Here is a 43,149-nt window from a genome sequence, read left to right on the forward strand (position 1 = left end):
CCGCCGTTTGGGGCCGCTTTCCCGAAAGCGCGGGCAGTGTTGGGCAACTTCTATGAACGCAAGACATACTAACTAAAGAAGAATATTTATCTAAATAGAGATAATGAGACATTACGGTTTTCGAGTCCCTGTTCCAAATTTTCGAAATGCTAGGGGCAAAGGAATTCCTACTGCAAGATAAGCCCCAAAGTACATTAAACCACCAGGGCGTTGGGCAAAATTGAAAAGAGAAAGATAAGCAAAGGCTGCGAGCGTGATAATTACAACCAAACCATACGAGGCAAGAGAGTGATGTAAGAGGGTGTTTAGATTTTTGTCCCAGATGTGAGGGATCATAGCCAGAGTCAAGGATAAGTAAAATACTGCGAAGCTACGTAACGTAAATGAAGACATCACTTCAGGAAAAATACCACCATTGGTGCCAAATGCTCCGATCTTTGCGATTATGCCGTATATAGATAAGAAACCTACGAAAAGTATAAAAACGACCACGATACTAAATGCCAGCCCATTCATCTCTAGTCCAAATCTTTCGAGTGCTGGACGGATTCTGAGCCAATCAAAGATGCCGAAGATTGCGGTAAGGTCGTTAACCAACAAAGCTGCAAGGTACAACCATGCAATGGGATGCTCGAGGTTGAGTTTTTCTCTAAACGCAATCACGACACAGGTCTCAAGTATGCCAAATAACCACAAATAAATCAGGGTTGAATAAACTAACTTCCATTCCCATCGCCTTGCGGTGATCCATGATAGGAAGGCATTGCCCAAGCACCATGCGCCGATAGTCATTGTCATGAAGCCAGTCACTTTCCAAGCGAATAATGGTGCCAAACGTTCAGGCAAGACGAACATCAAAATTCCGAGGATAAAATACAGGAATGCAGTTAAGTAGGTTAAGGTTTGTGATGTTTTAGTCAACATACTTATTGTCCCTATAAAAATAATTTGTGCAAAATTGAGTTTAAGGAGGTTGCCCAACCGTAAAAAGGCGGTAATCTTGCGATCCGTAATTCTCGAAAGGTTATTGCGAGGGCGGCGGTTCGCCGAAACAATCTCCTTGCTTACATTCGGGAGATCGCTTCGGCAGGATCATAATCCTATTTCACTGCCGCTTCTGCTTCTCTTAACTTTTCCGTCGCCCTGAAATATTTCAAATAACGGATCGAATTCGCATCCCGTCCCAACAGCAGGTCGGTGGCGCGGATCGAACTCCCCAGCTTGATCGGGTCGGTGATCGAGCAGGTCACGCCCGCCTGCATTGCCAGCGCGAGGAAGGCGCTGTTCACCGAATGTCGGTCGGGCAATCCGAACGAAACATTGCTCGCGCCCAGGCTCATGTTCACGCCGTATTCTTTTCGGATCAACTCGATCGCCTTTAGCGTCACCGTCGCCGCCAGGCTGTTATGTCCCACGGTCATCACCAGCGGATCGATGATGATGTCTTCAATCGGAATGCCCATCTTCGCGGCGCGCTCGATGATATGACCCGCTACGATAAGACGCTCCTCCGCTGTGGCGGGGATGCCGCTCTCGCCGATGGTCAGCCCGAGAACAGCCGCGCCTCTTTCTTTAACGATCGGCAGGACAGCGCTCAATTGTTTTTCCTCCCCGTTGACAGAGTTGATGAGCGGCTTGCCCGTCGCAAATTTAAGCCCCGCCTCCAGGATCTTCGGGTCGTTCGAGTCGATGCACAACGGAACATCCACCGCAGACTGCACCGCTTCAACAACGATGGCAATCATCGCGGCTTCATCAATTTGCGGATGTCCCACATTCACATCCAGCACATCCGCGCCCCATGCCACCTGTCTCTTTGCGAGATGGATAACATACTCCATGTTATTTTCAACCAGCGCCAGCCCCAATTTTTTGATCCCCGTCGGGTTGATCTTTTCGCCAATGATGACAAAAGGTTTATCAATGCCGATGACAACTTCCTTACCGTTTGATTTCAATATGGTGTGCATGTGCCCTCCGCTGATTTTAGGAACTTGGAAATTTTGTACGATCATTTTTACCAAAGGGTCACAAAGAATCACGAAGGTTTTTCAGGGATTTCCTTTGTGGTCAAACCCTTTTTGGTTTCGACTTGTCCGGGTCAGGCTTTTAAGAACCTTAGCGCTGTATCCACCAGCATGGCAGTACCGATCGGCAGCGCGCGTTCATCAAGTTCGAATTTAGGATGGTGAAGCAGGTACTCTTCATGACCGCTTTTTTGTACGCCGATCGTGTACATGGCGCCGGGCGCGTGCTCCATGAATGCGCCAAAATCCTCCGCGCCGAGCGTCTTGCGTTGTTCCTGCACGTTTTCCGCGCCGAGCATATCTATGCCGGCTTGTTCCATTACCTTTGAGACATATTCATCATTGATCATCGGAGGCGCGCCGATCTCAAGTTTAAGTTCGTAATCTCCGCCAAGCGCGCGGGCGGTTTCAAAAGCGCGTTTGATCTCATCATGGATCTGTTTCTGCACATCCAGCGTTGTGAAGCGCAATGTCCCGGTGATCTTGATGCTGTCAGGGATCACATTTTCTGTGAATCCGCCATTGATCGACCCAATACTGATCACGGCAGGCGCAAATGGATCCAGTCTGCGCGAAGGGATCGCATTCAGCGCGAAGATGATGTGTGCCAGCAAATAGAACGGGTCCACGGTTGTGTGCGGATAGGCTCCATGCCCACCCTTGCCTTTGATGGTCCCATACCACGAATCGACTCCGCCGGAACACGGTCCTGCATTGATCGCGATCGTGCCGACGGGTTGGGTTGGGTCAACATGCTGCGCAATGACATAATCCACGCCGTTCATCGCGCCGTCCTCCACCATGCGTACAGCGCCGCTCTTTCCTTCTTCGTCCGCCGCTTCTTCTGAAGGCTGGAACAGGAATCGAATTCTGCCATTAAGGTTTTCTTTTGCAAGCAGCTGCGCGGCGCCCAATGCCATCGCAGTGTGTGAGTCGTGCCCGCATGCGTGCATTTTATTTTCATTGGTTGATCTGTAGTCAAACGCATTCAACTCCTGCAAGGGCAGGGCGTCCATGTCGGCGCGGATGGCGATCATCTTGCCGCCTTCGCCAATATCAGCCACAACACCGCTCTTTCCAACACCACGCCTGACGCGGTATCCCATCTTTTCCAATTCGTCCGCCACGATACCGGCTGTGCGGTAAACATCGAAACCAACTTCGGGGTGCATATGGAAATCGCGGCGCCATTCGATCAATTCCTCTGAAATTGCATGTGCCTGTTTTAACATGTCTGTTCTCTCCTGATTTCTAATATATTCCGGTGGTCGTTCTTTGTGAGTGTATCGAGACCACCATGCATAAATTATCTCTTCTTCACCAATTCTTTTTCCGCCGCTTCCATGATCTTATCAAGTTCCTTTTCCTGCTGCGGCTCAAGCGGCTCCACTTCATGTTCGCGTAAAATTCGTTCGGCTTCATCAATGGCGCGTTCCAGCATGCCTTGTTTGCCTTTCCGTTCCCAGGTCTCCCAGGAATTTCGTTCTGCAAGTTTTGTCAATTGTACTTCGCCAGCCTTGATATATTTCATCGTATGCTTTTGACCGAGGAAGTTGCGCGAGCCGTCCATGACTGCCGCGATAATATCAACGCCCAGCGCATCTTCATCCGCGCTGAAACCGCGCCTTAATCTCTGAATGCTAAAAGCCAGCTCGTTATCCAGAACCATCTGTGCGTAAGAACCCATCACGCCCGCTTCCATCTCGCCGATGCCGGAAAGTTCATCCGCTCCAGCCAGCGCGGGAATGGCCGCGTTCAGCCCGCGTTCAAAGCCATCCTGCGCGTCAATGGTGTGCGCATTCGTGGAGAATCCATACACGTTGACCGGGAACCCATAATGATGTCCGAGTTGAACCGTGCCTGCCGAGGCGAGTCCCAATTCCACGCCGCCCCAAACGGATGAACCCATCCGCGGTTCCATCATGGCAAGGCGTCCGCAATAGATGATCGGCAGACCGGGGTTTACCAATTGAGCAAGGATCACCACAGCCAGCGTCTCCGCGTTTTGCTGCGCGATCGATCCGCTGATCGTCATGGGGCCTGTTGCGCCCGCCGTGGGGCAGGGCAGCGCGCCAAAGGCGATGCCTGCGCGCGCAATCTCGATCACGGCTTCTGCTTCATGGTCCGGAATGGTGAGCGGAGAAACGGGCGATAGCGCAAGCGTCAAAACCTCTTTCGGATTCCCGATCACTTCCGCCATTTGCACCGCGAATTTGGTTTCAGGGCCGTACTGCACACCGGGACCCTGTAAAGGCTTGGTGGTGAACGGAAGCGCGTGGCGGTACATCGCCAGCGACATCAATTCGCCCGGCACATCCTGCGGCGTGAAGAAGGGCGTGATGGTATTGCAGTTTTCCAGTGCATCCAACACGCGCGTTGAGTCGCGCACATCCTGCAATTGAGCAATGCGATGATCGCCTGTCTTCGCGTCATAAATATCGCGCGCGCCGCCGAGATTATGGAAATATAAATTGCCGTCGCCGAGAGTCTTTGTCACGCCCCCGCGCCCGCGGATGCTGGGACGCTTCCCAGCTTTCTGGATGCTGTCTTCCACCAACTCCGGCGGAAAATATACACGGTTGCCCTTTATCTTGCAGCCCGCGCCTGTCAGGATTTCAAGGCTTTCCTTATGCGTCCACACATAACCGACTTCATTCAGGATCCGCAGGGTTGCATGATGTATCCGCTTGACATCATCTTCTGAAAGAAAATTCAATTGACCCATAAAATCTCCTCTTTGTATGTTATGTCGTTGCGAGGAGCGATCTTGTCTTTAGTGACGAAGCAATCTCCACTCGATTAAGAAGTTGCTTTGTCGGGGAGAGTGCCTTCTCGCAATGACATATTCTAATTTTCCAAAACCTTCGCTAAAAACTCAACACGCCTTACTTCTGAATCAATAATATTTTCTGTATCTAAAAATGAATGGCCTTCATCCTTGTACAGTAGCAGTTCTACTTCTTTTCCAAGTTCGACAAGTTTATCACGCGCATCAAGTGACTCAGACGCAGGGCAGCGCGGATCATTTCCACCGCAGATCATTTGCACAGGCGCATTGACTTTATCCAAAAAGAAATATGGCGAACGCGCGATCCACAGCTCTTTGTTGTCTTCAGGGTCGCCCATGTTTTCGATATTCCAATGCTGTAGATCTTCACGTGAATTTTTATGCGATTTCAACCAGTTCAAGAATGGCACAACCGCCGAACCCGCTGCAAATAATTCGGGATACATCGTCATGCAGGTCATCGTCAGATAGCCGCCATGACTTCTGCCAGTGACGCCGATCTTATCCTTGTCAGCCAATCCATTTTCAATTAAATATTTCACGCCCGCCGCGCAATCATCGGTGTCCACGCCGCCCATATCATAGCGGCTGGCGTTCTGCCATTTTTTGCCATAGCCTGTCGAGCCGCGATAATTCGGCGCAAGCACCGTCCAGCCGCGTGAAGCCATATAGCTCATGATCGGATGCCATAAGAACTGGAACAGCCAATTTGGTCCGCCGTGAATGTTGATCACGGCGCGCTTGCTGTCTTTGGCGCGATACAACAATGCAGGGATTTGCATCCCATCTTTGCCTGGGTAAGAAACTTCTTCAGGCTGAATAAATTCCGCGTTCCGTAAATCGTCAGGCAATGAATTCGTCAATTGTTGGATCGAATCGTCTTCAAGATTTATCTTCCACAAATCACATGGATGCCTTGGATCTTCATACAGAATTACAACACCCTCATCCGTGAACTGCGGTAAGTAATGGACTCCATCTCCAACTTTTTTCTGCTTAACAACATCGCTTCCTTTCTTAAACTGAAAGCTGGTCCTTGCTCCTTCAGAATGTACCCACCCGATCGTTTCCCCGCTCCGCGACCACGCAGGTTGAGTATCATCCCCAGTGGATTCGTTGACCCAGGTGATTTCCTGAGTCTCGACATTAAACAATCCAATATCGTGCCATTCACCGTTCTCCCCTGAGAATGCCAGGAATTTAGAATCGGGCGACCATGCAGGATGTTGTGCATTCAAATCTAATTTCGTTGTGGGAACTTTTATCGGTTTGCCTTTGCCCGTCTTGCGTGGACGATTAATTGGCATCACATAAATGCTTCTATCACTCGCCGTTGATTCCGCTTCAAGCGCGATCCACTGCCCATCAGGCGACCAGGCGACGTCCCAGCATGGACGAAACACATTCTTTATCATTCGCCCCGGCGTACCGTCCAGGTGGATCAGGTGCAGCGCAAATTGTCCGTGCTTGTCTGAAAGCACAGCCAGTATTTTTCCATCCGGCGACCAGGAGAAATTCGGTTGATGTGCGTAGGCGATGTGCGGTGTCAGATCAGTGGATAGGTTTGTGCTGAGATCATGGACCACAATGTGATACGACTCGCTGCCGTCAATATCCAGCGCATACGCCAGCATTGTTCCGTCAGGAGAAAATTTCGGAGAGAATTTTGAGCCATCAATAGCTGATGTAATTTCAAGCGAGTGTTCTTCGAGTGAAGGACCCCCCTGGTTGTGTTGGGGATTGCTTCGTCTGGAAGAGCGCCCTCCTCGCAATGACATTTCGTAGAGCTCCCATCTTCCTGTTTTATTCCACGCAAAGACCAATCTCTGCCCATCGGGTGAGATGTCAAACTTTAATCCGCTGTCTACATATGGAACGCGCAAGAGTTGGGAGAGATCAAGCATATTTAACCTCGTAGCTCACGCTTCAAGCGTGAGCTACATGGAACGATTGGATTTAATCTGTTACGCGGGTTCGAAGTCTTCAATGAAAGGCAGGGACTCGACGCCGGCTTGTTTGGCAAGATTCAACACAAAAGCGTGGAGTTGATTCACTTGGGCAGGGTCCAGCTCTGGGCGGCGATAGGAGGCGAGCAGTTGATTCACGCGGATCTTTGCACGGTCGAACGTGTCCAGTGAGCCGCCTTCCTTCCACCCGCGCATCGAGTTTCGGTCAATGACTGCGCTGGGCATGTTTTGTTCTTTTTGGAAGAGCTGCATGGTGATCTTTTGCTTCAGGAAGTCGCCGCCTTTGAAGTTGACGCCCTCATAGAAACCTGTGGCCAGTGTTTCGGTGTGGACTTTCATGCCTTGCAGCATGCGCTGAGCCATGGCAACCCCTTCCGCGTCAATGACAAGTTTTTCTGCGCTATGACAAAGAAGGAAATCCAACATGCCTGAACCAGAGATCATGTTGATGCCGCTCAATGCGCCGATCATGGCGGTGATGCCGCTTTCAAGTCCCGCCTGCATATCGAGTCGTTTGGAATCGGTTGCGCCCATGTATGCGTGCGTGGGCATGCCAAGTGACTTTCCAACTTGTGCATAGGACGAGTCGATCATTGCGGTTTCCACCGCGCCCATGGGCGTGCCGCCTTTGCGCATGTCGAAGATGGCGGGTGCGCCGCCCCAAACGATGGGAGCGCCTGCTTTTGCGAGCTGATGAATGGTGATGCCCGCGAGGCATTCCGCCGCGTGTTGTGTGACCGCGCCGATCAATGTGACAGGTGCTGCTGCTCCCGCGAGCGGCATCGAGACGATCTCGGCTGGGACGCCTGCGCGCGCCAGCGCCATCAAATTGCCAGCCCCAAAATTTGACCAGATCAATGGCGGCGATGGGCAGACATCAAAGATCGCGCGAGGTTTCTCGCGCAGGGCATCCGCGCCGCCAGACATGATGGCGACCATGTCGATCATGTGCTGGATGTTTTTGTTGCTGAATGCGCCCGTGACGATCGGTTTCTTTGAATGAAGCAGAACAAGATACAGGCGGTACAGATCGTGGATTTCTTTTGGAACGTCGTGGCAGACAACGGCGGTGGATTGCGCATCGTATTGCGGGAGTTGTTCCGCGACTTTAAGCAAACGGATCAAATCTGGTGTTTCGGCGGTTTTTTGTTCGAGTGTGTCGGGGTCAAGTACGCTGATCCCGGAAGAGCCAGGGTCAAATTGGACCGTGTCTCCGCCATACTCGACCATTACATTGCCATCGTAATCAAAGAGTTGAAATTTCTTCGGGACAGTGTGCAGCGCTGCCTTGGCAATTTGCGCCGGGATATGAACGACCATGGTTTCTTCATCAACTTGTGCGCCCGCGTCTGCAAGAAGCTTGCGCGCTTCCTCGTTCTGCACTTTGATACCGGGCTTAAGTAATAATTGATAAGCCTCGTCTAGGATGCGTTCGATCAATTCGTCAGTAAGTAGGGATAGTTTTGGCTGCATGGGTCACCTTTTTGGGTTTACAGGTAGGCAGGTTTGCAGGGTTAGATGTTTGTGCGCATTTAACTTTTAAACTTTCAAATTTCAAACCATTGAACTATTAAACGCACAAGTTTTTAATTCTCAACCGATTTTATAATTCGATCCATTTCCTTGCGGATATTTTCATCTAATGGATCAGGCTGATGTTCTTTCAATGTCTTGCGTGCTTTTGCAACTGCCCAATCACGCGCGTCATCTTTCTTTGTTTCCCATTCAGAGTATGGGCGCCTGTCCATGAATTGGGGCATGAATAATTCGCGCATGTGTTTGCGGGTGTGTTTCTGACCGAGGTAATGACTGCCAGGGCCGACCGCTGCAATCGTATCCAGGGCGAGGGTTTCCTCGTTGACCACAATTCCTTCCATCATCTTGTGCACAATGGAGAAAATTTCGCAGTCCATCAGCATCTCGGCAAATGACCAGATGCGGCTGCCGTGCAGGAATCCGCACCCGAGCAGCATGTCAGACATGACGACGCTTGCCATGAAAGTGGATAAACTCCCTTCGAGTCCCGCCTGCCAGTTGGGTTCTTTCGCGCCTGTGGCAAAGGATCCCATCGACAGCGGAATGTTATAAAAATCTGCCAGGATGTTGGTTGCTGCTCCGAAGAGAAAATCCTCTGGCCCGCCGCCAGTATATGCACCCGTCTTCAGATCCGAGGCAGTTTGCGCTGCCGCGTAAAAGACAGGTGCGCCTGGGTAGGCCAGTTGTAATAATGCCGTCCCCGCGATCACTTCCGCATTGCCGACGGCGAGATTGCCAGCCATGGTGTGGGACCGGTTGTTGCGCAAGCTGCCATGGTCATAAATCCCGTTGGGATTCCAACTTCTGCGGCGAGCAAGGCGGCATCCAAACTTCCGCCGTCATGACCGAGCGGGGGAGCGGTGCATTGCATGAGCGAAAGCACTGGCCGCTCGCGCAGTTTATCCTTACCGCCCACGATCAGCGCTGCCATCTCGATCGCGGCTTTGGCTTCCTCCACGTTGTACACGGATTCGGTCTGCACGTGTTTGGTGGAATTCTCCCAAACGGCTTTCAGTTCGTGAAGTCCGCGGGCTTCCACCGGAGCATCTTGCGCCGAAACAGCGACCCAATGGAAAGCCACTTCTTCAGTTGCGTCCGCCACTCGCGCAATATCGCGCACATCCTGCAAACATGACGTCCGCTTCTCGCCTGTGTGGATGTCGATCACTTCCACGCCGCAGCCGTCAGTTCCGAGGTTGACATGGTTTCCGTCAAGCTGTAGATCCTGCTGCGGGTCGCGCGCCGCGAGTTTATAGGCTGGCGGAGCTTTTTTGATCGCATCTTCGATGATGTGCGGTTTGACGCGCACGATCTTCTTTTCATAGTCCACTTCCGCGCCGTTGGCCGCCCAGATCTCCAGCGCGCGCTTGGATGGAAACCTCACGCCGACCTTTTCAATGATCTGTAAAGTCGCTTCGTGAATCTTAATTACTTCTTCTTTGGTCAGCACTTCCAACTTTAGTTTTGGGTTGCTGATGGTCTTTATATTTTTTGAAGACATAGTCCCTCCCGAGGCTTTATGTCTCGCTGCTCTCTCTGGTTTGGTGCTTCTATGTCATTGCGAGCGCATTTTGCGAAGCAATCGCCATACGTACTTGGGGTTGCCTCAGCGGAAGAACCGCCTCGCAACGACATCTTTATTATTGATCTGCCTTGCCGACCAGTTCCTTTGCGACCTTCACTGCGCCGATCGCGTCTTCTGAATACCCGTCGGCCTTGATCTTTGTGACCCAGTCACGCGTGATCGGTGCACCGCCAACCATCACTTTAATGCGCGGGCGCAAGCCTTCCTTATCCAACTCCTCGATCACTTCGCGCTGACGCACCATGGTGGTGGTCAACAACGCGCTCATGCCGATCAGGTTTGCATTGATCTCAAGCGCCTTGCCGATGATCTTGTCTGCGGGTTGATCCACACCGAGGTCAACGACTTCAAATCCAGACGCGCTCAGCATCGTGCCGACGAGGGTCTTGCCGATCTCGTGAATATCGCCTTCGACAGTTGCAAGGACAACGCGCCCCAGCATCTCGCGGGCTTCGCCGAGCTTGAGTAATTCAGGCTCCAAAACGGCAACCGCTGCCTTCATCGCTTCACCAGCCATCACCAGTTCAGGCAGGAACGCTTCGCCCAGTCCGAATTGATCGCCGATATAGTTCACTCCGATCACGAAGCCTTTTGTGATCGTATCCAACGGGTGCATTCCCAATTCGATGGATTTCTTCGCAAGGTCAATGGCGATATCCGAATCGCCGTCAATAATGCATTGCGCCATCTGTTTGTACATTTCTTCTGACATAGTGCCTCCTATTTTGATTTCTTGATCAAGTGAAATACTTGCTTTTCTTTTTCCCTTAACAACTCGGACGGGATGTTGAGATATTCTTCCAGCCATCTGCCAGAATCCAGGACATGCTCGATGGATTTTTGCACGGCTTTTTCAGCGTCGCCATTAATGAGCGCGTCCATAATGGCGGTATGTTCTTCATAAGTTTGGCTTACGCTTCCCGCGAGCAGCTCTGGTTTGCGGTACAGGGCTTCATATAATAGCCAATCTGGAAATGCGTTGGCGACGACCGCGTATACTTTTGCAAGCAGGTCATTACCCGAAGCCTCTGCTATGGCGGAATGAAATTCGCGGCTTAATTGCCGTTCCTGAGGCATCTCATTTAGTTTGACATGCTTCTTCATCTCATCCATTTTTTTTTCAAGATTGGATATCTGCTCGGGCGTAATGTGCAGGGCTGCTTCTCTTGCGGTAATGGCTTCTAAAATGAGTCTCAAACCATACGCGTCTGCCACGTCTTTGGCAGACATTTCGCGGACGCGCACGCCGCGGTAGGGCACACGTTCCGCAAGCCCGGCTGCTACTAACAGGTCAAGCGCTTCCCGCACGGGGGTCATACTGACGCCCATTTGGGTGGCGATGTCATCCTGGCGCAGCCAATCACCAGGTCCATATTTGCCTGCGATGATCTGACGATGGAGAGCGTCGTAGATTTCGTCCTTCAAAGGTTTGTGACTTATTTCTTTTTCAATGTTTGATACCATGATTATATATTATATATAATTAATGCTGAATTCGGAAGTCCACATAAAACTTCATAATTTTACAAACTCCCATGTTTTTTTACCGTTTCTTTTCGCTCTTGACGGATTCTATTTGGCGGGAGTATAACCAAAACGGTTCTTATGATAATTATTCAATCTCAACCCCAAAAGGAGGTGATGGCCGTGGATGCGGATGACCATTTAAGTCGTCTGTTGTTGTTTCGTTTTAATTTCTCTGAAATGCGAATGTCTCACATGCAAGTCAATTGTATTCCTGTGCGCCTCACTTTCCTTTCTGCGCGGCAAGAGTAAATAGACAGTTATTACCACGTGAGTCAATCGCCACCTTTGGAGAATGCCCCAAGGTGGTTTTTGTTTTATAAAAAGGAGTTGACTATGGCTTTTATCAGCGAACTCATCGGACGCCCCGTAACTGATTATGATGGCACTCGCATCGGCGTGCTAAAAGATCTGATCGCGCGTACCTATGCCGAATTCTCGCATCCTGTTGTGGACGCGATCGTCGTGCATGGCTCGGGCGGTGATATCACCCTGCCTTATTCCGATCTTGCGGCGTTGCTCTCTGCGGCAATTCCTTTAAAGCGGCCCGCGGTCGATATTCCAAAATACGAGTCTCGCGAGAGTGATATTCGCCTTGTTGAAGATGTTCTCGATCAGCAGATCATAGATACCGATGATGCGCGCGTGGTGCGTGTCAACGATATAGAGCTGGTGCGTGTTAACGGGAATGTGGTCATTAGCAATGTGGATATTGGGGTTCTAGGGATCATGCGCCGTATTGGATTGGAGAAACTCGGACGTTGGGCAGCTCAGCGCTTCAAAGCGGACCTGTCAGAGGGTACCATTTCCTGGGAATTTGTCGAGCCTTTGACGCATGACCAGTCCATGCGCTTGAAGGTCCCTGCGGAAAAACTTGCCGACCTGCATCCTTCCGATATCGCCGAGATCATTTCCAATCTTAGCCGCGCTGAACATGGCGAGATCCTTCACAAACTTGATATTAAGCAGCTGGCGGAAACACTTGAAGAAGTCGAGCCGGACTTTCAAGCCAGTATCATCGAGCACTTTTCGGATGAGACCATGGCTGATGTCCTCGAAGAAATGTCGCCCGACGAAGCCACAGACTTGCTGGCCGAATTGCCTGACGCCCGCCGCCAGGATTTGCTCAAATTGATGGAAACCGAAGAGGCGGACGAGGTTCGTGAGTTGCTGCGTTATGACGAGGATACAGCGGGTGGTCTAATGACCACTGAGTATGTCTCGGTCCTGCCGAATATGAACGCGGCACAAACCATTGAGCACTTACGCAAGGTGGGTGAAGAAGCCGAATTGGTCTATTATGTTTATGTTACCGATGAAGAGGACCGTTTGATCGGCGTTTTCTCGCTTAGTGATTTGATCATTGCCCAGCCTGAAACACCCATCACTGAATTTATGCATAAGCGTGTCGTCAGTGTGGAATTGGACACAGAACAGAACGAGATCGCTCAGATCGTCGCCAAATATAATCTGATCGCCGTGCCGGTTGTAGATTCTGAAAACCGTATGCATGGTATTGTCACCTCTGATGATGCACTTGATAAGATCCTGCCCACCGCCTGGAAGAAACGTCTGCCGCATTTCTTTGGAGCGCTCGAATGATCAAATTATTTACCTCCCTGCGTGAAAAGTGGCGGGCGAACCGCTGGGTGCGGCGCACTGCGGTGATCCTGTCAGTGTTTGGACCCGCGACCATTGCCGCCATGGCAGATAATGACGCTGGCGGTGTTGCAACTTATTCCATTGCCGGCGCGACACTTGGCTACCCGATCCTGTTCCCCTTGCTGATCATTACTTTTCTGCTGGCTGTCACACAGGAAATGGGGATGCGCTTGACGCTGGTCACTCGCCGCGGCCTGGCCGATTTGATCCGCGAAAAATACGGCGTCAAAGTCTCGTTGTTTATTTTTGTTGGATTAATGATCGCCAATCTTGGCACGATTACGACTGAGGTCTCCGCCATTCGGACGGTGAGCGGAATGTTGAATATTCCAGCCGCGCCTTTTGTGATCGGAATGCTGTTGATCGCGTTTGTATTTATCACCAAAGGCAACTACAAATTAACGCAGAGCATCATGCTGGTCGTTTCGTTATTTTATGTCACCTATATTATTTCCGCAGTCAAAGCCAACCCCGATTGGAGTTTGGCGCTGAGCAACTTGGTATATCCAAATGGCGTTTCATGGACATCCAAATACCTCGTCAGTTATTTGGTGATCGGCATGGGCGTTCTGGGGACCACCATAACCCCGTGGGGACAATTCTTTATCAGCAGTTTTGCCTTCGATAAAAAGATGGATAAGGACACGCTAAAGTATTCCCAGTTTGAAACATATTGGGGCGCGTTACTGACCGATTTTTTCTCGTTCTTTATGATCGTCGCTACGGCCGCAGCGCTAAATTCACATGGCTATGGCGTCGGCGGGATCCAGCTCCAGTCTGGTGAGCAGGCGGCGCTTGCGATCCGCCCGTTTGCAGGGGAACTTGCCAGCGAACTCTTTGCGGTTGGTCTGCTTGCTGCGGCATTCATGGGGCTTGTCATTGTTCCGCTTTCAACAGCCTACGCCTTCTCTGAATTCTTTGGTTTATCCGGCAGTCTCGATACAGACTTCCAGAAGAGCAAAACCTTTTATATTCTCTTCATTGTGCAGTTGGTAGTCGCGGCGTTAATTACGACCATCCCCGGTATCTCGCTTTTCCATTTTGCGATCGCCACGCAGACGTTGAATGCCATGATCCTGCCGCTGGTCTTCTTCTATCTCATTAAATTAGCCAGCAGTAAAAAGCTGATGGGGTCGCATGTTAATAACAGTTTTCAGAAAAACTTCACCACTGCGGCCTCGGTCTTCATTGTGATCGCTTCAGTCTTTACAGTTGCGGCGATTGTACTTAAATGGTGATGCGAGTATCGCTTGTGTTTAACTTACACATCTCGCGCTTTTGCGTGATGTCAATTCACGCCAGGAGGCTGCCATGCTGAGCATTTACAAGACCAACGAACAGGGGCTGGAAAAGCTTGAAGTGATCACGAACGGCGCGTGGGTAAATGTTGTTGACCCAACACCCGAGGAGACCGAAAAACTGGTTAATTGGGGTATGGATATGGACTATATCAATTATTCCCTCGACCAGGATGAAATGCCGCGTATGGAGCGCGACGATGAATACACATTCATTTTGCTGCGCATTCCAATTTATCAACCCGAAAGCGATGTCCCTTATAGCACGGTTCCGCTGGGGATCATGATTTTGGGAAATAAGGTTGTCACTGTTTGCCGTTATGAGAGCGATATTCTTAAAAAATTGACGAGCGGGAAACATCGTTTGTTGAAAACAGGCAAACGCTATCGTCTTGCCCTGTATATCTTCCTTGAGACGTCAGCCCGTTACTTACATTTACTCCGCGAGATCAACCGCGCCACAGAATTGGTGGAAGACCAGTTGCAAAAATCAACCCGTAACCGCGAAGTGCTGGAACTTCTCAAGTATCAAAAGTGCCTCACTTATTTTTCGACTGCTCTTCGCTCCAATGAAGTGATGATGGAGCGTGTGCAAAAAACGCAGTTGTTCAATTATTATGAAGAAGATAAAGACCTGCTTGAAGATGTGCTTACCGAAAACCAGCAAGCCATTCAAATGACCAGCATTGCCACGGAAATTCTTTCGGGCATGATGGACGCATTCGCCTCGATCATCTCCAATAATCTTAATGGGGTCATGAAAGTGCTGGCAGCCATTACGATCATTATCGCCCTGCCTGGCACGGTCGGAACCTTCTTCGGCATGAATGTCCCGCTGCCTCTTTCAGAGTCCAGCCCGTATGGATTCCTGGTGATCATTGGGATTTCGATTGGCTTGGCGGCAGTCGCCACCTATATTTTCTATAAACAGGATTGGTTTTAGAACATACCGTTTCGCTTGCATGTTGTTTTATTTCGGTCTATACTCGAAATACTGGAGCAATCATGTCTGAAATTGATCTTGTCCCTCTGCATAATGAACTTGCACGCTTTATTCCGCTTGGACGGTCTGGCTTATTGCCCGCCCTGCATGCCGCGCAAAAGATCTATGGCTGGCTTCCACAGGAGGTAGCTGCTGAAGTCGCCAGGTCGTTACGTGTACCGCTTGCGGATGTGCATGGCGTTATCGAATTCTATTCCCTCTTTTATAACGAACAGGTTGGCAGGAATTTCATTCGTGTTTGCACCGATCAGGCCTGCGCACTTAAAGGCGCGGATAATCTTCTTGGCAGACTTTGTAAACATTACGATGTGGAGCCGGGTCAGACGACCAAGGACCTGTCACTGACCATTGAGCGGAGTCCATGTCTTGGATTGTGTGAGCAAGCCCCAGTGGCGCTCGTGGACGATGACGCGCAAACAAATATTGCGCCTGATTTCAAATCCTACGATCTTGGTATTCCGCGCTCGCTTGTTTATGGTTCCATGCGTAAATTGACCGCCAACTGCGGTAATGGCACAACCACACTCGCAAAATATGGAGAGTATTCCGCGTATAAAAAAGCATTGAGTATGACTCCCGAAGCAGTGATCGCAGAAACTGATAAAGCCTCAGGCTTGGTCGGTCGAGGCGGCGCGGCATTCCCGACTGGGATTAAATGGGGCGGAGCCGCCAAGGCACAGGCTGATCAAAAATATGTCGTCTGCAACGCGGATGAATCCGAACCGGGCACATTCAAAGACAGAGTTTTATTGTTGGATGATCCGCATCGTACCATCGAAGGGATGTGCATTGCGGCTTATGCCATTGGCGCGACCAAAGGCTATATCTATATTCGTGCTGAATATCCATACATTCTTCCAGTTTTAGAAAATGCACTAGTCGAAGCGCGAAGTGCTGGTTATCTTGGAAGTCACTTTGATATTGAAATTCGCGTCGGCGCGGGCGCTTATATTTGCGGAGAAGAAACTGCGCTGTTTGAATCGATCGAAGGCAAGCGTGGATTTCCACGAGTGAAGCCGCCATTCCCTACCACGAACGGTTTGTTCGATAAGCCGACGGTTATTAACAATGTCGAAACGCTTTGCAATGTGCCGCTGATTATCTCGATCGGCTCCGCAGAATATCGTAGGATCGGCACCGAAAAATCCCCCGGTCCTAAACTCTTTTGTGTTTCCGGTGATGTAGCAAAACCGGGTTTGTATGAAGTTCCATTCGGTGTGACATTACGCGAAATGCTGAAGATGGCGGGCGGCGTTGCAGGAAAAAAACAGCTTAAGGCAGTTTTGTTTGGCGGCGCGGCCGGGGCGTTTGCCACATCCGCGCATTTGGATGTTAAGTTGACCTTTGAAGATCTGCGTGCGGCGGGATTGCCTTTAGGTTCTGGTGTGATCATGGTCTTCGACGAGACGCGTGATCTGCGTGATGCTTTGAAAAGATTGGGTAAATTCTTTGCGCACGAATCCTGCGGGAAGTGTTATCCCTGTCAAATGGGAACCCAGCGTCAAATGGAAATCCTGGATCGCGTAGCCAACGGAAGTGTTTTGCCTGGCGATTTTGTGCGCCTTGAGGATGTCGGCTGGACGATGACAGATGCGAGCCTGTGCGGCTTGGGTCAAACTGCGGCAAGCGCGGTTTTATCCGCGATGAAATTGTGGCCCGAACTATTTGTCGAGGAGTCGAAGGTTGAAAATAAGAAGGTGTCGCGTGTTTCAAAAGTGTCGAAGGCGGGGAAAAAGGCTGTAAAGAAGGATGTGTCTAAAATTTCGAAGGTTTCAAAAGTTTCAAAGGCAAAACCGATCAAGGTTAAGAAAATTGTAAAAGCAATAGTGAAGAAAAGCAGGAAAGCGGCAACTAATAAAAAGTAAGCCCGACCTTTGACCTTTGATAAATTACAAGGTGAATTATGACAATCACATTCTTAATGGATAGAAAAGAAATCACGATCGAAGACGGAAAAACTTTGCTCGAAGCCGCTCGCGAGAATGGGATCGATATTCCCACCATCTGTTTCCACGAGGCGACCACGGCGAATGCCCTTTGCCGAATCTGTGTTGTGGAAATCGAGGGGATGCGGGTACTCCAGCCGGCTTGTATCGTCGAGGCGGCGACCAGCATGAAGGTCCAGACGCGAAGCGAGAAAGTCATCCGTGCGCGCAGGACGATTTTGGAGATGCTGGCATCCACGATCGACTTGTCTGAATCGCCTGAGATCCAAAATATGATGTATGAGTACGGAGCATCATCCAGCCGTTTCCCAGATTCAGAGCGCAGAGAATCGGAAGTTAAGGATGACAATCCGATGTATGTGCGTGATTATTCAAAGTGCCTGTTGTGCTGGCGCTGTGTGCAAGTGTGCGCGGAAGATGCGCAATACACATTCGCGATCAATTTCGATGGCCGCGGATTTGAAACGCAGATCGGCACGTTCTTTGACCGCTCCATTCCTGAAACAAGCTGTGTGCTGTGCGGACAATGCGTGGCGGTTTGCCCCACCGGCGCGTTAAAACCGAAGCGTGAATTTTTATTGGAGCAAGGTTTGAGCCCGCAGGAAATTTCAGTGCTTAATACCGGACGCAAAAAGAGAAAATAGCATGGCATTTACTGCGGTCTTGTTCGGGTTGGTCTCGGCTGTCACCTGGGGCGCTGGCGATTTCAGCGGCGGCATGGCGGTCAAGCGCACCAATCCTTATGGCGTGGTGATCAGCGCGCATGTCATGAGCCTGGTTTTAATGGCGGCGCTGGCCTTGGTCTTTGGAGAGCCAATTCCCCCATTCAGTGATTGGTTGTGGGGTGGAGCGGCGGGATTGTGCGGCGGGATCGGATTGGCTCTGTTATATCGTGCTCTGGCGACGAGACAAATGAGCGTCGCCGCGCCGGTCTCCGCGTTGGTGGCGGCATCTCTGCCGGTGTTTGTCAGCGCAGTTTCCGATGGACTGCCGCGCTTGGTCACCCTGGCTGGTTTTGGATTGGCTTTGACAGCGGTCTGGTTGATCTCAGGCGGGATTGGGATTGAGCTAAAGGTGAGCCATTTATATTTGCCCGTCATAGCTGGACTGACCTTCGGCGCATTTTTTATTTTTCTTCATTACGGAAGCAGTACTTCGATCTTTTGGACTTTGGCAGCGACACGGATTACTTCGATATCTGGTTTATTGGTATATTGTTTGATCACCGGGGAAGATTGGATCCCAACCCGTGATAGCTGGGGATGGATCGCTTTGAGCAGTGTGCTTGATGCGGCTGGAAATACATTTTATGCGCTTTCAGCCCGCATGGGCCGCATGGACGTGGCGGCTGTGCTTGGCTCCCTTTACCCCGGCTCGACGGTTTTGCTGGCATGGTTTATTTTGAAAGAGCGCATCTCGCGTGTGCAAACTGTTGGCATTTTGATCGCATTGGCTGCGATTGTGTTGATTACTCTATAACTGACTGAATACAATGAATAGTATTTTGATTTGGCAGAATTATTTTTCTTCACCATGGATTAAGATCGCTCTTTTTATGATAGCGCTCTTATTTATTTATGGCATTGTTATTTATTTAATGAGAGACAGATATAAGCAGAAAAATCATGATTTGGCTGGCGAAGGAAAAATAAAACTAATCCAGTCTTTTTCTAAGGCACTATCATTATTTAAAATACTTTTTTGGATGCTTCCAGTATTTTATGTTTTTATAGTTCCTCCTATTTATTCTTTAGATCCTCAGCTTTTCTACATGTGTATAACTGGATGACTTTTATGTATCTTTCGGCATTAGAAGGATATCAAATTGTTAGATTTTTATTGAATGATGTCGGTAAAGAAAGCGAGACAAAATGATCAAACCAGACCGAATTGTTACCACTACTTGTCCTTACTGCGGCGTGGGCTGTAATTTACAGTTGCATGTCAAAGATGAGCATATTTTCAAAGTCACATCGCCATTTGACTCGCCCGTCAATCACGGCAACTTATGCGTGAAGGGACGTTTTGGCTACGACTTTGTTTATCATCCAAAGCGGGTGACCACGCCGTTGGTGAGGCGGTATCTATTGGATGGTAATCAGAAATTAGGAAACAGGCATGACGCGCCTGACCTTGGATACCAATCCCTAATCCCTGATCACCTAATTCCCACCTCTTGGGATTGGGTCGAAACCGATTGGGACACTGCACTAAATATCACAGCCGATAAACTTACTGAAATCTACAAACGCGATGGCTCGGATGCGATGGCGGTCTATGCCTGCGCCAAAGCCACCAACGAAGACAATTATCTTTTGCAAAAAATGTATCGTGCCATCTTCCGCACCAATAACGTGGACCATTGCACACGCCTATGTCATGCGGGTTCAGTGGTCGCGCTTCAACAGGCGACAGGTTCTTCAGCGATGAGCAACACCGCTTCGCAGGTGATACAAAATGACGTGTTCATTGTCACCGGTTCGAACACCAGCGAGAATCATCCGATCATTGCTTTGCAAATGAAAGAAGCGGTTCGTCAGCATGGCGCAAAGATGATCGTCATTGACCCGCGCAGAATTGAACTCGTTGACTTTGCCGAGATGTGGCTGCCGCTCAAGCCCGGCACGAATGTGCCTTTGTTTACTGCCATGGCGTATGTGATCGTGGAAGAAAATCTTGTCAACCACGATTTCATTGACGACCGCACCGAAGGCTATACCGAATTCCTCGCCACGCTTGAAGAGTTCACACCGGAATATGCCGAAGGAATCACGGGTGTCCCAGCGGAAGATATCCGCAAGGCCGCACGGTTGTATGCCAATGCAAACAAGGCCGCGATCTATTGGGGCATGGGCATTTCGCAGCTTTCGCATGGCACGGCCAGCGCGCTTGCCTTGATCAACCTCGCGTTTCTCACGGGTCACATTGGCCGCGAAGGCACGGGACTAAATCCTCTGCGCGGACAAAACAATGTGCAGGGCGCGAGTGACATGGGCTGTATGCCGTTCCATTATCCTGGTTATATGCGCGTGGATAATGATGAGAACGCCGCCAAATGGGAAAAAACCTGGAACATTGAATCGGGCGGTCTTTCGCGCAAACTCGGATTGACCACCACTGAAATTTTGAGTAACGCGCACGCGGGAGCGGGTGGGATCCGCGCATTGTATATCATGGGCGAAAACCCGATGATGTCCGAGCCGAATCTCAACGAGACCCGCAAACACATGGAGCAACTTGAGTTTCTCGTGTCACAGGATATTTTCATGAATGAGTCCGCCGCTTTTGCAGATGTATTTTTACCCGCGACTCCCTTCGCCGAAAAAGATGGGACATTCTCCAACACAGACCGCCGCGTACAAAGAGTCCGCGCCGCGCATGCCCCGCGTGGACAAGCTCGAGTCGACTGGCAGATCATCTGCGACCTGGCTCAGCGCATCGAATCCAAACTTGGAGTTGTTTCTGCTTACTGGAAGTATTCGAACTCCGAAGAGATCCTGCGTGAGATGGGCAGTGTCAATTCAGATTATGCGGGCATCACCTATGACCGTATTGATAAGCTCGGACTGATCTATCCTGTCCCTTCGATGGATCATCCCGGCACGCCGACCCTCTTCACCGAATCCTTCCCGCGCGGACGTGGAAAATTCCACCCGTTGGAATACATTCCTGTGATGGAGGAAGCCGATGATGAGTATCCTTTCATCCTAACCACAGGCCGCGTGCTTGAACACTGGCATGGCGGCTCAATGACTCGCAACTCTGTGCTGAATGAAGCTTACCCGGAAGCCCGCGTGGAGATGCACCCTGCCGACGCCGAGATCCACGGTATTCGAAACGACGACCCTGTCACAGTTAGGTCAAGACGCGGGGAAGTCGTTTTGCGGACGACGGTCACAGAGAAGACATCCGTGGGTGTGGTCTTCATCCCCTTTCACTTTGCTGAAGCTGCCGCGAATATATTGACGAATGATGCGCTTGACCCGCAGGCAAAGATCCCTGAGTTCAAAGCCTGCGCGGTGCAGGTATTCCCCGCGCGGAATAAAGATTTACCGAACCCGGATGCGCGTGTGAGCAGAGGCCGATATTAAACGGCCTAATATTTTGATGCAAATTGACATCCATGCCCGCCTCATGTAAACTTCTTTTATGGACATAGACCTCGACCTTTACCGGCACGAATTACGCGTCTCTTCCGACCCGCTTGTGCGCCTCTCGGCAGTTGATATTTCTCCCGAGCGTCCCGAGCGGACTTTCGTTTTTATCCACGGCTTTGGCGGACAGGCGATGCAGTGGCAATATCAATTGCATAAATTTGCCTTGAAGAATCGCGTCATCGCATTGGATATGCGCGGACATGGACTCTCAGACAAGCCATCTTCTGGTTATGACATGCCCCGTATCCAGCTTGACCTGGAAACTGCTTTCGATCTATTAAAAATATCCACACCGGTGGTCTTGGTGGGACATTCCTTTGGCGGCGCCATCGCAACCGATTTTGCCTTGAATCATCCAGAGCGCGTTGAGCGTCTGATCATGATGGCAACCGCGGGCGAATTCAGACTTAATCCGCTCTTCAAACTTGGGCTTAATTTGCCGGTATGGTCTTTGCGTTTGATCGAACCTCTCACGCGCAAATGGCTTTCTGGTCCGCCGCACGCTTTAAAACCTTTTTATCTTGATAATTTAAGTCAATGGGTGGGGTGGGATAAATTCGCAAAGTTAAATGTGCCAACGCTGGTGATTCGTGGTCACCGTGATGCTGTTTTCGAACGACCGCTTTTCGAGAAGGTGGCCGCGTCCATTCCCGACGCAGAAGAGGAGGATATCGGCGTATCGGGTCACATGGTTATGCTGGAGCGCCGCGAAGCGGTCAACCGTGCGATAGCGCGATTCCTCGGGGGCGAGTCCAAAAGATCGTGGCGCGATGATCTGGCTGCTGTGATAAAGCCTGATCGTGAAGAGCTGCCTGCCGAGCGTCCGTGGCTGAAACATTATGAAGAAGGTGTGCCGTATACGATCGGCATTCCGCGCATTCCATTGCATCATCTTTTACGTTCTGCGGTGCGGAGATACCCCAACCGCGTTGCAATTTATTTTGAGGGCGCGCAGATTTCGTATCGAAAATTGAATCATGAAGCGAATCGATTTGCCAACGCGTTGGCAGCGATGGGAATTGGTAAGGGGGCGCGCGTGGTTTTATATCTGCCAAATATTCCGCAGGCCGTGATCGCATTTTATGGTGTACTCAAGGCGGGCGCGGTCGCTGTATTCACCCCACCTATGGCGGATGCTGAAGAATTGACCCGTCAGGTAAAGGAAGTGGAAGCGCGCGCGCTGGTCACTTTGAATTTATGGTCGGGGTTGGCAAGGCAGGTTCAAATGAACAGCGGGTTACCGCTTGTTGTGTTGACCGATGCGGGTGAATATCTATCCCTGCCCAGGAAATCCATCTCGCGTTGGCGTAACCGTGGGTTGAATGTGCCGGGCGCGATGCGATTTCGTCGTTGGATATCAGGCCAAAGCTCGCAATCGCCCACGGTTCATGTTGCTCCGGAAGACCTGGCTGTCATTCAATTTACAGGCGGAACGACCGGTGACGCCAAAGGTGTGATGCTGTCGCACCGCAATCTTGTAGCGAATGCGCTGCAGACCCGTCATTGGATGCCCAAGGCGGAAGAGGGAAAGGAACGTTTCCTATGTGCCATTCCGTTTTCGCACAGTTACGGCCTCACAACCTCTTTGAATGTGCCTGTGTCCCTTGGCGCGTCATTGATCCTGAAACCCCAATTTCAGATCCGCGATATTCTTAAGACAATTAAAAAATACAAGCCAACGATTTTTTCCGGTGTGCCGAATATGTATAATGCCATTAGTAATTTTAAAGGCGTGCGGAAATATGGGATCAATTCCATCAAGGCTTGTATCAGCGGTTCCGCTCCACTGCATATCGAAGTGCAGGAATCATTCGAAAAACTAACAAAGGGGAAACTTGTTGAAGGCTACGGCTTGACCGAAGCCTCGCCTGTCACCCACGCAAATCCGCTTGGCGGTAATCGTAAGGTCGGCACGATCGGCATCCCTTTGCCTTCCACACAGGCGGCGGTTGTTGACCTTGCGCGTGGGCGCAAGGAAGTGGAACCGGGGCAGATCGGTGAATTGGCGGTACGTGGTCCGCAGGTGATGATGGGGTACTGGAAAGATCCAGATGCCACAAACGCAGTCCTCATGGACGATGGCTGGCTGCTGACCGGTGACGTGGCGCAAATGGATGAGGATGGGTATTTCCGTATCGTCGCACGCAAGGCCGATATGTGGTATCCCGACAAGCCGGGTAAGCCGGCCTTCCCGCGGGATGTGGAAGAAGTGATCTATGAGATTCCCCAGGTAAAAGAAGTGGTGGTGGTTGCGGTGGCTGGAAACCCGTTCGCTTTTGTGATCGCGGGCAAGGAACGTCCAACCCCCGAGTCGGTCATTGCATATTGTAAGCGGCGGCTGCCTCCGCAGTTGATCCCGCGCTTCGTGATCTTCATGGATGATTTCCCGCGGACGTTCATCGGCAAGGTTCTGCGGCGTGAGCTGGCAAAACGATATGGCAAACAAATTTCAGGGGAATAATTATTAAGGATGAAGACTGAATGATGAAGGATGAAGTGCTACCAAAGAGCGGGGTGCTTGAAAACGATAATCTTGTAAAGTATGTGCAGCAAGGCGACCCGGCCAATGAGCCCGTTATTCTTGTTCATGGATTGGCCGCTTCCCTTCACGATTGGGACGACCTCTTGCCAGTCCTTGCTGAATCAGGATATACCGCGCGCGCCCTCGATCTCTTCGGGCACGGCGAAAGTCACAAGCCGCTTGACCACAATGAATTTACATTTGACGCGGTTTTTGACCATTTCTCGGAATGGATCGATTCGCAACATATCACCCGCTCAATGATCCTTGTCGGTCATTCATTAGGCGGCGGAATTATTCTACAGTATGCGCTTCGCCATCCCGAACGGGTACGCGCGCTTATATTGGTCAACCCGTTTTATGATATCCAACAGCTTCCGCCGTTTATGCGTTTTCTATTTCGGAAGCAGTTGTTAAATACCAAACTTATTAAGCGCACGCCCTACCGGCTTTTCCGTATTTTTGTGGATCTAAGCAGCGCGAATTTTTATAGCGGTCAAAGCGAGCCGCATATACTGCCCGAACATATTCGATATCAAACCGCGTTGGATTTTTCCCGCGCCTCAGCCGGTATCTATAACATTCCATATACGCTTCCGCACCTGACCCTGGAATTGCCGCGCATTGATCGGCCGACTCTTCTTATTTGGGGTCAGCGTGACCAGACCCTTGCGCCTGAGTCATTTCCACACTTAAAAAAAATACTACCCAATATTGTGGCTTCCCACGCCATGCCCATATGCGGACATGTGCCGCATCAATGTCACCCTGAGAAATTTAATCCACTGGTGATGAAATTCCTGAAGGAACTTTAAAGTTGATCTGAAATGATCTAAACTTAAAAAATTTGAATGGGGGATATTTTAAGAAATGGCAGAACCAAAGTCCTCTTGCCAACGAATATGGTTGGTGCTAAAATGCCGAACACTTTGACCATATGTACGGGGATGCAGTGCGTAAACGCCCATATATGGCTCTAACATTTGTTCTAAAATCGGAGAGATTGAATGCGTTGCCCCTATTGTAAACACCATGATTCAAAGGTGCTGGATACTTCCCACGATAGTCATGGAGGGATTCGACGCCGTCGCGAGTGTTTGAAGTGCCGTCAACGCTTCAGCAGCTACGAACGCCCCATATTGGCCACTCCTTTACTGATCAAGCAGGATGGCGCGCGCGAGGAATTTGACCGTGAGAAATTGGCGAGGGGTATACGAATTTCATGCGCCAAGCGTCCAGTCTCTGCGGCGGATATTGAACGCATGATCGGGCATGTGGAAACATCCCTGCAGAAGCTTGGCAAGGCTGAAGTTTCTTCGCGCGTCGTCGGTGACCTGGTCATGGCGACCCTTAAAGAGGCTGACCAGATCGCGTATATCCGCTATGCCATTGTGTATTTGGGGCTCGATGATCTGCAATCGATCCGTACGGAAATAGATCAACTGCTCGAAGATTAATCTTAGCAGGATGACGCTCTGTTCGCTGGCGGAGCGCCATCGTTGTATATTTGTTGAATTTACAAAATTTTATTAGGAGAGTATCAAATGGTTGCAAAAGCTGCTGAAGTTAAATCGAATAATGGGTTACTTCCCACGCCTCCAATGCCAAAAGGATTGCCCAAGGCTCAGTTGACGGATAACGCGCGTCAGGTGTTGATGAAGCGTTATGTCCGCCGTGGCGATGATGGCAAGCCCGCCGAGAACGTGGAGGAAATGTTCTGGCGCGTTGCCTATCATGTCGCAAAAGTTGAAGTGGAGTGGGGCGCTGATATTGAGCAGCGCGCCGTTGAGTATTACCATTTGTTGAGCAGCAAGAAATTTTTCCCGAACTCTCCCACTTTTACCGGCGCGGGCACGCCGCTCGGACAATTGGCCGCCTGCTTTGTGCTTCCCATTTCCGATGACATGGGACGCGACAGCGCGGGTATCTTTCAGACTTTGCGCGATGCCGCGTTGATCCAGCAGACAGGCGGCGGTAATGGCTTCTCCTTCTCACGCTTGCGCCCGCATGGAGCGCTTGTGCAAACTTCAGCGGGGCAGGCGACTGGACCTGTGGGATTCCTGAAAGTGTATGACCACGCCTTTGGTGAGATCGCGCAAGGCGGCACGCGCCGCGGCGCGAATATGGCGGTTCTGCGTGTCGACCACCCGGATGTGGAGGATTTCGTCACCTGCAAGATCAACGAGAACCAGATCACGAACTTTAATATTTCGGTTGGCATTACCGATGCTTTTATGCGTGCCGTAAAGAATGATGAAGAATGGGAACTGCGCTTCCCTGACATGAAGGAAATGAAACACCACGGTTTCAGCGGAACCTTGGAACAAGCCGAGGCTGCCGGGATCAAAATCAATACGTATAAGAAAATAAATGCGCGCGAGTTGTTCAATAAGATCGTCACCCAGGCGCATCATAACGGCGAACCGGGCGTGTTGTTCCTGGACGCCGCCAATCGCGGTAATCCTGTCCCGCATTTGTATCCACTAGAAGCCACAAACCCATGCGGTGAGCAATGGCTTGGACCGTACGAAAACTGCTGTCTTGGTTCTGTCAATCTTAACGAGCATTGCGGACCTGATCACTCGGTTGATTGGGAAACCCTGCGGCAGTCCGTTGTGACCGCCACACGCTTCCTTGATGATGTGGTTGAAGCGAATGCCTATGTGCCCGCGGTCGGTCAATTGAAGGAAGCCGCCCATCGCGCGCGCCGTATCGGTCTCGGCATTATGGGTCTCGCGGATTTGATGTATCATGTCGGCGTGCGCTATGGTTCAAAGGAAGGGCAGGAGTTCGGGGCGCAGATCATGGAATTTGTGCGCTATACCGCCATGAAGACCAGCGTTGAGCTTGCCGAAGAGCGCGGACCTTTCCCCGCCATTGAAGGCTCGATCTATGACATGGATGATATGAAATGGCAGGCGCCTAGATCGCTGGTCAACTATCAGCATAACTGGGGCATGCCCGAGGTTAAGTGGGATGCGATCACCAGCGGAATTAAACAGCATGGGATTCGAAACGCCGCGCAGACCACCGTCGCTCCGACAGGAACCATCGCCACTGTGGCTGGCTGTGAAGGCTATGGCTGCGAGCCTGTCTTCGCGCTCGCCTATATTCGCCACGTTAACGACAACGGCAAGGATCTCAAGTTGACCTATGCCAGCCCGCGTTTCGATGAGGCGCTTAAGAAGCTCGGGCTCGGCGAAGAGAAACGCCAGGAGATCGTGGAACAGGTCATGAACGAAGGCTCATGCCAGAACATTACCGAAATTCCCCAGGCTGTGCGCGATACCTTTGTGGTTTCTGCTGATATTACCGCTGATGAGCATGTCCGCACGCAGGCCGCTCTGCAAGCCTTTGTGGATAACTCGCTATCGAAGACCGTGAATTTCCACGAGAATGCCACCGAGGAGGATGTCGCCAATGCCTATATGCTGGCATGGGAACTCGGCTGTAAGGGAATTACAGTGTACGTGACTGGTTCACGCGACAAAGTTGTGCTTGAAACAAAAGCCACCGCAGATAAGAAAGTAGCGCCGCAACCAGCCGCGCCGACAATTGCTCCTGCTCAACCAGATATTTCCCCTGCCGGGACTTTGTGGCACGGGACAAAGAAGCCGCGGCCGCGCTCGCTTTCAGGGCGTACATTCAACGTTGAGACGCCTGTCGGGAAAGCTTTTATCACCATCAACGAGAACGGCGGCGAACAGCCTTTCGAAGCCTTTATCAATACTGCCAAGGCGGGTTCTGAAATTGCGGCTGTCTCGGAAGCGATCGGAAGATTGGTCTCCTACATCCTGCGCATGGCTTCACCCGTTGCGCCGCTCGACCGAATGCGCGAAGTGGTACGCCAGTTGATCGGCATTGGCGGTGGGCGTTCGCTGGGGTTTGGTATTAACCGCGTCCGATCACTGCCTGATGGTATTGGTCAGGTTTTGGATCAATATCTGCGCGAGAAAGACGGCACGACGATAGCAGAAGAGGAAAAATCCAATGGGAATGGGCATCACGCGGATGGCCACGCTCATGCCATGAAGATCGGTGACCTCTGTCCGGAGTGCGGCGAGGCGGCGGTAGTGAATGAAGAAGGCTGCCGCAAGTGCTATGCCTGCGGATTTAGTGAGTGTTAGATTTGTAAATTTTGAACGATCGTAGGTGAAATAAAAGGTGACATTCAAGTTTCTGTGAATGTCACCTTTTTGGATTATTAATGTCGGCAGCGGAATATGATGGGCATGAGAAGTTTTATATCTGGATGAATTTCACCCCATTCTTTCCTGTTGCTTTTACCTCGTACATGATCTCATCAGCCCTGTGCAGTAACTCATCCACAGAGGCGGGTAGATCTTCGAATGTGACCACGCCGATGCTGAGAGTGGCGTCTGGTCTTGTTTTTTCCATTTCATCTGCAAGCGCGGCTTGAACTTTGTTAATGACGGATGCCGCTCCGTTTTGATCTGTGTCGGGCAAAAGGACAGTAAACTCATCCCCGCCGAGACGCGCAACAGTATCTGTTTGGCGGATGCTGGATTGGATGGATTGCGCGACGATCTGCAGTGTGTGGTCGCCTTCCGAATGTCCGAATTGATCGTTGATCTGTTTGAAGGTGTCCACATCAATATATGCGATCGTGATCGGGCGTTTGAAACGGCCGGCGCGCCGAAGTTCCGCCTCGGCCTGGAAGTAAAATTCGCGCCTGTTGGGAATGCCTGTCAGGTGATCGGTCTGGGCGAGCAGGCGCTCATGGTGTAAGGCGTGTTTGAATTCTTCCAGCATGCGGACGATGAAAATAAACACCACGGTTCTTATGGATGTGTTCCAGTAGCGAATTAATTCCGTGGAATATTTTTCCCCCGCAGCGAAGTTTGAAACGACCCAGATCGTCATGCTCAGAAAAGTAATGAAATACCCGCTCTTCGTTCCAACATACCATGTGGCGATTGCGATCGGGATCAAATAGAAAAACGAGAAGGTGGCTTCAAAGCCTGTTATGTAATCCAGCCATCCAAAGAGAAGGGTGATGGACAGGATGATCGTCAGGATCGAAGATTTGGATCTTTTGCGAAACCAGGCGTGAATTTTTTGAAACAGGCGGTGCAAGATGGCCTCATAAAAAAGAACAAATCATTCGGCTTGATTCCCTCCATGATCGTTGCTTCAGCTCTGTTCCATCTACAGCTCGTAAGTTTTAAAATTGGGTCTTGATCCAATATATGGGAATTTGACGAATTTTGTTCATGAAGATCTGCTTCCAGATCAAAAAAGAGATGCGCATTTTTTGCCAGTAGGTCAGTCTGTGCCAAACGGAATTAATATAATTGAAGATCCTGTCTCTTGTTTGTTCCTTGTCTATATTCATAATCTTTCCCGCGAACCCGTGGATTTGTGCCTCGAACGATACTTTATATTTTTGTTTTAATCAAGACTTGCTTTTCTGGCGGAGCCCATTTTACTTCCAATGTAGAGCAGATGGGAATGATTTACGGGCAATTTTGAAGCTGTTTTTATCGTCAATTTGAGTTTATCTGATTTCATTTGTCGTTATAAATTCTTTTCGCTCTTCATTCATCATCTTCATGAACTCTTTTACAATCTGAGGATTAAAGTGATTGCCTGACAATTCATGAATATAGTCAAGTGTTTTTTCACGCGACCAGCTTTTTCGATAGGGACGGTCGCTGACCAAGGCGTCGTATACATCCACAACAGCGAATATCTGCGCGGCGATGGGGATCTGTTCACCTTTCAACCCGCGCGGATAGCCTGTGCCGTCCCATTTTTCATGGTGGCAGTAGGGGATGGTCAGCGCAAGTTCCAGGTAATTGATCGGCTTGAGCATTTGATACGCGTAGGCAGGGTGCATGCGCATGATCTCCTGCTCCTCGTCGGTAAGTTTATCTGGTTTAAGCAGGATTCGGTCTGGCACACCCATCTTGCCAATGTCGTGCAGGAGCGCCCCGTAGCGTGCTTGTGCCAATTCCTGTCCCGTGAATCCCATTTGTATCGCCAGCTTGTGCGTCATTTCTGTAACGCGCTGCGCGTGACCTTCCGTCTCTTTATCGCGCAGATCCAGGGCGGCTGACCAGCCTGCAATGGTCGCTTCATAGGCGAGACTAAGATCAATATTCGAACGCTGCAGGTCTTTGAACAACCTGGCATTGTCTATGGCGATTGCGGCTTGATCGCCAATGCTGCGGGCCAGGCGCAGCTTTTCGGATGTGAATGGCTCGCGCTCTTCTTTCCGCACCTCGCCTAACATAAGCAGCCCCAGTAAACGGCTGGAATTCGAATCGTTCCCATGCACGCGCAGCGGGATAAGGCAGATGGTTTGTGTGAAATCCAGCAGGAGTATGGCGCGTTCGCTATCATTGAGTCTCTGATGGCTGCTTCGCAGGATGACGGGCTGGTCCTGCTCGAGGACTTGCTTGCAATATGGCACGGAATCGATCGGATACTCGGAGTTCATGAGCAGGTCATATTCCAGCACACGGACTGGATACACGGAACGTGTTACAAGGTGATCATTCTCCAACAGGGCGATGCGGGCAAATGTGATGTGGGTGCTGTCCACTGTTTGGCGGTTGACGATCTCCAGTATCTTGTCCAGATCGTTGGCGTCTGCCAATGCGCGTGACAGATCGTAGAGCGTCAAGAGTTCCTTCGTGCGGGTTTGGATCTCGGCTTCCGCCCGTTTACGTTCACTGATGTCGCGCACAATACTTTGTATATGGAATGGCTGTCCCTGTTCATCGTGTATTAAAGTGACGTGCGGTTCCACATCCAGCAGGCTGCCATCTTTTCGGCGGAATACCCGCTCGTAAGTCTTCATGATTTCGCCGTTCAGTAATTTGGAAAGCACATCTACGCTTTGATTCACCTCTGCTGAAACATCCCTTGCAGATAGGTGTAAGAGCTCGTCATGCGAATAACCGAGCATTTCGGTTGCGCGCTGATTTGCCTCCACATGACGGCCTTCAAGGTCGAGGATGAATACCGCGTCCGCAGATTGCTCGAATAGGGTCTGATACAGTTTTTGGGCGTTTTGTAAGGTCTGCTCTGTTTGCATACGTTCTGTAATATCGCGATAGTTCACGACAATGGCTTTGACACTGGGTTCGGCCAGTAGATTTGTGCTGACAGATTCGAGCCAGCGCCATGAACCGCTTTTGTGACGAAAGCGGAAATTTTTGTTCAAGCGCCCGCCTGGCGTTTCAATAAGTTCCCGGAACAAGGATTGGATCGAAACCAGGTCTTCTTCATGCAGCAAGCCAAATATGTTCTGTCCCACCAGTTCGTCGCGCTCGTAACCAAGCATCCCTGGCGCGGCTGGGCTGTCATAAATTGCTATACCAGTTGCATCCAGGAGTGTGATGGCATCCAGACTATTTTCGATCAATGACCTGAATCTTTTCTCGCTGCGCGCAAGTGCGTCTTCAGCCTGCATACGCTCAGTGATCTCAGTGGTCAATAGTTCGTTCGTCTTTGAGAGATCAGCAGTTCTTTCCTGTACTCGGACTTCCAATTCGCGATATAGATCCTGCAATTCCGCTTGCGCTTTCCCACGCTCGCTGATCTCGTTTTGAACTTCTTTCCATCTGCGATACGAAAATACTCCTAACGACAGGCCCATAATCATGATACTCGCGAGGGTCTCTTCCACCACGCTGATGTGGTTAAGAGTACCCCAATCAGAGATCACATGAAAAAAATCAAATGTGTATTCCAATATCCAGGTTGACATCACCAAAACAGCAATGATGATGATCTCGTAAATAATTTTTTTCCCTCGCCGTTCTATTTCCGCGATTGATGATTGTTTTAATTGACTTCCCTCCGAGACGATGCTGCCGATCAACAGGCTGGAGCAAAAAACAATAAGCATCATGAACTGTAATTGACCAAGTTCCTGAGGATTGAAATTCTGATTTCCCCGCGCCGCCCACGTGATTCCAAAATTGACCAGAATATTAGCAAGACTGCTCCCCGAAAGTCCGTGCTGGACGGCGATCCAAATGGGTGGGATGGCGATCAGGAAGAATGGATGAAAATTGTTAGGCCAGCTTACCTTTGCCGCAAGGTAGACCGTGATAAAGATGCTGAGCATTTGTGCGATGGTCCAGGGGGAGTTCAGTTTTGAAAAAACATGAATTGGTTCGAGGTCCGTTTCTCCATCCACAAATCGTTTTACATGCGGAACAAGGTGGATGAGCAGGGCGGGGGTGAGCACCAGAATGCCTATCATTTCCCCGATCCACCATTGTAAGCCTGCCCAAAGTCTCTGATCGGATGGAATGACACCGGTCGCAACGGAGGTGGAAACAGAAATGATCCCCAAAAGAGCAGACACCATTGCGGCGGAAGCGATCAGCCAAAGCAGGTCGCGTGTGCTGCGTAGTCGTATATCAATGCGGACTCGACTTCTCAGGAACCAGGAGGCAATGCCAAAGGCGGTTGAGATAATGATTGCCCAGCTGATTAGTTCCGAGAGCGGCAGCGGCAATTGGAATACAAGAAAGCTGCTGATGAAGGATGCGATCGCAAGCGCCGGTAGAAAGAGTGCGCCGAGCGCCAGCAAAAAGGCAAAACTCAATCCATCGGGCGGATACCATGCCACAATGCCAGGGTAGACTTCGAATGTGTGTGAGCGTGAGTCCAGGATGATAAAGATGACCAGATAAACAACAAAAAATATTGCAATGCGCGGCGCTGTGCTTTTTTTGATAACTTTATCATCTGGTGTCATATGCTGTTACCTGCCTTATCCCGCCTGATTTATTGTTGCTTGATTTGACTTTTTTCCAAATTCAAAGCCGGTAATTTTTTGCTGAGTTCTTCCAATGGTTTGTTCATTTCGTTGTCCGACGAGTCTCGCGTTATGCGAGTCGCATGTCCGTTCAGAGCGCGCCGATCAATACAGTGTCCATGAACCGATAGCTGTTCAGGCGCTTTGGCGAACTTGCACTTGCTGTCGAAATCCATAAGCGGCATGGTCTGATTATAAGTCACAGTCCTTATTCCTTTACGGTGCTTTACAAAGGTGATAGTTACTTACTTTGGGAAAATTTTCATGGTGATACGGACTTCTCCTTTCCACGGATCAGATTTTTAGATTTGCGGATGCAGGTATTGTCAGTCAGATGCATTTCATTGGTCTCTATATTTTGAGGACAGATATGATACAGGCATACCTTCCTTTATTGAATATGAATGGTTTAGTGTGAGCAACGCTGCATCAGCTATTTCAGTTCGGTACGAATCGAAATTTTCTGGATTATTTTCGATTATCATTACTTCAGTCAAACCATAAATGGAAAGAGGAATTTTCATGAAAAAATATCTCGTCAAACCTGAAACCAAAGTAAAACTCGCAAAATGGGACCCGAATGATACGGGCGATTTCAAGGGCGGCAAGGAGGAGGGACTGGCCTTGCTGGAAAAGCTCAATGCCAGATTGGAAATATTGCAGGAAGTATTGTTTGCCGAACACAAACACAAAGTGCTGGTTATCCTACAGGCTATGGATACAGGTGGAAAGGATGGAGCGATCCGCCGTGTGTTTGATCGGGTGAATCCTGCGGGGGTGCGTGTGGCTAGTTTCAAAGCGCCCACAGCCGAAGAACTCGATCATGATTTTTTGTGGCGCATCCACAAGCAGGTGCCGGCCAAAGGCGAAATGGTCATTTTCAACCGCAGCCATTATGAGGATGTGCTTGTAGTGCGTGTGCATAACTATGTCCCGCCTGAGGTCTGGGGCAGGCGCTTCGATCAGATCAATCAATTCGAGCGCACGCTCGCCGAAAATGGCACAACAATTTTAAAGTTCTATCTGCATATTGACTTGGATGAGCAAAAGGAAAGACTGCAAGCCCGCCTTGACGACCCCGCCAAGCGCTGGAAGTTCCGTCTCGGAGATCTGGAGGAACGCAAGTTTTGGCCCGATTATATGAATGCCTTTGAAGATGTGCTTGGCAAGACCAGCACCACATATGCCCCATGGTATATCATCCTGCCAACCGCAAATGGTTCCGCGATCTGGTAATCTCCTCTGTGTTGGTGGATACGCTGGAAGGGTTGAAAATGAATTATCCCGAATCTGAAGAAGATCTAAATGGGGTTGTGATCGAATAAGACTTTTTGCGCTGCGTATCGGGAAGGAATTGTCGTGTAGCGATTGGGCGCGATAATCGTGCTTATCTAAAAAGTGAAAGTCACCCATCACTTAAAGGTGACTTTCACTTTTTAGCTTATAGTTTCCCGAAAGATATGCCTTTATAATCCCAACCGCAGGCGGTTACTGCCTCCTGGATCGGCTTTTTGATCTCGTTGGTGTTGAAGCGATAGTTATAAACCACGCCGGGCTTTAACTCCTCAGTAAAGGCGTACGCCGCGCCAAACTCGACCGAGGTCATTTGCCCTTGAAACTTTGAAACTGCCAGCGAAAGCGCTGGCACGCCTGCGCGCCATTCAACCGTGAATTCTTCATCCTTGCCGCGCACTTGATGTTTTGCAGCATCGAATTTCATGTAGATACGGAAGACTTTTGTCAGATTCGCTTTTGCAAATAGTTCGTACCACTTTGCGTCTACGATCTTCCACTCCGCGATCAAATCGACCTTTTGAGATACGCCGTCAACGATCTGGTAGGGCGCGGTCTCGCGATTCAAGGACAATAATCGCTGACGGACTTCGTCCACGGAAAGCACGGGGGTATTCTTATCTGATTTCTTGCCAAAGCCAAAAAGTCCCATTTGATATACTCCTTTTCAAGTCTAATGATAGACTTGAATAATTCATTATACGACCGATTCAATTATGATCGCCTAATTAAGGAAAGGATATCACCATGCCAGCCAGTATCGATCCTGAGCCTGCCGAAAATGAATTTGAATGTGCTAATTGTGGAGCGTATTTTCATTACGAACTGACCCGCTGTCCCAGCTGCGGGATTAATCTATATGAGCCGGAGGACGACCCCGAGGGAAGGCGTAACCTTTCTGTAGTCACAGGTCTGTTTAGCAAACTGACAGATGTCTTGCATGGAATTTTCAACAAACCATATGTTGCGGATGATGTCTTTGGGGACGCTTTGGATGCATCCATTTTATAACCGGGGGGGGAGCCGGAAGGGGGGGGCGGGGGGGGGGGAGGGGGGGGGGCGCCCGGCGGGGCCGGGGCGGGGGGGGCCGGGGGGCGCGGAGGGAAAAGGGCCCCGGAAAAAGGCCGCGGCGGGGGGGGCGGCGAAAAGCCGGGCCCCCGCGGGGCGGGGCGGGGGCGCGGGGCGGGGGGGGGGGGGCGGCCGCCCGGCCCGCGGGGGGCGGGGTAATAATTTTCTTCAAAAAGTGGGCGGGGATCGCGCTGTTGCGGATCGGCTGATAGAAATGGAAAAAGCCGCGTTGCCGGCTGCTACTCGGCGGGCGTGTATCCAGTCTGCCCTTCAACACTGGGAGAGGGATAATCGTGCCGATAAAAACTTTGATTAATAGAATTTTCGCCTTTCCTTATCTCGAATAAAGACCCGCTTTAATCATATTCAAAGCGGGTCTTTATTATTTTTGATTACGGCTATAAATCGTAGCTTGGAAACTAAGGTGCCGTAGTTGCTGTTGGTGTTGCTGTGGATGTTGCAGTTGCTGGGGCGGCAACGCTCGTATTTGTTGCTGTGCCGGGTGCAGGGGCTGCTCCGCCTACCTGGATCAGTACATACACTTCGTCGCCGAAGTACTGCCCGGCCGCGGTGGAGAGTCTCCAATTCCCTCGGATCGCGCCAGTCTTACTAGGCGCGGTCATGTTGATTGAAATATCAATTTCCGTATTGGCAGGCACATTCTGCGGGAGGGTGTAGGTTGTACCGCCCATTGCGTCTCCGCCAATGAACGCGAACTTAAAGCCCGCGTCCCAGGCGCAGGTTCCACTGTTTCTCACCTTCCAGGTCTTGGTGAATGTCTGCCCCGCAGACATGGTTGTGTTATCAGGAATGTTGACATCATTAACATATGTTAATCTGTAGCAGGATGCGGTTGGAACCGCCCCCACACCTGTACCAAAGGGAGTTACATTTGCCAATGTGGAAACTGGCAGTGTCGCCGCTGGTGTGTTTGTTGGGACAGGTGTATTTGTCGGCGCGGCAAGAGCGGTCTGAGTTAACTGGGCTGAAAAAGTAGCCACAGCCAAAGTCTGCATCGTCTCAAGGCTTAAAGTGGGTGTTGGTTCCGGGGTGGCTTCGCCTCCGCATGCGCTGAGGAGCAAACCGAAAACGATCAATATTGGGATGAAAAAAGCTTTACTGAATTTCATTGATTTTCCTTTCTATTTATATTTTGGAATAAGAACCGCATCATAGCGGACCAGGACGCTGTCCCGGTTCCGATGTAGAGTTTTCTCATTTGGTAGTTTGGTGGGGAACTGGGTACAGGCAAGGCTTTCATTCTATCAGCAGTACAAATGATAATAGCATACGATACCCGTACAAACTGCCTACGTACATCGTATTTTCATTTTCTTAGGTTAGATTAAGAATCTGAAAAAGCCCAGTTCGCCAATATCCCTTGTAAGAATTGCATCTCTCAGCGAAAATAGCCTTCATCACAAAGGAGCAAGCATGGCAAAACTAATTCCAGCCGCTGAACGCATCACCCGCGCGCGTGTATTAATTCAAAAGGCGCGTGAACTGCCCGCCCCGCCTGAAAGTGGTCGCAATGATTTTTCTTATATTGCGAATGTGAAAGATACCTTGCGCCAGGCGCGCGATCTTGTTAAATTTATTTCCATAACCGCTGGTGTATCATCCGAGATGAAGGCTGACGTGAAACGGGTCTATGAAGAAATTGAGCAGGCTGATCGCGAGATATTACAATGACGCGCGTCGGAGAACGTAAAAAGTTGTAAAATATGGATAGATAACACATATTCCTTCAAATCAAAGAGAGGCATCCCATGGATAACCAGGAAATTGACACACTACTCGAGAAATTAAATCAGGAGATCGAAGGAATTCAGGCGGACGATGAAAAAGGCCAGGCGCTTCTGCGTGAGCTCTCGGCAGATATTCGCGAACTATTGGAACGTGCTGAATCAAAGCAGCCCGCACCTTCAATGATGGATCGCATCGAATCCTCAATTGAACATTTTGAGGTCACTCACCCGGACCTCACTACCGCTCTGTCCAGTTTGTTTTCCATTCTAAGTAACGCGGGGATATAAATTTATCAGGACTACAAAAGGCATCCGATATCGGGTGCCTTTTTTGTTTGCCTGCCAGTGTTACAATCCGAACATCACATTTTTGGAGATTGAATGAAGCAACCTTCCTATCGTGGACGCTACTTCCGAATCCTTACATTTTTTGCCGGCATGATCGCACGTTTTATTTATTGGGAGTTGATCCTGCGTAAAAGCGGCTTTCGCCAGCTTGCCAAACGTACGCGCCCGGAAAGATTTCGCCGTGAAGCCATGCGTTTTCGCGCGTTGGCATTGCGTATGGGCGGCGTAATGATCAAGGTTGGGCAATTCCTTTCCTCGCGCCTTGATGTGCTTCCGCCCGAGATCACAGACACCCTCGCCGATCTGCAGGATGAAGTTCCTGCGGAAACTTTTGAGGACATCCGCCAGCTTGCCGAGCATGAATTGGGTGCGCCGCTGATTGAAAAATTCGAATGGTTTGACGAGACTCCGCTGGCCGCTGCATCACTCGGACAGGTACATAGAGCCAGATTGAAGGGCAGTGAAGATGCGGATTTTGTTAACGTCGTCGTAAAAGTTCAGCGCCCAAGCATCGCTTCCATCGTGACCGTTGACCTGTCTGCGTTACAGCGGGTGGGCGGGTGGCTGATGCGTTACCGTCCCGTGCGCGAACATGCTGATGTGCCCGCATTGCTGCGAGAGTTTTCCGCCACGGTGTACGAAGAAATTGATTATCAAAAAGAAGCGCAAAATGCTGAAACATTTTTCGAGAATTTCAGCGATGATAAATTCGTGAACGTGCCGCGTGTGGTCAGAAATTTATCCGCTTTGCGGGTATTGACCCTTGAAGATGTATTCTCGATCAAGATCACGGAATATGATGCCATCACTGCTGCCGGTATTGACCGCGGCGAGGTTGCGCGCAAGTTATTGGACGCTTATCTCGAACAAATATTTGAGGACGGATTTTTTCACGCTGACCCGCACCCTGGCAATTTATTTATCACGCCATTACCGCGCACGAAAGGAAGTAAACGCAAATCTGTCCGCTGGCAATTGACCTTTGTAGACTTTGGCATGGTGGGGCGTGTGCCTGAGAATCTTCGCAAGGGCTTGCGCGAGACGGTCGTGGCGATTGGCACGCGTGACGCAGCGCGTTTGATCAAGTCTTATAAAGAATTGGGATTTTTATTACCAGGCGCGGATACGCAGGCTTTGGAACAGGCATCCTCAGCCGTCTTTGACCGCTTCTGGGGTATGTCCATGAGCGAGCTGCGTAATGTCCGTCCAAATGAGGTCAGGGACATTGGCCATAAAGTTCGAGATGTGATGGTGGATACGCCTTTTCAGGTGCCAAATGACCTGCTGATGCTGGTTCGTACGGTGGCGATCCTTTCAGGTATGTGTACGGGGCTCGATCCGAATTTCAATTTATGGGAGCAGCTTTCGCCGTATGCGAGCAAACTTGTGAAAGAAGAAACTTCTTCCGCGTTTAATTTGGATAATATTCTTAAGCAGGTGGGTGATGTGGTGCAGGCTTTTATCGCCTTGCCTTCTCAAGCCAGTCGATTGCTTTCACAAATGGAATCTGGCGGGCTGGTGGTTCAATCTCCGCAGGTGGCGCGTGAAGTCCGCACTATCAGCCGTTCTGTAGATCGTCTAACAGGTGGAGTTATATTCGCCGCGTTCCTGCTGAGCGGGGTAATATTGTTAAATAATGGGAACGCTCAATTTGGGGGAGGTTTGCTCGGGGCCGCAGGCGCGACTTTGTTATGGGTGATATTTGGGGGAAGAAGCAGGAATTAAATAAAAATGTCACACCTGCACTTGCATGCTGGTGCAAGTGTGACGAGGAGAGGGTACTCTTCCCGACGAAGCAATCCCATGTATGGGGGTTGCTTCAGTTGCTTCGCTTCGCTCCCTCGGAATGACATTATGCTGGTATTACGCTTTTTCTTCCAGTTTTTCAATTGCTTTATCGAGCATGCTGCGGACAGCGAGCATCATTTCTTTGCGCGCAGCGCGGCGATGTTCCAAAAAGCCTTCGGGTAACAAGCCTTTGATGGCTTCGCTCATTTCCTGGCGCGCTTTCTTGTAATGCTCGCGGGCTTCTTCGGGGATCTCGCGTTTGAATTTCTTTTCATTTTCGGTCTTCTTGGTAGCCATGGTTAACTCCTTTTGAACTCTAATTTTATTATAGCACTTTGACTTTTTTATGGTGTGCTGGTTGAGGTAGGTGCGGTGACATCTCCGACCACGATCTTGATCGATAGTGTATCGCCAAAGAAAATTCCGTTTTCATCAGCCATACGCCACGCGCTTTCGATGATGCCCGTTTGACCGCTGGGGACAACCAATTGCACAGATATTTCGCGTTTTGCGCCTGTCGGGATGGCATCCGTGAGGGTCACAGTACCTCCGCGCATGCCATCCCCGCCATAATGGTTAAACGTAAACCCTGCTCGCCAGGCACATCCGCCGACATTTTGGACGAGCCAGGTCTTGGTAAAGGCTTCACCTGCTTTCATTTGTGTTCCATCCGGTATTGTTACATCTTCAATGTAAAGCAGGTTATAGCAGGGATTTGCTGTTGCGGGCGTTTCGAGGGTGACTGTGATTTCTTGGGGCGTGAGGCTCGGCTCAATGATCTTTGGGGTGGGGGATGTAGTTGGAACGGGGACCAGCGTCTTGGTTAGGGACGAGGCGTATGTGGCGACCGCTTCGGTCCGGATCGCATCCGTATCTAAAAGCAAATCAGCCTGTTCCGAATTATTGCTTCCGCAGGATAAAAGCAGAAAGCCAAGGGTCAATATCAAGATAAATAATTTGTGTTTTTTCATAGTGAATACTAAAAGTACAATTCCCTTATTCCTTTATGGGTCTATTTTGTTCAGATTATTATACTTGCAATCTCCCATGATAAAATACCAGCCATTATGGCAAAGCATTTGGTTTTAGTGGCTGGAAATATTGGTGCGGGAAAAACCACCCTCACCGAACGAATTGGCGCGCGCCTGGGTTGGTGGACTGGTTACGAATCCGTGGCGGATAACCCATATCTTTCAGATTTTTATGGCGACATGCATGCCTGGGCTTTTCATTTACAGGTTTTTTTTCTCGGTCATCGCGCAGATCAATATCTCGAAGCCGCGCGGGATGCTCGTTCAGCCATTCTTGATAGAAGCATTTATGAAGATGCCCACATTTTTGCGCGCGCCTTGCACCACATGGGGAATTTAGGTGAACGGGATTATCTCGCCTATCGACGCTTGTTCGAAGTGGTTGTGAATGGATTGCCGCGCCCTGACTTGTTTAATATACTTAAAAGCCCCTGTTCCGACATTGATGGATCGTATCCGCAGACGCGCCCGGAACATGGAAACTGGTATTACCCTCGACTATCTGGCTCTGCTTGATTCTTTTTATAATGAATGGCTTGGAGAATTTGATCTTTGCCCCGTGTTGACCATTCAGACGGACGATCTTGATTTCGTACATCACCCCGGCCACTTGGATTTGGTGGTACAGCGCATTCAGGATAAATTGGCCGGAAAAGAAATAATGGATCTGACCCAAAGGTAGAATTAATATGACCACGAATCTGCTCAAAAGAATTCCATTATTTGCCGATCTCCCTGAGAATGAGTTGGATCGTATTCTTTCTGTGTTGAGTGTGAAGGAATTGCAGGATCGCGAGATCCTTTTTAGCGAGGGCGATCCTGGCGATGATTTTTATATCATTCTGTCGGGTGAACTGGAAGTCCTTTTGGGCGCTGGGCAGTCGGAGGAACTCCAATTGAATGTTGTGCGTGAGGGTGAGCACTTCGGTGAGATGAGCTTGATCATGCCTGGCGGGCATCGCACTGCGACGGTGCGCGCGCGGGAAAGCCTCTTTATTATCTCTAAGCCACCCCAGTTTTTGGATTTGACTCGTAAACACCCCTGAACTTTCCGCGTCCATGGTGCGTGTATTGAGTCAGCGCCTGGATGCCACCAATACGCAGACTTTTCATGACCTGTCGGAAAAGAATAAGCAGCTTAAAATGCGTTATGATGAATTGAAAGCAGCACAGCGCGGTTGATCGAAGGAGGGCGTCTCGAGCGTGAATTACAAGTTGCCGCTGATATTCAATTCACATCCTGCCGACGAATTGCCCAAAACGGTTGACTTCGAATTTGGCGCGCGCATCCTGCCTGCCCGTCAGGTGGGAGGCGATCCTTAGGATGTATTTGTTCTCAAAGAGGATCAATTGGGGTCTTGATCCGCGATGTAGCCGATAAAGGCGTGCCATCCGCGATCTTCATGGCGCGCGCATGCCTTGATCATGGCGGAAGCGGATAGGGTACGACCGCGGCGAAGTGATGCATGTGGTCAATCGTCATATTACTTCGCTTGCAAAAAATCACGCAGTTGTCGCAGTGCTGCGGCATCCTCGATTTAAAAACGCGTGTATTCAGTTATGCGCGCAGGGCATGAACCGCCATTGATCCTGCATCCTGATGGAACCGTGGAGCGTATCCGCATAGCTCGGGCATGGCGCTTGGGCTGTGGGAAAAGATCTCGCTCGATGAACGCATGATTACCTGCCTCCAGCTCCACATTTCTTTTGTTCACAGATGGCCTCACCGATTGCCCGCGATCACATGGCGAACCGTTTGAGGTTTGGAGCGCATCAAAAAACATTAAGCGGGCTTTCCGGTGTAACGCGCAGAAGGCCTGCGACCATTTGCTTGAAACCCTGATAGAGTATCAGGATGGTTTCAACAGGATGATGATGTTACACTGGTCGCGATCCATGCGCAATGTTATTCTAAAGAGGGCCTCCCAATCGGGAGGCCTTTTTATTTTAGCGCCTGTTCAAGATCTGCAAGCAGATCGTCAACATTTTCAATTCCAACGGATAAGCGTACCACTCCCGGGGTCAACTTCCAATGCGAGCCGACCACCGATAAATGCGTCATCGCTGCGGGGACTTCGATCAATGATCCGACTCCTCCCAGTGATTCTCTGCCAGCGTAAATATTTTGTGGATCCCGCCACCGGCAGCTTCGTCCTTCCGCCATTCATCACGAACGAGATCATTCATCGCCATTCAGCATTTGGCGCTTCGCGATCTGGACCTGTGGATGGCTCTCATGAAATGGGTATATCAGCCGTTTGACATTTTTCTGCTTCTCCAGAAACGCCACGATCTCTTTCAGCATTTTGCGCGTGACGATCCATGCGATGGGTAAAGTCTTGAAATTCCACGCAGCACAAGAAATGAATCCATTGGGCCAATCACTGCACCAACGGTATTTTGTAAATAAGCCAGCTTCTCGCCCAGCTCTTTATCCTTCCTATTGATTGCGCCGCCGACCACATCCGGGAATGCCGTCCGCCGAGATATTTGGTCATCATCGAGTGGAGCACCAGATCCGCGCCCAGTTCCAGCGGACGTTGAAGAGGAGGAAGTTGCAAAAGGAAGTTATTCACAACCAACACGGCTGGTTGGGATGCGTCACTATCTAAGCGACAGCCGGATATCTGTTACGGCCAGTGGGGACTGTAGGGTGTTCCACCAGCCATGGTCGATCTTCTTGTGGACGGTTTTAACGCTTCTGGCGAGATTCTTCTGGTCGGTTGTGTCGGCAAACGTGAAGTCCAGACCGAAGCGACGCAACACTTTGTCAAATAAACGAAACGTCCCATCGCATACGACTGGTCATGCTCTGCGATAACATGGTCGCCGCTCGCAAGCATCCGCAAAACAGTATCCGTTGCATGGCGCCTTGAGGCAGCCAACCCCCACTCCCAACATTTTCCAGACTCACAGGCAATCCTGTGCGCCTTGCGGGTGGGATTCACGTGCCGAATATTCATATCCTGTCGCGGCCTAAATTGCATCCTGTATATAAGAGAAGTGAGACACACAGGTGTCATCACCGCGCCGTTGTTTAATGTGGGTTCCGTCCTGCG

General features: G+C 50.2%; 36 protein-coding genes and 1 pseudogene. 20 read left to right on the forward strand and 17 right to left on the reverse strand.

Annotated elements, in window-relative coordinates:
• Nucleotides 1-111: 111 nt before the first annotated feature.
• The 10 genes and pseudogenes from IPL17_RS22590 to IPL17_RS22635 all read right to left on the reverse strand — a co-directional run bounded on the left by IPL17_RS22590 (nt 112) and on the right by IPL17_RS22635 (nt 11,367).
• On the reverse strand, nt 112-924 hold the full coding sequence (locus IPL17_RS22590) for a hypothetical protein (RefSeq protein WP_345309350.1): 813 nt from the start codon (nt 922-924) through the stop codon (nt 112-114).
• A 176-nt stretch (nt 925-1,100) separates the two neighbouring features.
• Nucleotides 1,101-1,970: a dihydropteroate synthase gene (locus IPL17_RS22595; RefSeq protein ID WP_345309351.1), complete on the reverse strand. Its 870-nt coding sequence runs from the start codon at nt 1,968-1,970 to the stop codon at nt 1,101-1,103.
• A 131-nt stretch (nt 1,971-2,101) separates the two neighbouring features.
• Nucleotides 2,102-3,259, reverse strand: a complete 1,158-nt coding sequence (locus IPL17_RS22600; RefSeq protein WP_345309352.1) for a M20 family metallopeptidase — start codon at nt 3,257-3,259, stop codon at nt 2,102-2,104.
• A gap of 74 nt (nt 3,260-3,333) precedes the next feature.
• Nucleotides 3,334-4,752: a trimethylamine methyltransferase family protein gene (locus IPL17_RS22605; RefSeq protein WP_345309353.1), complete on the reverse strand. Its 1,419-nt coding sequence runs from the start codon at nt 4,750-4,752 to the stop codon at nt 3,334-3,336.
• Nucleotides 4,753-4,874: 122 nt separating this feature from the next.
• Entirely contained in the window at nt 4,875-6,719 is a 1,845-nt protein-coding gene (locus tag IPL17_RS22610) for a prolyl oligopeptidase family serine peptidase (protein WP_345309354.1), read from the reverse strand.
• A 60-nt stretch (nt 6,720-6,779) separates the two neighbouring features.
• Nucleotides 6,780-8,255 carry a trimethylamine methyltransferase family protein gene (locus IPL17_RS22615; RefSeq protein ID WP_345309355.1) on the reverse strand — a complete coding sequence of 492 codons (1,476 nt, stop codon included), beginning with the start codon at nt 8,253-8,255 and terminating at the stop codon, nt 6,780-6,782.
• Between the two features lie 113 nt (nt 8,256-8,368).
• The gene (locus IPL17_RS22620; protein ID WP_345309356.1) at nt 8,369-9,061 is read right to left on the reverse strand and encodes a trimethylamine methyltransferase family protein; all 693 of its coding nucleotides are present in this window, start codon (nt 9,059-9,061) and stop codon (nt 8,369-8,371) included.
• Nucleotides 9,025-9,840 (reverse strand): annotated as a pseudogene (locus IPL17_RS22625) (trimethylamine methyltransferase family protein); the annotation flags it as partial. The pseudogene IPL17_RS22625 and the gene IPL17_RS22620, both read right to left, overlap by 37 nt.
• Nucleotides 9,841-9,958: 118 nt before the next feature.
• On the reverse strand, nt 9,959-10,615 hold the full coding sequence (locus IPL17_RS22630) for a corrinoid protein (protein ID WP_345309357.1): 657 nt from the start codon (nt 10,613-10,615) through the stop codon (nt 9,959-9,961).
• 8 nt (nt 10,616-10,623) lie between these two features.
• Entirely contained in the window at nt 10,624-11,367 is a 744-nt protein-coding gene (locus tag IPL17_RS22635; protein ID WP_345309358.1) for a GntR family transcriptional regulator, read from the reverse strand.
• A 396-nt stretch (nt 11,368-11,763) separates the two neighbouring features.
• Between IPL17_RS22635 and IPL17_RS22640 the strand changes: the two genes are divergently transcribed.
• The 11 genes from IPL17_RS22640 to IPL17_RS22690 all read left to right on the forward strand — a co-directional run bounded on the left by IPL17_RS22640 (nt 11,764) and on the right by IPL17_RS22690 (nt 28,141).
• Nucleotides 11,764-13,029, forward strand: a complete 1,266-nt coding sequence (locus IPL17_RS22640) for a CBS domain-containing protein (protein WP_345309359.1) — start codon at nt 11,764-11,766, stop codon at nt 13,027-13,029.
• Nucleotides 13,026-14,327 (forward strand): divalent metal cation transporter, encoded by a 1,302-nt coding sequence (locus tag IPL17_RS22645; RefSeq protein WP_345309360.1) that lies wholly within the window; start codon nt 13,026-13,028, stop codon nt 14,325-14,327. Before IPL17_RS22640 ends, IPL17_RS22645 begins: the two co-directional genes overlap by 4 nt.
• 73 nt (nt 14,328-14,400) lie before the next feature.
• Nucleotides 14,401-15,330, forward strand: a complete 930-nt coding sequence (locus IPL17_RS22650; RefSeq protein ID WP_345309361.1) for a magnesium transporter CorA family protein — start codon at nt 14,401-14,403, stop codon at nt 15,328-15,330.
• Between the two features lie 62 nt (nt 15,331-15,392).
• Complete coding sequence (locus IPL17_RS22655; RefSeq protein WP_345309362.1) at nt 15,393-17,255, forward strand: NAD(P)H-dependent oxidoreductase subunit E; 1,863 nt, start codon at nt 15,393-15,395, stop codon at nt 17,253-17,255.
• A 38-nt stretch (nt 17,256-17,293) separates the two neighbouring features.
• A complete protein-coding gene (locus IPL17_RS22660) occupies nt 17,294-17,980 on the forward strand; it encodes a 2Fe-2S iron-sulfur cluster-binding protein (RefSeq protein WP_345309363.1) in 687 nt (228 codons plus the stop codon).
• A 1-nt stretch (nt 17,981) separates the two neighbouring features.
• Nucleotides 17,982-18,815, forward strand: a complete 834-nt coding sequence (locus IPL17_RS22665) for a DMT family transporter (RefSeq protein WP_345309364.1) — start codon at nt 17,982-17,984, stop codon at nt 18,813-18,815.
• Nucleotides 18,816-19,207: 392 nt separating this feature from the next.
• On the forward strand, nt 19,208-21,427 hold the full coding sequence (gene fdhF / locus IPL17_RS22670; protein WP_345309365.1) for a formate dehydrogenase subunit alpha: 2,220 nt from the start codon (nt 19,208-19,210) through the stop codon (nt 21,425-21,427).
• Nucleotides 21,428-21,485: 58 nt separating this feature from the next.
• The gene (locus IPL17_RS22675; RefSeq protein WP_345309366.1) at nt 21,486-23,954 is read left to right on the forward strand and encodes an alpha/beta fold hydrolase; all 2,469 of its coding nucleotides are present in this window, start codon (nt 21,486-21,488) and stop codon (nt 23,952-23,954) included.
• A gap of 20 nt (nt 23,955-23,974) precedes the next feature.
• Nucleotides 23,975-24,829, forward strand: a complete 855-nt coding sequence (locus IPL17_RS22680; protein WP_345309367.1) for an alpha/beta hydrolase — start codon at nt 23,975-23,977, stop codon at nt 24,827-24,829.
• Nucleotides 24,830-25,021: 192 nt separating this feature from the next.
• On the forward strand, nt 25,022-25,471 hold the full coding sequence (gene nrdR, locus IPL17_RS22685; RefSeq protein WP_345309368.1) for a transcriptional regulator NrdR: 450 nt from the start codon (nt 25,022-25,024) through the stop codon (nt 25,469-25,471).
• An 87-nt stretch (nt 25,472-25,558) separates the two neighbouring features.
• Nucleotides 25,559-28,141, forward strand: coding sequence for an adenosylcobalamin-dependent ribonucleoside-diphosphate reductase (locus IPL17_RS22690; RefSeq protein WP_345309369.1), 2,583 nt, complete (start codon nt 25,559-25,561; stop codon nt 28,139-28,141).
• A gap of 115 nt (nt 28,142-28,256) precedes the next feature.
• On the opposite strand, the gene IPL17_RS22695 is transcribed toward IPL17_RS22690, so the two are convergent.
• The gene (locus IPL17_RS22695; protein WP_345309370.1) at nt 28,257-29,111 is read right to left on the reverse strand and encodes a GGDEF domain-containing protein; all 855 of its coding nucleotides are present in this window, start codon (nt 29,109-29,111) and stop codon (nt 28,257-28,259) included.
• Nucleotides 29,112-29,532: 421 nt separating this feature from the next.
• Nucleotides 29,533-32,754 (reverse strand): PAS domain S-box protein, encoded by a 3,222-nt coding sequence (locus IPL17_RS22700; protein ID WP_345309371.1) that lies wholly within the window; start codon nt 32,752-32,754, stop codon nt 29,533-29,535.
• Nucleotides 32,755-33,336: 582 nt separating this feature from the next.
• Between IPL17_RS22700 and IPL17_RS22705 the strand changes: the two genes are divergently transcribed.
• A complete protein-coding gene (locus tag IPL17_RS22705) occupies nt 33,337-34,050 on the forward strand; it encodes a PPK2 family polyphosphate kinase (RefSeq protein ID WP_345309372.1) in 714 nt (237 codons plus the stop codon).
• A 205-nt stretch (nt 34,051-34,255) separates the two neighbouring features.
• On the opposite strand, the gene IPL17_RS22710 is transcribed toward IPL17_RS22705, so the two are convergent.
• The gene (locus IPL17_RS22710) at nt 34,256-34,759 is read right to left on the reverse strand and encodes a hypothetical protein (RefSeq protein ID WP_345309373.1); all 504 of its coding nucleotides are present in this window, start codon (nt 34,757-34,759) and stop codon (nt 34,256-34,258) included.
• Between the two features lie 95 nt (nt 34,760-34,854).
• On the opposite strand from IPL17_RS22710, the gene IPL17_RS22715 reads away from it, so the two are divergent.
• Nucleotides 34,855-35,118 carry a hypothetical protein gene (locus IPL17_RS22715; RefSeq protein ID WP_345309374.1) on the forward strand — a complete coding sequence of 88 codons (264 nt, stop codon included), beginning with the start codon at nt 34,855-34,857 and terminating at the stop codon, nt 35,116-35,118.
• Nucleotides 35,119-35,594: 476 nt separating this feature from the next.
• Here IPL17_RS22715 and IPL17_RS22720 read toward each other — a convergent pair whose 3' ends face one another.
• Complete coding sequence (locus IPL17_RS22720; RefSeq protein ID WP_345309375.1) at nt 35,595-36,305, reverse strand: NBR1-Ig-like domain-containing protein; 711 nt, start codon at nt 36,303-36,305, stop codon at nt 35,595-35,597.
• 304 nt (nt 36,306-36,609) lie between these two features.
• Between IPL17_RS22720 and IPL17_RS22725 the strand changes: the two genes are divergently transcribed.
• The 3 genes from IPL17_RS22725 to IPL17_RS22735 all read left to right on the forward strand — a co-directional run bounded on the left by IPL17_RS22725 (nt 36,610) and on the right by IPL17_RS22735 (nt 38,996).
• Nucleotides 36,610-36,867 (forward strand): hypothetical protein, encoded by a 258-nt coding sequence (locus tag IPL17_RS22725; protein ID WP_345309376.1) that lies wholly within the window; start codon nt 36,610-36,612, stop codon nt 36,865-36,867.
• 77 nt (nt 36,868-36,944) lie between these two features.
• The gene (locus IPL17_RS22730; protein ID WP_345309377.1) at nt 36,945-37,211 is read left to right on the forward strand and encodes a DUF4404 family protein; all 267 of its coding nucleotides are present in this window, start codon (nt 36,945-36,947) and stop codon (nt 37,209-37,211) included.
• Between the two features lie 93 nt (nt 37,212-37,304).
• Nucleotides 37,305-38,996: an AarF/UbiB family protein gene (locus tag IPL17_RS22735; RefSeq protein ID WP_345309378.1), complete on the forward strand. Its 1,692-nt coding sequence runs from the start codon at nt 37,305-37,307 to the stop codon at nt 38,994-38,996.
• A gap of 138 nt (nt 38,997-39,134) precedes the next feature.
• Here IPL17_RS22735 and IPL17_RS22740 read toward each other — a convergent pair whose 3' ends face one another.
• Both IPL17_RS22740 and IPL17_RS22745 read right to left on the reverse strand, forming a co-directional pair.
• Entirely contained in the window at nt 39,135-39,356 is a 222-nt protein-coding gene (locus IPL17_RS22740) for a hypothetical protein (RefSeq protein WP_345309379.1), read from the reverse strand.
• Nucleotides 39,357-39,403: 47 nt separating this feature from the next.
• Nucleotides 39,404-40,030, reverse strand: a complete 627-nt coding sequence (locus tag IPL17_RS22745; protein ID WP_345309380.1) for an NBR1-Ig-like domain-containing protein — start codon at nt 40,028-40,030, stop codon at nt 39,404-39,406.
• 96 nt (nt 40,031-40,126) lie between these two features.
• On the opposite strand from IPL17_RS22745, the gene IPL17_RS22750 reads away from it, so the two are divergent.
• The 3 genes from IPL17_RS22750 to IPL17_RS22760 are packed head-to-tail and all read left to right on the forward strand — an operon-like array spanning nt 40,127 to nt 41,136.
• The gene (locus IPL17_RS22750) at nt 40,127-40,606 is read left to right on the forward strand and encodes a deoxynucleoside kinase (RefSeq protein ID WP_345309381.1); all 480 of its coding nucleotides are present in this window, start codon (nt 40,127-40,129) and stop codon (nt 40,604-40,606) included.
• Nucleotides 40,536-40,772, forward strand: coding sequence for a deoxynucleoside kinase (locus tag IPL17_RS22755; protein ID WP_345309382.1), 237 nt, complete (start codon nt 40,536-40,538; stop codon nt 40,770-40,772). The genes IPL17_RS22750 and IPL17_RS22755 overlap by 71 nt, the downstream gene beginning before the upstream one ends.
• A gap of 7 nt (nt 40,773-40,779) precedes the next feature.
• Nucleotides 40,780-41,136, forward strand: coding sequence for a cyclic nucleotide-binding domain-containing protein (locus IPL17_RS22760; protein WP_345309383.1), 357 nt, complete (start codon nt 40,780-40,782; stop codon nt 41,134-41,136).
• Nucleotides 41,137-42,032: 896 nt separating this feature from the next.
• On the opposite strand, the gene IPL17_RS22765 is transcribed toward IPL17_RS22760, so the two are convergent.
• The gene (locus IPL17_RS22765; protein WP_345309384.1) at nt 42,033-42,173 is read right to left on the reverse strand and encodes a PLP-dependent transferase; all 141 of its coding nucleotides are present in this window, start codon (nt 42,171-42,173) and stop codon (nt 42,033-42,035) included.
• Between IPL17_RS22765 and IPL17_RS22770 the strand changes: the two genes are divergently transcribed.
• Nucleotides 42,173-42,352: a hypothetical protein gene (locus IPL17_RS22770; RefSeq protein ID WP_345309385.1), complete on the forward strand. Its 180-nt coding sequence runs from the start codon at nt 42,173-42,175 to the stop codon at nt 42,350-42,352. The two genes, IPL17_RS22765 and IPL17_RS22770, sit on opposite strands and share 1 nt — an antisense overlap.
• The last annotated feature ends 797 nt before the right edge of the window (nt 42,353-43,149 follow it).

This window comes from Candidatus Villigracilis saccharophilus (genome assembly GCF_016711665.1).

What these genes read in the sequence shown, in the direction of transcription:
- IPL17_RS22590 (WP_345309350.1), bottom strand. Translation starts at nt 924, where the DNA reads ATGTTGACTAAAACATCACAAACCTTAACCTACTTAACTGCATTCCTG.
- IPL17_RS22595 (WP_345309351.1), bottom strand. Translation starts at nt 1,970, where the DNA reads ATGCACACCATATTGAAATCAAACGGTAAGGAAGTTGTCATCGGCATT.
- IPL17_RS22600 (WP_345309352.1), bottom strand. Translation starts at nt 3,259, where the DNA reads ATGTTAAAACAGGCACATGCAATTTCAGAGGAATTGATCGAATGGCGC.
- IPL17_RS22605 (WP_345309353.1), bottom strand. Translation starts at nt 4,752, where the DNA reads ATGGGTCAATTGAATTTTCTTTCAGAAGATGATGTCAAGCGGATACAT.
- IPL17_RS22610 (WP_345309354.1), bottom strand. Translation starts at nt 6,719, where the DNA reads ATGCTTGATCTCTCCCAACTCTTGCGCGTTCCATATGTAGACAGCGGA.
- IPL17_RS22615 (WP_345309355.1), bottom strand. Translation starts at nt 8,255, where the DNA reads ATGCAGCCAAAACTATCCCTACTTACTGACGAATTGATCGAACGCATC.
- IPL17_RS22620 (WP_345309356.1), bottom strand. Translation starts at nt 9,061, where the DNA reads ATGGCTGGCAATCTCGCCGTCGGCAATGCGGAAGTGATCGCGGGGACG.
- IPL17_RS22630 (WP_345309357.1), bottom strand. Translation starts at nt 10,615, where the DNA reads ATGTCAGAAGAAATGTACAAACAGATGGCGCAATGCATTATTGACGGC.
- IPL17_RS22635 (WP_345309358.1), bottom strand. Translation starts at nt 11,367, where the DNA reads ATGGTATCAAACATTGAAAAAGAAATAAGTCACAAACCTTTGAAGGAC.
- IPL17_RS22640 (WP_345309359.1), top strand. Translation starts at nt 11,764, where the DNA reads ATGGCTTTTATCAGCGAACTCATCGGACGCCCCGTAACTGATTATGAT.
- IPL17_RS22645 (WP_345309360.1), top strand. Translation starts at nt 13,026, where the DNA reads ATGATCAAATTATTTACCTCCCTGCGTGAAAAGTGGCGGGCGAACCGC.
- IPL17_RS22650 (WP_345309361.1), top strand. Translation starts at nt 14,401, where the DNA reads ATGCTGAGCATTTACAAGACCAACGAACAGGGGCTGGAAAAGCTTGAA.
- IPL17_RS22655 (WP_345309362.1), top strand. Translation starts at nt 15,393, where the DNA reads ATGTCTGAAATTGATCTTGTCCCTCTGCATAATGAACTTGCACGCTTT.
- IPL17_RS22660 (WP_345309363.1), top strand. Translation starts at nt 17,294, where the DNA reads ATGACAATCACATTCTTAATGGATAGAAAAGAAATCACGATCGAAGAC.
- IPL17_RS22665 (WP_345309364.1), top strand. Translation starts at nt 17,982, where the DNA reads ATGGCATTTACTGCGGTCTTGTTCGGGTTGGTCTCGGCTGTCACCTGG.
- fdhF (WP_345309365.1), top strand. Translation starts at nt 19,208, where the DNA reads ATGATCAAACCAGACCGAATTGTTACCACTACTTGTCCTTACTGCGGC.
- IPL17_RS22675 (WP_345309366.1), top strand. Translation starts at nt 21,486, where the DNA reads ATGGACATAGACCTCGACCTTTACCGGCACGAATTACGCGTCTCTTCC.
- IPL17_RS22680 (WP_345309367.1), top strand. Translation starts at nt 23,975, where the DNA reads ATGATGAAGGATGAAGTGCTACCAAAGAGCGGGGTGCTTGAAAACGAT.
- nrdR (WP_345309368.1), top strand. Translation starts at nt 25,022, where the DNA reads ATGCGTTGCCCCTATTGTAAACACCATGATTCAAAGGTGCTGGATACT.
- IPL17_RS22690 (WP_345309369.1), top strand. Translation starts at nt 25,559, where the DNA reads ATGGTTGCAAAAGCTGCTGAAGTTAAATCGAATAATGGGTTACTTCCC.
- IPL17_RS22700 (WP_345309371.1), bottom strand. Translation starts at nt 32,754, where the DNA reads ATGACACCAGATGATAAAGTTATCAAAAAAAGCACAGCGCCGCGCATT.
- IPL17_RS22705 (WP_345309372.1), top strand. Translation starts at nt 33,337, where the DNA reads ATGAAAAAATATCTCGTCAAACCTGAAACCAAAGTAAAACTCGCAAAA.
- IPL17_RS22710 (WP_345309373.1), bottom strand. Translation starts at nt 34,759, where the DNA reads ATGGGACTTTTTGGCTTTGGCAAGAAATCAGATAAGAATACCCCCGTG.
- IPL17_RS22715 (WP_345309374.1), top strand. Translation starts at nt 34,855, where the DNA reads ATGCCAGCCAGTATCGATCCTGAGCCTGCCGAAAATGAATTTGAATGT.
- IPL17_RS22720 (WP_345309375.1), bottom strand. Translation starts at nt 36,305, where the DNA reads ATGAAATTCAGTAAAGCTTTTTTCATCCCAATATTGATCGTTTTCGGT.
- IPL17_RS22725 (WP_345309376.1), top strand. Translation starts at nt 36,610, where the DNA reads ATGGCAAAACTAATTCCAGCCGCTGAACGCATCACCCGCGCGCGTGTA.
- IPL17_RS22730 (WP_345309377.1), top strand. Translation starts at nt 36,945, where the DNA reads ATGGATAACCAGGAAATTGACACACTACTCGAGAAATTAAATCAGGAG.
- IPL17_RS22735 (WP_345309378.1), top strand. Translation starts at nt 37,305, where the DNA reads ATGAAGCAACCTTCCTATCGTGGACGCTACTTCCGAATCCTTACATTT.
- IPL17_RS22740 (WP_345309379.1), bottom strand. Translation starts at nt 39,356, where the DNA reads ATGGCTACCAAGAAGACCGAAAATGAAAAGAAATTCAAACGCGAGATC.
- IPL17_RS22745 (WP_345309380.1), bottom strand. Translation starts at nt 40,030, where the DNA reads ATGAAAAAACACAAATTATTTATCTTGATATTGACCCTTGGCTTTCTG.
- IPL17_RS22750 (WP_345309381.1), top strand. Translation starts at nt 40,127, where the DNA reads ATGGCAAAGCATTTGGTTTTAGTGGCTGGAAATATTGGTGCGGGAAAA.
- IPL17_RS22755 (WP_345309382.1), top strand. Translation starts at nt 40,536, where the DNA reads ATGGATCGTATCCGCAGACGCGCCCGGAACATGGAAACTGGTATTACC.
- IPL17_RS22760 (WP_345309383.1), top strand. Translation starts at nt 40,780, where the DNA reads ATGACCACGAATCTGCTCAAAAGAATTCCATTATTTGCCGATCTCCCT.
- IPL17_RS22770 (WP_345309385.1), top strand. Translation starts at nt 42,173, where the DNA reads ATGATCCGACTCCTCCCAGTGATTCTCTGCCAGCGTAAATATTTTGTG.